At 70.5% G+C, this 57,671-nt stretch carries 48 protein-coding genes (1 of these 48 running past the window's edge); 31 read left to right on the top strand and 17 right to left on the bottom strand.

Going from position 1 to position 57,671, the window contains the following annotated elements; all coding sequences use genetic code 11:
- The 6 genes in view from OWR29_RS36865 to OWR29_RS36840 are tightly spaced (each overlapping or abutting the next) and all read left to right on the top strand, a layout consistent with a single transcriptional unit that may run on beyond the window.
- Positions 1-215, top strand: partial view of an ABC transporter substrate-binding protein gene (locus OWR29_RS36865; protein ID WP_267568137.1) — the final stretch only. 751 nt of this gene lie to the left of the window's left edge; 215 of the gene's 966 nt are visible here — the last part of the coding sequence; its start codon lies beyond the left edge, outside the window; it ends in the stop codon at positions 213-215.
- Positions 212-1,255 (top strand): FecCD family ABC transporter permease, encoded by a 1,044-nt coding sequence (locus OWR29_RS36860; protein WP_267568136.1) that lies wholly within the window; start codon positions 212-214, stop codon positions 1,253-1,255. Before OWR29_RS36865 ends, OWR29_RS36860 begins: the two co-directional genes overlap by 4 nt.
- Positions 1,252-2,301 carry a FecCD family ABC transporter permease gene (locus tag OWR29_RS36855; RefSeq protein ID WP_267568135.1) on the top strand — a complete coding sequence of 350 codons (1,050 nt, stop codon included), beginning with the start codon at positions 1,252-1,254 and terminating at the stop codon, positions 2,299-2,301. Before OWR29_RS36860 ends, OWR29_RS36855 begins: the two co-directional genes overlap by 4 nt.
- Positions 2,298-3,095: an ABC transporter ATP-binding protein gene (locus OWR29_RS36850; protein WP_267568134.1), complete on the top strand. Its 798-nt coding sequence runs from the start codon at positions 2,298-2,300 to the stop codon at positions 3,093-3,095. Before OWR29_RS36855 ends, OWR29_RS36850 begins: the two co-directional genes overlap by 4 nt.
- Entirely contained in the window at positions 3,092-4,693 is a 1,602-nt protein-coding gene (locus OWR29_RS36845; RefSeq protein ID WP_267568133.1) for an ABC transporter transmembrane domain-containing protein, read from the top strand. The genes OWR29_RS36850 and OWR29_RS36845 overlap by 4 nt, the downstream gene beginning before the upstream one ends.
- Positions 4,690-6,381 carry an ABC transporter ATP-binding protein gene (locus OWR29_RS36840; protein ID WP_267568132.1) on the top strand — a complete coding sequence of 564 codons (1,692 nt, stop codon included), beginning with the start codon at positions 4,690-4,692 and terminating at the stop codon, positions 6,379-6,381. The genes OWR29_RS36845 and OWR29_RS36840 overlap by 4 nt, the downstream gene beginning before the upstream one ends.
- 8 nt (positions 6,382-6,389) lie before the next feature.
- Here OWR29_RS36840 and tsaA read toward each other — a convergent pair whose 3' ends face one another.
- The gene (gene tsaA / locus OWR29_RS36835; RefSeq protein WP_267568131.1) at positions 6,390-6,791 is read right to left on the bottom strand and encodes a tRNA (N6-threonylcarbamoyladenosine(37)-N6)-methyltransferase TrmO; all 402 of its coding nucleotides are present in this window, start codon (positions 6,789-6,791) and stop codon (positions 6,390-6,392) included.
- 69 nt (positions 6,792-6,860) lie between these two features.
- Here tsaA and OWR29_RS36830 point away from each other — a divergent pair, with 69 nt between their 5' ends.
- Positions 6,861-7,340, top strand: coding sequence for a nitroreductase family deazaflavin-dependent oxidoreductase (locus OWR29_RS36830; protein WP_267568130.1), 480 nt, complete (start codon positions 6,861-6,863; stop codon positions 7,338-7,340).
- 79 nt (positions 7,341-7,419) lie between these two features.
- On the opposite strand, the gene OWR29_RS36825 is transcribed toward OWR29_RS36830, so the two are convergent.
- The 5 genes from OWR29_RS36825 to OWR29_RS36805 form a co-directional block, all read right to left on the bottom strand.
- On the bottom strand, positions 7,420-8,013 hold the full coding sequence (locus tag OWR29_RS36825) for a hypothetical protein (RefSeq protein ID WP_267568129.1): 594 nt from the start codon (positions 8,011-8,013) through the stop codon (positions 7,420-7,422).
- A gap of 104 nt (positions 8,014-8,117) precedes the next feature.
- On the bottom strand, positions 8,118-8,882 hold the full coding sequence (locus OWR29_RS36820; protein WP_267568128.1) for a cupin domain-containing protein: 765 nt from the start codon (positions 8,880-8,882) through the stop codon (positions 8,118-8,120).
- Between the two features lie 61 nt (positions 8,883-8,943).
- The gene (locus OWR29_RS36815) at positions 8,944-9,462 is read right to left on the bottom strand and encodes a TetR family transcriptional regulator (RefSeq protein WP_267568127.1); all 519 of its coding nucleotides are present in this window, start codon (positions 9,460-9,462) and stop codon (positions 8,944-8,946) included.
- A gap of 74 nt (positions 9,463-9,536) precedes the next feature.
- Positions 9,537-10,259 carry a GAF and ANTAR domain-containing protein gene (locus tag OWR29_RS36810; RefSeq protein WP_267568126.1) on the bottom strand — a complete coding sequence of 241 codons (723 nt, stop codon included), beginning with the start codon at positions 10,257-10,259 and terminating at the stop codon, positions 9,537-9,539.
- Between the two features lie 55 nt (positions 10,260-10,314).
- On the bottom strand, positions 10,315-11,403 hold the full coding sequence (locus OWR29_RS36805; RefSeq protein WP_267568125.1) for a SpoIIE family protein phosphatase: 1,089 nt from the start codon (positions 11,401-11,403) through the stop codon (positions 10,315-10,317).
- A 226-nt stretch (positions 11,404-11,629) separates the two neighbouring features.
- Between OWR29_RS36805 and OWR29_RS36800 the strand changes: the two genes are divergently transcribed.
- The 5 genes from OWR29_RS36800 to OWR29_RS36780 all read left to right on the top strand — a co-directional run bounded on the left by OWR29_RS36800 (position 11,630) and on the right by OWR29_RS36780 (position 13,931).
- Positions 11,630-12,154 (top strand): STAS domain-containing protein, encoded by a 525-nt coding sequence (locus tag OWR29_RS36800; protein ID WP_267568124.1) that lies wholly within the window; start codon positions 11,630-11,632, stop codon positions 12,152-12,154.
- A gap of 87 nt (positions 12,155-12,241) precedes the next feature.
- A complete protein-coding gene (locus OWR29_RS36795; RefSeq protein WP_267568123.1) occupies positions 12,242-12,559 on the top strand; it encodes a hypothetical protein in 318 nt (105 codons plus the stop codon).
- A complete protein-coding gene (locus OWR29_RS36790; protein ID WP_267568122.1) occupies positions 12,556-12,888 on the top strand; it encodes a type VII secretion target in 333 nt (110 codons plus the stop codon). The genes OWR29_RS36795 and OWR29_RS36790 overlap by 4 nt, the downstream gene beginning before the upstream one ends.
- Positions 12,889-12,896: 8 nt before the next feature.
- Positions 12,897-13,616 (top strand): hypothetical protein, encoded by a 720-nt coding sequence (locus OWR29_RS36785; protein WP_267568121.1) that lies wholly within the window; start codon positions 12,897-12,899, stop codon positions 13,614-13,616.
- The gene (locus OWR29_RS36780) at positions 13,617-13,931 is read left to right on the top strand and encodes a hypothetical protein (RefSeq protein ID WP_267568120.1); all 315 of its coding nucleotides are present in this window, start codon (positions 13,617-13,619) and stop codon (positions 13,929-13,931) included.
- On the opposite strand, the gene OWR29_RS36775 is transcribed toward OWR29_RS36780, so the two are convergent.
- The 3 genes from OWR29_RS36775 to OWR29_RS36765 form a co-directional block, all read right to left on the bottom strand.
- A complete protein-coding gene (locus tag OWR29_RS36775; RefSeq protein WP_267568119.1) occupies positions 13,932-14,672 on the bottom strand; it encodes a hypothetical protein in 741 nt (246 codons plus the stop codon).
- A gap of 150 nt (positions 14,673-14,822) precedes the next feature.
- A complete protein-coding gene (locus tag OWR29_RS36770) occupies positions 14,823-15,146 on the bottom strand; it encodes a hypothetical protein (RefSeq protein ID WP_267568118.1) in 324 nt (107 codons plus the stop codon).
- Positions 15,147-15,155: 9 nt separating this feature from the next.
- On the bottom strand, positions 15,156-21,173 hold the full coding sequence (locus tag OWR29_RS36765) for a polymorphic toxin-type HINT domain-containing protein (RefSeq protein ID WP_267568117.1): 6,018 nt from the start codon (positions 21,171-21,173) through the stop codon (positions 15,156-15,158).
- Between the two features lie 396 nt (positions 21,174-21,569).
- Here OWR29_RS36765 and OWR29_RS36760 point away from each other — a divergent pair, with 396 nt between their 5' ends.
- Positions 21,570-21,728, top strand: a complete 159-nt coding sequence (locus OWR29_RS36760) for a hypothetical protein (RefSeq protein ID WP_267568116.1) — start codon at positions 21,570-21,572, stop codon at positions 21,726-21,728.
- A 15-nt stretch (positions 21,729-21,743) separates the two neighbouring features.
- Positions 21,744-24,296: an ATP-binding protein gene (locus tag OWR29_RS36755; RefSeq protein ID WP_267568115.1), complete on the top strand. Its 2,553-nt coding sequence runs from the start codon at positions 21,744-21,746 to the stop codon at positions 24,294-24,296.
- 16 nt (positions 24,297-24,312) lie between these two features.
- On the opposite strand, the gene OWR29_RS36750 is transcribed toward OWR29_RS36755, so the two are convergent.
- Positions 24,313-27,624 (bottom strand): tetratricopeptide repeat protein, encoded by a 3,312-nt coding sequence (locus OWR29_RS36750; protein ID WP_267568113.1) that lies wholly within the window; start codon positions 27,622-27,624, stop codon positions 24,313-24,315.
- A 109-nt stretch (positions 27,625-27,733) separates the two neighbouring features.
- Here OWR29_RS36750 and OWR29_RS36745 point away from each other — a divergent pair, with 109 nt between their 5' ends.
- From OWR29_RS36745 to OWR29_RS36725, 5 genes are all read left to right on the top strand, one after another.
- The gene (locus OWR29_RS36745) at positions 27,734-28,978 is read left to right on the top strand and encodes a tachylectin-related carbohydrate-binding protein (protein WP_267568112.1); all 1,245 of its coding nucleotides are present in this window, start codon (positions 27,734-27,736) and stop codon (positions 28,976-28,978) included.
- Between the two features lie 2 nt (positions 28,979-28,980).
- The gene (locus OWR29_RS36740) at positions 28,981-30,771 is read left to right on the top strand and encodes an AfsR/SARP family transcriptional regulator (protein ID WP_267568111.1); all 1,791 of its coding nucleotides are present in this window, start codon (positions 28,981-28,983) and stop codon (positions 30,769-30,771) included.
- Positions 30,772-30,860: 89 nt separating this feature from the next.
- Entirely contained in the window at positions 30,861-32,165 is a 1,305-nt protein-coding gene (locus OWR29_RS36735) for a tachylectin-related carbohydrate-binding protein (RefSeq protein ID WP_267568110.1), read from the top strand.
- Between the two features lie 2 nt (positions 32,166-32,167).
- The gene (locus tag OWR29_RS36730) at positions 32,168-33,436 is read left to right on the top strand and encodes a tachylectin-related carbohydrate-binding protein (RefSeq protein ID WP_267568109.1); all 1,269 of its coding nucleotides are present in this window, start codon (positions 32,168-32,170) and stop codon (positions 33,434-33,436) included.
- A gap of 59 nt (positions 33,437-33,495) precedes the next feature.
- Positions 33,496-36,369 carry a TIR domain-containing protein gene (locus tag OWR29_RS36725; RefSeq protein WP_267568108.1) on the top strand — a complete coding sequence of 958 codons (2,874 nt, stop codon included), beginning with the start codon at positions 33,496-33,498 and terminating at the stop codon, positions 36,367-36,369.
- Between the two features lie 15 nt (positions 36,370-36,384).
- Here the strand turns inward: OWR29_RS36725 and OWR29_RS36720 are convergent, their stop codons facing one another.
- Positions 36,385-38,301, bottom strand: coding sequence for an APC family permease (locus OWR29_RS36720; protein ID WP_267568309.1), 1,917 nt, complete (start codon positions 38,299-38,301; stop codon positions 36,385-36,387).
- 309 nt (positions 38,302-38,610) lie between these two features.
- Between OWR29_RS36720 and OWR29_RS36715 the strand changes: the two genes are divergently transcribed.
- Positions 38,611-39,789 (top strand): diaminopimelate decarboxylase family protein, encoded by a 1,179-nt coding sequence (locus OWR29_RS36715; protein WP_267568107.1) that lies wholly within the window; start codon positions 38,611-38,613, stop codon positions 39,787-39,789.
- Positions 39,790-39,829: 40 nt separating this feature from the next.
- Here OWR29_RS36715 and OWR29_RS36710 read toward each other — a convergent pair whose 3' ends face one another.
- Together OWR29_RS36710 and OWR29_RS36705 are read right to left on the bottom strand one after the other, a co-directional pair.
- Positions 39,830-40,090: a hypothetical protein gene (locus tag OWR29_RS36710; RefSeq protein WP_267568106.1), complete on the bottom strand. Its 261-nt coding sequence runs from the start codon at positions 40,088-40,090 to the stop codon at positions 39,830-39,832.
- 73 nt (positions 40,091-40,163) lie between these two features.
- The gene (locus OWR29_RS36705) at positions 40,164-40,451 is read right to left on the bottom strand and encodes an Lrp/AsnC ligand binding domain-containing protein (protein WP_267568105.1); all 288 of its coding nucleotides are present in this window, start codon (positions 40,449-40,451) and stop codon (positions 40,164-40,166) included.
- Between the two features lie 192 nt (positions 40,452-40,643).
- Here OWR29_RS36705 and OWR29_RS36700 point away from each other — a divergent pair, with 192 nt between their 5' ends.
- From OWR29_RS36700 to OWR29_RS36655, 10 genes are all read left to right on the top strand, one after another.
- A complete protein-coding gene (locus OWR29_RS36700; protein WP_267568103.1) occupies positions 40,644-40,772 on the top strand; it encodes a hypothetical protein in 129 nt (42 codons plus the stop codon).
- The gene (gene kdpF / locus OWR29_RS36695; RefSeq protein WP_267568102.1) at positions 40,769-40,858 is read left to right on the top strand and encodes a K(+)-transporting ATPase subunit F; all 90 of its coding nucleotides are present in this window, start codon (positions 40,769-40,771) and stop codon (positions 40,856-40,858) included. Before OWR29_RS36700 ends, kdpF begins: the two co-directional genes overlap by 4 nt.
- Positions 40,858-42,504: a potassium-transporting ATPase subunit KdpA gene (gene kdpA / locus OWR29_RS36690; RefSeq protein ID WP_267568101.1), complete on the top strand. Its 1,647-nt coding sequence runs from the start codon at positions 40,858-40,860 to the stop codon at positions 42,502-42,504. Before kdpF ends, kdpA begins: the two co-directional genes overlap by 1 nt.
- A complete protein-coding gene (kdpB, locus tag OWR29_RS36685; RefSeq protein ID WP_267568100.1) occupies positions 42,501-44,603 on the top strand; it encodes a potassium-transporting ATPase subunit KdpB in 2,103 nt (700 codons plus the stop codon). The genes kdpA and kdpB overlap by 4 nt, the downstream gene beginning before the upstream one ends.
- 2 nt (positions 44,604-44,605) lie before the next feature.
- Positions 44,606-45,439, top strand: coding sequence for a potassium-transporting ATPase subunit C (locus tag OWR29_RS36680; RefSeq protein ID WP_267568099.1), 834 nt, complete (start codon positions 44,606-44,608; stop codon positions 45,437-45,439).
- Between the two features lie 282 nt (positions 45,440-45,721).
- Entirely contained in the window at positions 45,722-48,193 is a 2,472-nt protein-coding gene (locus OWR29_RS36675; protein ID WP_267568098.1) for a DUF4118 domain-containing protein, read from the top strand.
- Positions 48,190-48,867 (top strand): response regulator, encoded by a 678-nt coding sequence (locus tag OWR29_RS36670; RefSeq protein ID WP_267568097.1) that lies wholly within the window; start codon positions 48,190-48,192, stop codon positions 48,865-48,867. Before OWR29_RS36675 ends, OWR29_RS36670 begins: the two co-directional genes overlap by 4 nt.
- Positions 48,868-48,947: 80 nt before the next feature.
- Positions 48,948-49,274 carry a PadR family transcriptional regulator gene (locus OWR29_RS36665; RefSeq protein WP_267568096.1) on the top strand — a complete coding sequence of 109 codons (327 nt, stop codon included), beginning with the start codon at positions 48,948-48,950 and terminating at the stop codon, positions 49,272-49,274.
- Positions 49,271-49,627, top strand: coding sequence for a DUF1048 domain-containing protein (locus tag OWR29_RS36660; protein WP_267568095.1), 357 nt, complete (start codon positions 49,271-49,273; stop codon positions 49,625-49,627). Before OWR29_RS36665 ends, OWR29_RS36660 begins: the two co-directional genes overlap by 4 nt.
- 1 nt (position 49,628) lies before the next feature.
- Positions 49,629-49,916, top strand: a complete 288-nt coding sequence (locus OWR29_RS36655) for a DUF1048 domain-containing protein (protein ID WP_267568094.1) — start codon at positions 49,629-49,631, stop codon at positions 49,914-49,916.
- A gap of 54 nt (positions 49,917-49,970) precedes the next feature.
- Here OWR29_RS36655 and OWR29_RS36650 read toward each other — a convergent pair whose 3' ends face one another.
- Positions 49,971-50,921: a DUF389 domain-containing protein gene (locus OWR29_RS36650; protein ID WP_267568093.1), complete on the bottom strand. Its 951-nt coding sequence runs from the start codon at positions 50,919-50,921 to the stop codon at positions 49,971-49,973.
- 229 nt (positions 50,922-51,150) lie between these two features.
- On the opposite strand from OWR29_RS36650, the gene OWR29_RS36645 reads away from it, so the two are divergent.
- A complete protein-coding gene (locus tag OWR29_RS36645; protein WP_267568092.1) occupies positions 51,151-53,775 on the top strand; it encodes a hypothetical protein in 2,625 nt (874 codons plus the stop codon).
- A 63-nt stretch (positions 53,776-53,838) separates the two neighbouring features.
- Here OWR29_RS36645 and OWR29_RS36640 read toward each other — a convergent pair whose 3' ends face one another.
- The 3 genes from OWR29_RS36640 to OWR29_RS36630 form a co-directional block, all read right to left on the bottom strand.
- Positions 53,839-54,792 carry a serine hydrolase domain-containing protein gene (locus OWR29_RS36640; RefSeq protein ID WP_267568091.1) on the bottom strand — a complete coding sequence of 318 codons (954 nt, stop codon included), beginning with the start codon at positions 54,790-54,792 and terminating at the stop codon, positions 53,839-53,841.
- 708 nt (positions 54,793-55,500) lie between these two features.
- On the bottom strand, positions 55,501-56,082 hold the full coding sequence (locus OWR29_RS36635; RefSeq protein WP_267568090.1) for a trypco2 family protein: 582 nt from the start codon (positions 56,080-56,082) through the stop codon (positions 55,501-55,503).
- A partial coding sequence (locus OWR29_RS36630; RefSeq protein WP_267568089.1) for a CHAT domain-containing protein occupies positions 56,063-57,671 on the bottom strand: 1,609 nt, incomplete at its 5' end. The genes OWR29_RS36635 and OWR29_RS36630, both read right to left, overlap by 20 nt.

Here is a 57,671-nt window from a genome sequence, read left to right as displayed (position 1 = left end):
AGTACGACGTGATCACCTACCCGGTCACCGCCGCGGGCCAGCCGACCGTGCCCTTCGCCGAGGTGGCCAACCTCAACACCTGGAAGGCGCTGCCCGCCGTGACCTCCGGTCGCGCGCTCGGCGTCTTCTGCCCCGGCAACAACTCGTACGGGCCGGTCCTGCAGTACCTGGACTCGCTCGACAAGGCACTGGCGACCCTCCCGGCCAAGGAGTGACAGTCCTCGCCGTACGGCAGGACGGTCCGGGCACCACGACGGTGCCCGGACCGCGTCGTCGTCTGCTCGGCCTGGTCATCGCGCTGGTGGTGCTCGTCGTCCTGCTGGTGCTGAGCGTGATGATCGGGTCGACGTCGATCCCGCCGTCGGTGGTGTGGGACGCGCTGGTCCACTCCTCGACCGGCATCGACCAGGTCGCGGTCCAGGACTACCGGCTGCCGCGCACCATCGTGGGCCTGGTCGTCGGGGTCGCGCTCGGGCTGTCGGGCGCGCTGATCCAGGCGCTCACCCGCAACCCCCTGGCCGATCCGGGCATTCTCGGCGTCCACGCCGGGGCGTCGTTCGCGGTGACGGTCGCCGTGGGGCTGCTCGGCGTCAGCGACGTCCAGGGCTACATGTGGTTCGCGTTCGCGGGCGCGCTGGTCGTCACCCTGATGGTGCTGGCACTCGGGTCGACGCGGCAGGGCTCCTCGCCGGTGGTCATGGTGCTGGCCGGGGTCTGCGTCGGCGCGGTGCTCGGCGGCGCCCGGGAGGCGCTGCAACTGACCGACCCGGACGCCTTCGACGCGATGCGCTCGTGGAACGCCGGTTCGATCGGGGGACGCCCGCTGGAGGTGGTGTGGCCGATCCTGCCGTTCCTCGCGGTGGCGCTGGTTCTGGCCTTCGTGGTGGCCGGCCCGCTCAACGCGATGGCCCTGGGCGACGAGCTGGCGGTGTCGCACGGCGTCAGCCTGGCCCGCACCCGCGTCCTCGCCATCATCGCGCTCACCCTGCTCGCCGGGGGAGCGACGGCCATCGCCGGGCCGATCGCGTTCGTCGGCCTCATGGTTCCGCACGTGGCCCGGTGGATCGCCGGCCCGCACCAGCGGTGGATCTTCGCGTACAGCGTCCTGCTCGCCCCCGGCCTGCTGCTGGTCTCCGACATCCTCGGGCGGGTCGTGCTGCGGCCCGGCGAGATCCCCGTGGGTGTCGTCACCGCCTTCGTCGGCGCCCCCGTGCTCATCGCGCTGGTGCGGCGGAAGAAGGCGAGCGGGTTGTGAGCAGCGACGTGGACTTCGGCCGGCCGATGCTGGTGCTGCGGCGCCGCCGGATCGCGGTACGGCTCGAGCGGCGCTCGGTCGTCGTGTGCGCGGTGCTGGTGCTGGCGCTCGCCGGCCTGGCGGTTCTCGCCCTGATGACCGGCTCGTACTCGCTCGGCCCGGGGGAGGTGCTGTCCGCCCTGACGGGCCGCGAAACCGGGCTGATGCACGACATCGTGGTCGAGTGGCGGCTGCCCCGGGTGACCGCGGCGCTGGTGTTCGGGGCCGCCCTGGGGGTCAGCGGGGCGGTCTTCCAGTCGATGTTGCGCAACCCGCTCGCGGACCCCGGCATCATCGGGTTCTCCCAGGGCGCCTACACCGGCGCGCTGATCGTGATCCTGGTCGTCAACGGCAGCTACGGGCAGCTGGCGGGCGGGGCGTTGCTGGGCGGGATGGTCACGGCCCTCGCCGTGTACGTGCTCGCGTACCGGCGCGGCGTGCAGGGGTTCCGCCTGATCGTCGTCGGCATCGGCGTCTCGGCGATGCTGGGGTCGCTGAACACGTGGCTGATCCTCAAGGCCGACCTGGACCAGGCGATGGCCGCGGCAACGTGGGGCGCCGGGTCACTCAACGGGACATCCTGGGATCAGGTGATCATCGGCGGCATCTGCGTGCTCGTGCTCCTGCCGGCGGCGGGGATGCTGAGCCGGCCGATGCGGCAGATGGAGCTGGGCGACGATGCGGCCGCGGCTTTGGGCGTACGCGTCCCGGCCGCCCGCCTCGGCCTGGTCGTGGTGGGTGTGGCGCTGACGGCTACGGTCACCGCGGCGGCCGGGCCGATCGCCTTCATCTCGCTGGTCGCGCCGCAGATCGCCCGCCGGCTCGCGCGCACCGCGGGCATCACCCTCGCCCCCGCCGCCCTCGTCGGCGCGCTGCTCTGCCTGGCCGCCGACTACATCGCCCAGCACGTCGCCCCGACCCCGCTGCCGGTGGGCATCGTCACCGTCGTGCTCGGCGGCGGCTACCTCGGCTGGCTGCTGTTCACCGAAGCCAGGAGGCGCCTGTGACCACCCCGACACGACTCCAGGTGGAGTCGGCGACCATCGGCTACGACAAACGCGTCATCTCCCGCGACCTGTCGGTGGCCATCCCCGACGAGTCGTTCACGGTCATCGTGGGTCCGAACGCGTGCGGCAAGTCCACCCTGCTGCGCGGCCTGTCGCGGCTGCTGCGGCCGTCGGCCGGGCAGGTCGTCCTCGACGGCGCCGACATCAACTCCTTCCGGACGAAGGAGGTGGCGCGGCGGGTCGGGCTGCTCCCGCAGACCTCGATCGCCCCCGACGGCATCACGGTGGCCGACCTGGTGGCTCGCGGCCGGTATCCGTACCACGGCTTCATGCGGCAGTGGACCGCGGACGACGAGCGGGCCGTGCGCAATGCGATGGACGCCGCCGCCGTCACCGGCCTCTCGAGCCGGCTCGTCGACGAGCTCTCGGGCGGGCAGCGTCAGCGGGTGTGGGTGGCGATGGCGCTCGCCCAGCACACCGACATCCTGCTGCTGGACGAGCCCACGACCTTCCTCGACATCACCCACCAGATCGAGCTGCTGGAGCTGTTCACCGATCTCAACCAGGCCGGCCGCACGCTGGTCGCCGTCCTGCACGACCTCAACCACGCCGCGCGCTTCGGCACCCACCTGATCGCCATGAAGGACGGCCGGATCGTCGCCGAGGGCACCCCCGAGAAGATCGTCACGGCCGAACTGGTCGAGGAGGTCTTCGGGCTGCGCTGCCTGGTCGTCGCCGACCCCGTGGCCGGCACCCCGCACGTGGTGCCGCTGGGCCGGGACCGCAGCCGTTGAAGCACGTCGAGCCCCCTGACGCCCGGCCGTTCGAGGTCAGGCCGGGCGAGCGTCCCGGCCGGTTCGTGGCGCGCGTCGTCTTCTCACTGCCCCGGGTCACCGTTCCCGCGATGCTGCTGGCGATCGTGTGGCAGGTCGGCGAGTCGGCGGTCCCGGTGGTGATGGGCCTCGCGATCGACCGGGCCCTCGCCACCGGGGACGCCGGACAGCTGGGGCGGTGGCTCGGTGCGCTGGTCGCCCTCTACGTGGCCTTGACGGCGGCGGCCGGGCTCTCGCTGCGGCTGACCGCCTATGCGGTGCAGGTGCTGCAGCACCGGCTGCGCGGCACCCTGTCCATCGGCGTGCTGCATCGGGTCGGCGGCGCCGCCCGGGCGCCGGACGGCGGCGTGGTCTCGGTGATGACGAACGACGTCACGCGCCTGTCGAACGCGGTGATTCTCGCGATCATCCCGGTCTCGCGGATGACGGCCATCGGCTTCATCGCGGTCTCGCTGCTGGCGACGCATTGGCTGCTCGGGCTGGTGGTGCTGCTCGGGGCGCCGGTCGCGGTCTGGTTGATGGGCGTGCTCAGCGAGCGGCTGTCCCGCGACAGCCGCGAGTACCAGACGCTGCTGGCTTCCACGGTCGGGCAGGCGACCGATCTGGTGGCCGGCTACCGGGTGCTCAAGGGCGTAGGCGCCGAGGCCGAGGCCGGTCGGCGGTACGGGCGAGCCAGCCGGGCGGCCCTCGTCGGTGCGCAACGCAACGCGGGCCTGCTCGGGCGGTTCCTGGTCGGTTCGGGCGTGGTCAACGGCGTGTTCCTCGTCGCGGTGACCGGGCTGGCGGGCTGGTTCGCCGTGGACGGGCGGCTGAGCGTCGGCGGGCTGATCGCCGCGGTCGGCCTCTCGCAGGCCCTGCTGCCGCAGATGCAGTGGATCGCGCGCGCCTCCATACCCAACCTCGCCAACGCCCGCGCATCCGCCGCCCGCCTTCTGGACGTACTGCCGCCCGCCCCCGTCAGCGGGATCCCGTCTACGGCGCTGTTTCAGAAGCCGTCCACTTTGGAGGTTACGGGTGCGAGCCTGTACGTCCGGGTCGAGCCGGGCGAGTTCGTCGGAGTGCGCGCCGACGACCCCACCGCCGCCCGTCTGGCCGCAGCCCTGCTGAGCCCGGAACACGACAGCGGCCTCGAGGTGCGCCTCGACGGCGAATACCGCTCCCGGGTCATCGTCGCCCCGCATCAGGTCACCCTGTTCACCGGAACGATCCGCGACAACCTCACCCGGGACGCCCCCGAGCGGCTGCGATCCGCGTTGCACGCGGCGGCCTGCGACGACTTCGCGGCCGATCTCGACGCCCCGGTCGGCGAGAACGGCCACCGCCTCTCCGGCGGCCAGCGGCAGCGCCTCGCCCTCGCGCGGGCCGTTTCGACCGGCGCGCCGGTGCTGGTGCTGCACGACCCGACCACCGCGGTCGACTCGGTGACCGAGCAGACGATCGCGGGCCGGCTGCGCGAGTTCCGTGCGGGCCGCTCGACGCTGCTGATCACCTCGTCCCCGGCCCTGCTGGGCGGCTGCGACCGGATCGTCGACCTGCTCGACCGGACGGCGGCGAGATGACCGCGCTTCCGGTCGCCGGCGGACGCGACACGGCCCGCGAGTTGTGGCGGCTCAGCCGCGGGCATCGACTCCGGCTCGTTGCCGTCGGCGTGACGGGGATGGCCGGCACCGCGGTCGAACTGATCGTTCCCGTGGCGATCGGGTTCCTCGTCGACCGGGTGCGGGCCGGCACCGCCGACCTGGGCACCGTGCTGCTGCTCACGGCGGCCATGATGGTCTCGGCCGTGCTCGGGGCGGCCGGCACCGCGGTGACGATCGTCCTGGCGACGCGGGTCTTCCACAACGTGCTGGCCGCGCTGCGGGAACGGCTCGTGCAGCGCGGTCTGACGCTGCCGCAACACGTCGTCGAACGGGCCGGCACCGGGGATCTGATTTCCCGGTCCAGCGACGACGTGACCGCCGTGGCGGATGCCGCCCCCGCGGTGATCCCGGCCGTCACGGTCGCCGCGTTCACCGTCGTCGTGTCACTCGGCGGGCTCGCGGCGCTGGAATGGCCGTACGCCGCCGCGTTCGCCGTCGTGCTGCCCGTCTACGTGCTCGCCCTGCGCTGGTATCTGCGCACCGGGCCGGCGGTGTACCGCGCCGAGCGCGCGGGGATGAGCGCCCGCGCCCAGCAGATCGTCGAGTCCCAGCGCGGGTACGCCACGGTGGCCGGCTTCGGACTCGCCGAGCAGCGGCACCGCGCCGTGATGACGGACTCCTGGGCCGTCGCGGTGCAGGCGCTGCTGGCCCGCCGGGTGCAGAGCATGTTCAACGCCCGCCTGAACCTCGGCGAGTGCCTGACCCTGGTCACCGTGCTGGTCGTCGGCTTCCTCCTCATCGGCCGCGGGGCCTCCACCGTCGGCGGAGCCACGACCGCCGTGCTCCTCGTCCTGCGCCTGCTCGAGCCGGTCAACCAGCTGATGTTCGTCGTCGACACCCTGCAGTCGGCCCTGGCCTCACTGAGCCGGATGGTCGGTGTCGCCACGATGCCGGCCGGTCCCGGCTCAGCCGCATCCGTCTCTCCGTGCGTGCGAATCCATGACGTCACTTTCCGGTACGGCGACGGACCGCGCGTGCTCGACGGCATCAGCCTCGACATCGCCGCCGGTCAGCACGTCGCCGTGGTCGGCGCCTCCGGGGCCGGCAAGACCACGCTGGCCGCCGTGATCGCCGGCATCCATCCGCCCTCGACGGGAACGGTGACCCGCCCCGCCCGTACGGCGGTCATCACCCAGGAGGTCCATGTGTTCGCCGGGACGCTGCGCGACAACCTCACCCTCGCCGCACCCGACGCCACCGACCGCGACCTCCACACAGCACTCGACGCCACCGGCGCCACCGCGATCCTCGACCTGGCCCCCGACGGACTGGACACCCTCGTCGGCGCCGGGGGACATCCGCTCACCGACGCCCAGGCCCAGCAGCTCGCCCTCGCCCGCCTGCTGCTCGCCGCCCCGGAACTGGCCATCCTCGACGAGGCGACCGCGGAAGCCGGCTCCGCCCACGCCGGCCTCCTCGACCGCGCCGCCGACGCCGCGCTGGCCGGCCGGACCGGGCTGGTGATCGCCCACCGGCTCGCCCAGGCCGCCACCTGCGACCGGATCGTCGTGATGGAGCACGGCCGGATCATCGAGGCGGGCACCCACCAGGAACTCGTGGCGGTGCAAGGCACCTACGCCCGGCTGTGGAAAGCCTGGGCGCTGTGACAAGCCCGCTAGCGGGCTGGGCCGAGGGCCGGCTTTACGTCGATGATCGGGGTGCCGTCGACCGCCTCGAGGTTGGCTACCCGTAGGCGGTGGCCGTCGACGGCCAGCACCTGGACGCGGTGCAGGCCGATCGGGTTGGGGCGGTCGGCCGAGCGGGTGCTGAAGACGCCGGTCAGCGGGTTGGCCGGGTTGTCGCGCGGGTGGACGGCCAGCTGGGAACGGTCGGCCAGGTGCAGCCAGGTCAGAACGAAGATGTCGTCGCCGGCGCTCAGGTTCTGCAGGCCCTCGGTCACGGCGGGATCGAAGGACAGCCAGGCTTCGGGGCCTCCCTCGACGCCCTGCTTCGGCGCGGTCGCCGGATCGGTCAGGGCCGACTCGACCACGCCGATCGGCCGGATCTCGTAGGTCATGGATCCCATCGTGGACCGGGGCGCGATCGGCGTCGAGATCCGAGCCGGCCGGATGTGCTTGGATGTGCCGTGCGGTTGAGCGAGGTCATTCTGCGGCTGGGTCACCGGCGATGGTTCGCCACGGCCGGGCGGCTGCTGATGCCGCTCGACCGGCGGCTGATCCGGCTCACCGGCGGGCGCCTCTCGGTGACCGGGTGGCGGACGGCGCCGCCGACGTTGCTGCTGACGACGCGGGGGCGGACCAGCGGCCGGCTTCGCGAGCGGCCCCTGCTGTACGCGTGGGACGGTGACGCGTACGTCGTCATCGGTTCGAACTGGGGTCAGGCCGGGCACCCGGCCTGGTCGGGCAACCTGCTGGCCGACCCGGCGGCCACGGTGACGATCGCCGGCCAGACCACCGCCGTCCGCGCGACGCTGCTGGAGGGAGCGGAGCGCGACCGGGTGTGGCCGCAGCTGCTGCGGGTGTGGCCGGCCTACCGGGACTACGACGCCCGTTCCGGCCGCACGCTGCGGATCTTCCGGCTCGAGCCGGTCCGGCGAGGCGGCTAGGGGTCGGTCAGCCGCCCATCGACAAATTCGCGAAGCCCGCGGAAGCGTTCGCTTCCGCGGGCATTCATCGCAGGGATTGTCAGGCGACGACGCGCAAGGCCTCGATGCTCAGCGACCGGCCGACGGTGCCGAGCTGGATCTGCCCGTTGCGCCCGGCGCACTGCAGCTTCTGCCAGCCGACATTGGCCACGTGGGCCTGGGCGCAGACACCCGGGCGGGTGCTCAGCCGCATCGCCTCCAGGCGCAGCGAGCGGCCCTGGGTGCCGATCGCCATGTTGCCCTGCGGGCCGGTGCACTTCGCGCGCTGCCAGCCCTGGTTCTGCACGTGCGCCTGGGCGCACACACCGCCGGCGCGGCGGGTCGAGACGGCCAGCGCCTCGAGGCGCAGGGAACGGCCGACGGTGCCGGCGACGGCGGCGCGGTGGTTGCTGGAGCAGCGCCAGCCCTGCCAGCCGATGTTCTGCACGTGGGCGTTGACGCAGACGGCGTTGCGGTCGCGCCGCATCGCCATCTTGGCGGCCGGGCTCAGCAGCGGGGCTTTCACGTTCGCAACGGGTGCGGGCGGGGCGGCCGGGGCCGCCGTGGCGGAGGCGTCGGCAACCGGCACCGTGATCGCGGAGGCGATCAGGCCGGCCATCGCCGCCTTACGGAGGAAGGTAGGAAGCTTTGCCATGCTGGGGTGAACCGGTCCCGGCCCGGCCACGACGCGGTTTCGTGGCAATTTGTCCGCTTATCACCGGAACGGATGACCGCGATCTCGTGGGTGAGTTCGCCGGCTCACAGGCGCCTCCGGTGGGCCACTTCCGCGTCGTCCGGGGGCGTGGTCGGGTAGAACTCGGCCTCGAAGAACCGGGCGAACGGGAGAGATTCCAGCGTCTCCTTCGCTTCCTTCTCGTCCGCGGCGATGACTTCGACGAACGTCGCCCGCCGGGCGGGGGAGATGTGATGGGCGCCGATCCGGCCCTCCGAACGCAGCGCGCCCAACTGCCTCTGCTCGTCCTCCCGCAGGGCGTTGAACTCAGCGGGATCCGTGTCGGCGCGGAGGGTTCCGACCACCATGTACGTCTGTGTGCGGGCCGGGCTCGGGGCCGGCTCGGCGGAGATCTCGGTGGCGTACCTCGACCAGAGCGGCGCCATGGTCTCGTGCGTCATGGGCTGCCCGGACTCGACCATTTTCTTGAGGTCCTGGAAGTACTGCACGTACAGGTCCGGCGTGAAGGTGGACAGAATGACCGCCGGTTCGTCGCCCTGCGCGGCGAAGGTGTGCGGCGCCCCGGGCGGGACCAGGACCCACGTGCCGGGTTCGGCATCGATGTCTTCCTGCCCGACGGTGAATCGCACGGTGCCGGAGAGCACGTAGAAGCCCTCGTCGTGCTGGGCGTGACGGTGCTGGATCGGGCCGGGCGTGTGCGGAGGAACGGTGATCTGGCCGATGCCCAGGCGATGGGCGGTGTGGCTGCCGTCCTCGAGAATGCGGATCTGTGACGGCCCGCTGGCGATGAGCTCACCCTCGCCGGGGCGGACGACGGAGATCGGAACCATGGAAAGCCTCCCTGATGTCGCGGCGTGACATCAAAGGTAGCACTGATGTCGCGTCGTGACATCAGCTCCGGGGTGTGAGGGAGGCCAGCAGTGACAACACCGCTTCGGTGACGGTGCGCAGGTCGGCGTGGTCATCGCTTCGCAACCAGCGCCGGTAGGCCGTACGGAAAACCTGGCTTGCCGCATCGGCCGCGAGATCCGCCGTGTCGGAGTCGATGCCGCGCTTCCGCAGCGCGCCGCGGAACCCGTCGGCCAACTGCTGCTGCTTGATCAGGTCGCGTTCCAGCAGGCGGGGATTGGCGGCGATCATCTCGTCCCGCCGGCGCAGGTCCTCCCGCGAGCCGAGTTTTTCCCAGTCGTGCGCGGCCAGGACCGTGGTCACCGCCCGCAGCGGCTCCGTCAGGTCAGGCATACGCAGAAGCTCATCGACCAGCGTCTCGTTGAGCGCATCGGCGTCGGCGAAGAGGATCTCTTCCTTGTCCGGGAAGTACCGGAAGAAGGTCCGGGTGGTCACGCGGGCTCGATCGGCGATCTGGACGGCACTGGTCTGCTCGAACCCCTGCTCGGCGAACAGGTCCATGGCGGCCTGCTTCATCCGCTCCTCGCTGCCGTGTTCCCACCGGGGCATGGCGCCAGAATAACCGCACGCCGTGGTCACTCCTGGGTTTGCTGCTTCCGCGGCAGGGCCCCGGTCTGGGTGACGTCCTCGGCGACCGCGTTCAGCTTGCGGTTGAGAGCCTGGCTGGTCGTGCGGAGCAGGTCGAACGCCCGATCGGCGGTGATCTTGTGGACGTTCATGAGGATGCCGACGGCGGCGCCGATCTGGCGGCTGGTGGTGAGCGCGCCGCTGAGCTGGGCGGCCCTCTCCGCACTCTCGGCACGCAGCAGCAACACCCGGGCGTGCGCGGCGAACAGCGAGGCCATGGTGATCGCGTCGGGTGTGTACGCGGCCGGCTCGTCGCTGTACAGGTTGAGCGCGGTGCGATCGGGGCCGTCGCTGAGGTGGAAAGACAGTACTCCGCGGACCGGGGTGGCGGCCCGGGTGGCCCGCCGGAACTGCGGCCACCGGTCGTCGTCGTCGAGGTCCGGGCTGTGCACCGGCTGGTCGTCCAGGGCCGCGTTCAGGCAGGGGCCGTCGCCGAGGTCGTACTGGATCTGATCGACCGCCCGGGCGATCTCGGCGGTGAAGGCCAGGGTGCGCGGCTGCCGTCGTTCGCGCCAGACGGTGACGGCGGCCCAGCGGCAGCCGGGCACGGCGATGACCGCGGCGTCGACCAGCCGCTGCAGCGCGGCGCCTCGCTCGCCGCCGCTGCTCAGGTACTGGTTGAGCTCGACGAACTCCCGGGCGAGCTCGGCCGGATCGGAACGACCCTTCATCACTTCGCTTTTCCCTTGTTCCCGGGCGGTCAATCCCTTGGCCGGACAGCGCGCCTCATCGGACCGTGGCCGGTTGCCACGGCAGCCCGACGAGATCCAGCACGTCGGCCGCGTTGCTGCCGGGCACGGCCCGCAGGGTGAGGGGGTGGCCGTGGGCGGCGCTCCGGTCGCGCGCGTGGAACAGGACCCGGACGGCTGCGCTGGCGAGCAGTTCGCCATCGGACAGGTCGATCTCGATCGGGAACACTCCGCCGCGCCCGGCCACGTCAAGCCGGTCGGCGTGCTCGATCGCGTTGGCCATCAGTTCGGACACGGCCAAGTCGATCGCCTGCTCGTCCCGGACGGCCGGTCCCATCTGCCGGGACCAGTCGCGGATCGTCTCGCGCAGCACGGCCAGCCCGCCCGGTTCGGCGAGCAGGTCGAGCGACAGCGGCGTGACCGGTGCCGGCCGGCGCTGCACGGCCAAGGCGGTGACGTCGTCGTCGTAGCCTCGCCGGGTGATCAGCTCCATGCCCTGCTCACAGACCCGCTCCGGCGCCGATTCGGGAGCGCCGACCGGTAACAGCCGGTTGGCCACGGCGTCGCCGATCACCGTGGCCAGCTCCGTCATCGCGTCGCGCGTGCTCTGCCCCGGCCGCTCGATCAACCCGTCGGTGTAGAGCAGCAGCACCTCGTCGTCGGCCAGGGTCGCCTCGGCGATCACCCGCTGCGATCCGGTGCCCAAGGGGCCACCGCCGGACGGCGGCAGGAACCGCGTCGCTCCCTCCGGAGTGGTGGCCAGGGGCGGAGGGTGTCCGCAGGTGGTGTACCGCAACCGTCCCGTGGCCGGCTCCAGAACGGCCACGCACACGGTCGCCGCCCGCATCGAGGCCGCCCGCGCCGCCAGATCGTCCGCCCAGTCCAGGGCCTGCTCCAGGTCACCCGTTCGGGTCAGCACCGCATTGAGGACACTGCGCAGCTGACTCATCGCCGCAGAGGCGGCCACCCCGTGGCCCACGATGTCGCCCACCACCAGCGCCACCGACCCGTCGGCCAGCGGGACCGCGTCGAACCGGTCCCCACCGGCGGCCTTGTCCGGGGAGGCCACCAGGTAGCGGGCGGCCAGCACCGCGTCCGGCAGTTCTGGCCGAACTGGAACCGCCACTCCCGGACCGCCTGCAGCTCACCGGACTGCCGCACCCGATCGAAGAGCTCGAAGATCTGCTGGGTCAGCGTCTCGGGGAACAACTCCGGCATCTTCCGCACCATCTTGGCGCTTCTCCGTCCACGGTGTCTCGCTCGCGGCGCAACCCTGACGTATTCTCCCTTGTGAGGAACCGCGCCGTTCAGAACAGAGGGGACGCGCTCCTGCTCGCCGCCGGAGCGGTCTCATGCCCTACGAGCAGCCTTCCGACATCACCGCGGACTACCTGCACATCGATCCGGTCGTGGCCGAGGCCGGCCGGCTGATCCGGCTCATCGTCCGCGGCGAACTCGACAGCGACACCGCACGCCAGCTGACCAGGGTCTGCACGCGCATGCTGTCGGCGCCCCGGGTCGCCCGGGTCGAGCTCGACCTGACCGAGATGACCTTCATCGACGCGGCGGGTGTGCGGTCCCTGCTGACCTGCCGGGAAGAGGCCGAGACCGCGGACGTAGCCATGACGCTGCGTGGCCCGACACCTGAGGTCACCCGAGTCCTTTCCGTTCTCGGCCTGCTCGACCACTTCGTGATCGCCGACGATCCCGTGGACCGGTCACCGACCGTGACAGCCGCGCGCGCCGAATTCCACGGTGAGGACTTCGACGGCTGGCGGCGACGCTCGGCCGGGGTGCGCCGCGAAGCGCAGAAGACCCGCAGCCGCGCGCTCGACGCCATCAACCGCAGCAAATTTCTTCGTACGACCGACAGCTGAGGCACCCGGGCCGCGTCCGACGGGGCAGCCGGCGCTATGACGCGATTGATACTCTCCGGCTCCAAGTAGTCACCGGAGAGGAAGTCTGTGGTCTCCCCGAAGCTGGACATGCAGCGCGCCGCGGGCAAGCTCGCCATCTTCCTAATCGGCGTGTACGCCCTGGTGCTGTTCGGCCTGGTGGTCAGCACCGCCTCCGGTGACCCGATCCCGCTGGTGGGGTGGCCGATCGCGCTGGTGCCGGCGGTGGCGTTCGTCTACTCGTTCGTCGCCGCGGTCCGGTTGCACAGGACGGCCGAGCCCGACCAGACGGCGGTGCTCTGGCGCCGGAGTCTGCTGTACGCGGTCATCGGGACCGTTCTCGCCGTGGCGGCCGTCGTCATCATCAACAGGATCACGCCGGTATGAGCTTTCAAGTTGACCCTGCGGCATTGCGCCGGTACGCCGGGCGTCTCGACGAAGTGGAACGGGTGGCCGAGGACGCCGGTCGGTACGTGGAGGCGCACGGCAACTTCGGGTTTCACGAGGCGGGCATCATCGGCTTCGCGGCCCCCGGGCACCGCCATCTGATGGCGAACCTTCACGAGCTGGTGACCCGGCTGCGCGAGCTGGGAGTGGAGTCGCAGAAGGCTCTGCGCACCGCGGCCGACGAGTATCAGCGTACCGACGAGAAGGCGGCGGCCAAGGTCGACGCGACCTATCCCGAGGTTCCGCGAGCCTCGCCGTTCCGGGACTGAGGCGAGTCATGGGTGATCCGAGCGCACTGCTGGCGGCGCCGTCCACGCCGGAAGAATCGGTGAGCAACGGGTTCGTCAACCCGGTCGACCTGTTCAACTACGTCAGCCCGTCGGCCTGGATCAACTCGGGCATCGAGAAGGCCACCGGCATCGACATCTTCGGCTACTTCACCGACGCGGTCGCCGGCGAGTGGGACGCGATGTGGAAGTTCGGCGAGGCCATGGGGCACCTCGCCGACTGCCTGCAGGAACTGGGCATCAACATCCAGCAGGGCGCCATCGACCTCGACGCCGAGTGGGACGGCAACGCCGCCGACGCCGCGTACCAGTACTTCTCGCAGTTCGCGGCGTCCGTCAGCGGTCAGCAGCTCGACCTGCGCGACATCCAGCAGAACTACCACAAGGCGGCGCAGGGGGCCTGGCAGCTGTCCAACCAGCTCGGCAACATCCTGCAGGCCATCGCCGACAAGTTCATCATCGCCGGCATCGCCGCCGCGGCCGGCACCATCACCGCCGAGACCGGCGTCGGCGCCGTGGTCGGGTACGGCGTGGCCGGTCTGCAGGTGCTGCAGATGCTGAAGCTGTTCAACGACGCCTCAGTCAAAATCAACACCGCGGGCAGCGTCATCGCCGGCATCTTCGGCGGCGGCATGGACATCGGTTACAAGGGCGGCGACCTCTCATCGGTGCCGCTGCCCACCGCCGCCTACACGACGCCGGGAGCCTGAGTGTCCGACGACAACGCGCTGGACGACGAGTTCGCGCGGATGGCCGGTGGCCGCAAGCTGGGCCAGGAGCTGCGGCGCAACCTGGAGAAGCTGCGGGACGGCGGGGCCGGCCCCGACCTGGCCGAGATGGCCCGCGACGTCCTCGACGGCCGGATCAGCGTGCGTGACGTCAGCCGCAGCAGCGCCTATGCCGGCCCGCTGTCCGACGCGATGGACCGCTACCGCGACGCTCTGGACGGCATGAGCGACGAGGAGCGGCAGCGCCTGGTCGCCGAGGCCGAGGAGCGTTTCCGCGACGACGAGGACTCGCGGTAACTACGTGAGGTAGAGGAACGACAGCAGGAACGGGCTGTTCTCGGTGACCACCTCGCCCTGCGGCGGGGCGGTCACGTCGGCCTGCAAGCCGAAGTCGGAGAAGGTGAACCTGGCCTCCTCGTTCGCGACCTTGCTCAGGCCTACCGATGTGAACCGGCCACGGTCGTCGAGGGTGACCCGTACCCGCAATGTGACGCCGCTTTCCAGAGCCTGCGTGCCGGCGAAAGCGTGGGCGCCTGTCCGCCGGACGCCGGTGGCGCTGGACGCGGGGTTGGCCAGAATCCACGGGAACTTGTCGTTCCACACGACGGAGGTCTCGCGGCCGACCGGCAGTGGGGTACGCACCCAGTCGTCCTCGGTGATCCGTTCTTCAGTGGTCGGCGACAGCGGCATCCCGGCCAGCGTCTTGCCGCTCACGCGCATGTAGATGTCCGTCCCGATGCGGCGTACGACGAACTCCTTGCCGGTGATCTCCCAGTTCCCCGTCGCGGCGGCCACCCGGCCGGTGTAGTCGAGCCGGGCGTTCCCGCAGATCTGCGCGAAGCGGGCCGACTCCCGGCCGAGTTGCGCTTTCGCCGCCGCGATCGCGGCCTGGGGGTCGGACGGCACGGTGGCGGGCGCCGACGGGGCCTGACTCGGGGCTGCGGCCCCCGTGCCGGTGGTGGCGGTGGTGGCGGTGGAACCGCAGGCCGCCACCGTAACCAGCACAACCACCGTGGCGATCCCATGGCGCGTCCGCATTCCCAGCTCCCCGTTCGACGACATCGACGCGCCACTGTAGCGGTCGCCACCGGAAGCTCCGACCCGGCGGCCGGGGGCGCTCGGCCGACTTCGTGGACTGAGGGCACAGACGTGGCGTGCGGGGGAGCGTCCCCGCACGCCACGTTCGTACTAGATGGGCTCGCCCGCTACGCCGCTGTAGCCGACCAGGCCGTGTTCCTTCGCCATGGACAGGATCTCGGACAGGTGGTCCAGCTCGCGGACGGACAACGTGAGAAGCACGTACTTCAGCGCGTCGTCCGGCTCGTCCTCCAGGTCGAACTTCGTGGGCTCGAGCGAGTCCTCGATCTCTGGCCAGCGGGCCAGCAGTCCCTCGCGGAACCGGACGACGTCGGGGCTTCCGGTCAGGTCGCTGGTGTCACCTTCGGCGATCTTGTCGAAGATCTCTTCGGGGTCGGCCGTGCCGTGTTTCCAGAAGCCGAAATCGCTACTCACGACGCCATCCTAGGGGAACTTGGGGAAGCAGATCGGACACTTCGTGCTGCGCCGGATGACCGTCGTCTTGAAGCCGTACGTCTTCTCCAGCCATTCATCCTTCTTGCGCTGCCCTCTGGTGTAGTTCGACTTGTTGACCTTCACCTCGAACAGGTCGAGGCCGCCGCTGTCGTTCTTGATCGCGATGTCGACCTGCCGCCGGCCGTACGGCGTCCAGAACTCGAAGCCGTTGCCGTACGTCTCGCTGTAGATGTCCGATCGATTGTGGAACCGTTCGAACGTGGCCGTCATCTCGTTCACACCTTCGGCGCCCCGGGCCTTGTCGTGCGTCCGGTTGCCGCAGTTGTGCACGAGGACCGACGAGTCGCCGGCCCGCACGTAGTACGTGTGGGTGCTGTTGACGGTGAGGTTGTAGACCGTGGTCCGGTCCGTGCGGTCGTTCGTGGCCTCGACCGTGACCGTGCGCCCGCCGGTGTCGCGAAGCTCGTCACCGACTTTGAGGTCGTCGGCGACGATCCAGCCGCGGCCGGGGCTGTAGAACTTGTGGCCGGCGGTCGCGGTGATCTCGCCGCCGCCCACCGTCAGCTCGACCAGGCTCTTGTCGCCGCTGCCGACGATCGACGCGGTGACCTGCTGCGGCCGGCTGACGCCGGTGGCGGCGTCGGTGGCCTTCACCGTGTCGCCCGGCTGCACCTTCTCGATCGGCTTGCTGGTGCCGTCGGCCATCAGGATGAGCGTGCCGGCGGCGAACGAGTTGGCCAGCCGCTTGCCGGCGCCCTTGGCCACCTTGCAGCTTTCCTCGGTGACCGATTTGGCTTTGTCCCGGACCTTGTTGACGGCGTTCTTGGCCGTTGCCTTGGCCTTGCCGCCGATGTCCTTGGCCGCCTTGACCGCGTTCTCGACCTGTTTGGCGGCCCCGGACTTCACCGCCGTCACCGGCGCCTCGACCACCTTCTTGATCCGCTGCGGGATCGAGGTCAGCGCCTTACGGGCCGCTTTCAGATTGGTGTACGCGTCGATCAGGCGCCGCCCGACGCCGACGGCCTTGATGGCCACCTTCGCCGCCTTGAACATCTTGCCCCACGGCACCGCCTGCAGCGCGGTGGAGATGCAGGCCACGATGTCGCCCTCGGTGATGCAGGCCTTGGCGTCGTTGAAGCCGACCAGGTCGAGGATGAGGTTGACGATCTCGTCGCCGATCTGCTTGACGAAACCCTCGGCCTCGTCGACCAGCTTCTTGGCGTTGAGCCAGTCCGGGTTGTCGACCTCGACCGTGCCGCCGTCCGGGGTGGCCGCGTCGGCGCTGGCGGCGCCCGCGTCGGGGTTGTTCATCCGGTGCTCGGCCGCGGTGACGCTGCCGTAGAAGACCCCGCCGTTGTCCGGGTCCTCGCCGGTCGGGTCGGTCAGCACGGTCGGGCGGGCGTTGGTGTACGAGTACGTCGACACCGACGGGTCGGTCTCCGGCTGGGCCACCGGGTCGGTGGAGTCGAAGCGGCCCGTGCCCGGGTCGTAGTTGCGGGCGCCCATCGAGTAGCGGTCGCCCTGGGTGACGTCCTGGTACGTGCCGGCGTACTGCAGCGGGTTGACCGGCGCGTCGTCGGTCAGCTTGGAGCTCTCGGTGACACCGAAGGCGTCGTAGTCGTACGACCATTCCGGGGTGCCGCCGGCCGACACGACACCGGACACACCGCCGAGCCAGTCGTGCAGGTATGAGTGGGCGGCGGCCCCGGCCAGCAGCCCGAGCGCTTCACCGCCCGGGTTGTAGACGTAGCTCCGTTGCTGGGTGCCGCCCCCGCCGGTCTGCGACTCCGAGGCCAGCATGGGCCGCGGGCCGTTGACGTCCCACGACCACTTCTGCACGATCTGGTCGGCGCCGGTCCCGGTGACCGACTGAATCCGCTGGCCGACCGCGTCGTACGTGTAATTCGTGGTTTTGCCGTTGACCGTGGCCGACGTCATGCGGCTGTCGAGCGAGTAGGTGAACTTGTCCGAGCCCGCCTGCGTCTGGTTGCCCTCCTGGTCGTAGGCGAAGGCCCGCAAGCTGTTCCGGGAGCCGACCGTCGCCTCGAGGACCAGCTGGTTGGCGGCGTCGTACGTGTACTTGGTGAGCGTGTTCTCGCCCGGTGCGGCCAGCTTCTTGGTGGTGCGGTTGCCGACCAGGTCGTACGTGTAGTCGGTCCGCGAGGCGCTCGAGCCCGAGCACGCCTGCGCCCCGAAACACTCGGCGGTTAGCCGGTTGGCCTCGTCGTAGGTGTAGGCGGTGGCCTCGGTGCTGGTCGGCTGGCCCGGCTCGCCCTTGGTCTCGGTGATCCGGGTCGGGTTGCCGACCTTGTCGAGCACCAGGTTGAAGGCGGACAGCGTGGTGTCGCCCTTGGCCGCCGCGATCCCGGTGAGCCGGCCGGCCCGGTCGTACTCGCGGTTCTCGACGACGCCGGTGGACGCCGGGTAGGTCGTCTTCGTGAGGTTGTCGGCCGCGTCGTACCCGAATTCGTAGCGTGAGCTCGTGCCGCCCTTACTGCTGGTCAGCGCGGTGACCCGGTCGCCGTCGTCGTAGTCGGCGGCGATCCTGGTGCCGTCCGGGTAGCTGCGGCTGACGATGCGGTCCTCGGCGTCGTAGCCGTAGCCGAAGACCTGGTCGCCCCGGGCCACCTCGGTGAGGCGTTCGGTCTTGTCGTACGCGTAGGACTGCACCCCGGTCGGGTCGGCCGCCGCGGTCAGCTTGTTCTTGGCGTCGTAGCCGTACGTGAAGAGGGTGCCGTTCTGCCCGAGCTTCTTGCTCGTCAGCCGGCCCAGGTTGTCGTAGCCGAAGAAGATCGTGCCGTCCGGGTCGGGCCGGCTCGGCAGCAGGCGCGCGGTGCGCTCCTGAACCAGTTGCGAGTTGGCGTCGTAGACGTACTCGCGCCGCCGGCCGAGCTGGTCGGTGGTCGCCTCGGCTCGCCCGGCCCGGTCGTACTCGGTGAAGGCCGAGCGCAGCAGCGGGTCGGTGCGGCGGACCTCCTGGCCGTTCGCGTTGTACTGGTAGGTCGTGGACAGGATCGTGGCGTCCGGCCCGGTGACCGAGGTGAGCCAGTCGTTGTCGTTGTACCCGTACTTCGTGGTGTGGTTGTTGGCGTCGGTCACCGCGGTCAGGCGGTCGTTGGCGTCGTAGGTCCGCTTGGTGACGTTGCCGAGCGGGTCGGTCGCCGAGATCGGGTTGCCGGCCTGGTCGTAGCCGTACTTCGTGGTGTAGTCGGCCGGGTTGTTGCCGGCGACGTTGCCGCGCGGCTCGGTGATCTCGGTGGGCCGGCCGTCGTCGTCGTACTTCCAGGTGGTCACGCCGCCGGTCGGCGAGGTCTGCTTCGTCGGGTTGCCGACCTCGTCGTACTCGATGCCGGCGTTGGCCCCGCCGCCGGGCGACGAGCTTCCGGTGCGCCGGTTGGCCCCGTCGAACGTGCTCGTCAGCGACTCGCCGTTCTCGTCGGTCATGCCGACGACGTTGCCGTTGTTGTCGTAGCGCACCGAGGTGCTGTTGCCGAGCTGGTCGACCTGCTTGTCCGGCCGGTCCAGCGCGTCGAACCCGGTGTCCACCTTGACCCGGGTGCCGTCCGAGCCGTAGGGCCGGTCGGCCTGCACCAGGTTGCCGTTGAAGTCGTAGTGGAAGGTGCTGGTGAACAGCGCCTTCTGGGCCGCGTCGGCGTTGCCGATCGGCGCGACCTCGGTCGCCACCCGGCCCGTGGTGTCGTAGGTCCAGCTCGTGGTGAGGTTGAGACCGCCCGGGTCGATTGTCTCCGACTTGCGCCGGCCGGCCGGGGTGTACTCGGTGGCGGTGACGTCGCCGACCGGGTTCTTCTGCACGACCGGGCGGCCCGCCTTGTCGTACGTGGTGATGGTGTTGCCGGCCAGCGGATCGGTCGACACCACGAGCTGGCCGAGCTCGTCGAAGGTCCGGCGGTACGGCAGCAGCTTGCCCGGCTTGCGCATCTCGACGATCTGGTTCTCGGCGTCGTACTCGTACCGGGTGCGGTACTTGTCCGGGTCGGCGCCGGAGACCGTGCCGCGCGGGTCGACGACCGACGTCATCCGGCCCGTCTTGTCGTAGGTCATGACGGTCTTGCGGCCGGTCGGGGCGGTCTCCGAGGTGCGGTTGCCGTCGGCGTCGTACGTGTAGGTGGTGGCCTTGTCGCGCGGGTCGGTCCGCTTCACGACCTGGCCCTTGCCGTCGTACTCGTACTTGTAGCCGGTCTTCTGCTCCGGGTTGCGCTGGCTGGTGAGCTCGTTGAACTCGTTGTAGGTGTAGATCCACTTCTGGCCGCGGCCGTCGGTGTAGGTGGTCTGGTTGCCGCGGTCGTCGAAGTCGCTGGTCTGTGTGAAGGAGAAGGGCTCGGGTGCCGTACGCGTGCGCGGGTTGCCGTTCGCGTCGAACGCCGTCTCCTCCTGGTTGCCCTTGGGGTCGACCACCAGGCTCTTCTGCAGCTTGCCGTCGTAGCGCGTGTTGACCACGTCGTTGTTGGCGTTCCGGCTGAACAGCAACACGTTGTCGCGGTAGCCGTCGACGACCACGACGCCGTCCGGGTCGGTGGTGGTGGCCCGCTGCTGGCCGGCGTCCCAGGCGAACGTGGTGACCGCGCCCAGCGCGTCGGTCTGCTTGGCCACGCGGCCGGTCGCGTCGTACTCGTTGAGCAGCTGGCGGTTGCCGCGCGGGTCGTGGACGGTGGTCAGCCGCCCGGCCGCGTCGTAGCCGTAGCTGGTCGTGGTGCGGCGGGCGTCCTGCGTCTTGAGCAGCCGCCCGTCCTGGTAGTCGAACTGCGCGCTGCGCCCGTCGGGCAGTGTCACCTTGGTGACCAGGCCCAGGTCGGACCGCACCTCGAACTTGACGACACGCCCGCTCGGGTCGGTGATGCGGTCGAGAGTCCCGGCCGCGGAGTAGGTCAGGGTGACGCCGTCGCCGCGCGGGTTCTTGATCGAGACGAGCCTGCCGGTCGCGTCGAAGCGGAGCACCCGCCGATCGGGCGGCGTCAGTTGCCACCCGCTGTCGATCTTGACGAGCTTGGCCCGTACGCCGGCCGGGGCGGAATACGTGCCGTCGGCGCCCCCGGTGTAGACGGCCTCGGCGCCGTCCTCGGCCCGCACCCGTGCCGCCCCGCCGTCGGCGGCCACGATCGCCACGCCATACGAGGAACTCCAGCCCGGCCCGAACAGCCCGCGCGCGGTGTTGCCGGAGGAGTAGTAGCGGGCCAGCCGGAACGGGATGCCGAACGACGGCATCGCGAAGTCCTGCTCGACGCGGTTGAAGGTGCCGGTGCCGGTGTTGACCATCTGGCCCCGGAAGGCCTGCGCCCGCACGGTGGTGCCCAGCACGGTGGCGCAGCCGCAGCCGACGGCCTGCCCGGCCGGAACCGACGGCGGCGTCTCCACCCGCCGGGGCCGCGCCGGCAACGATTCCGGACTGCTGAGCTCACCCTCGGCCGTGGCCACGGTGACGGTGACCGTGTAGGTGCGGGCCGGATCGAGAACCCAGCCCTCGGCCGCCCCGAAGCTGCGGCAGTAGGTGGCCGGGAACGAGCAGATGTTCAGATCGGCCTGGCCCAGGTCGATCGACCGCTGCTCGGTGCCCGCCTGCACGTCGCGGACGGTGGCCCACCAGCGGTCGGTGGGCCCGATCTCGGCGTCGAAGTAGACGACCAGCGAGGTGTCGCCGAGCAGGTAACCCGGCCGGACGAGCGGCACACTGGGCGCCGCCAGCTCGGCGTTGAGGCGCAGGGTCTTGACGGTGGCCTCGCGCCTATCGGCCTTGGCCGACGCGGCGACCTTCGTGGGTTTGCCCGCGGCCTCGGTGGCCGGCGGGACAGGCTCGGCCGCTTTACCGGCGGGCAGCCCGTGGTTGGCGGTGGCGGAGGGCGGCAGCCCGCGGTCGACCGGCTTCGCGCCGGCCGGCGCGACCGGCGCCGGTTCAGCCGCCGAGGCGGACGCGATGGGCACGGCCAGAAGGGCCGCCGTGACGACCGGAATCAGTAAATGGCACAGCTTGAGGCGCTGCGGCACACGCATGGCATTCCCCCGTGGAAGCGATGGCAGTCCGCCTCACCCTGACCCCATCGATATATGTCAATCAATGGATGATCGGACCGGATCGCCTCGGCCGAATGTCCTAGGTAGAGCATGCATTCGGCACCGTGCATCGCCGGGCAGGACCGGAGGAGCCGGAGCGGGTTTGCCGCCCCGCCCCGGCTCTCCCCCCAGAGAGTGAAGACTCAGGTGCCGGCGAGGAGTCCGGCCGGGCCCGCTTCGCGGAACTTCGATGGCATGTGAGCGTCTCCGATGCAGGTCAGGAATTCGATGCGCGCTGATACGATCACCCAACGTCAGGTGGGGTGCGAGATTCAGTAGACGGATCCAGCTGGAAGGCGCACTGGATGGAGAGCTGGAAGTCGAAAGCGCGGGCTCATGGCCGATAGCGACGCCTCGCCGGCCTACACCTTCCAGATACTCGGGCCGCTCGAGATCCGCCGCGATGGTGAACCGGTTCCACTGCCGACCGCCCCGCGCGTCCTGCGTCTGCTGGCTGTCCTGCTGCTGAACGCGCCGAACTTCGTCTCGATCTAAGCGCTGGATCACCGGGTGCTGGACGGCGACAGCATCAGGACCGAAACCTGGTACACCTACATCGCCCAGGCTCGGAGGCTGTTCAACCCGGACGGCGCGCAGGTGCTCGAGCGGCAGGGCGGGCAGCTTCGGCTCAGAATCGACCGGCAGAGCATCGACATGGTCCGGTTCCACGAGCTGACGCGTAACGCCGCAACGACCGCCGGGCGCGACGACGGCACCGCGGTGCGCCTGCTCGGCGAGGCCCTCGCCTGCTGGCACGGCGAGCCGCTGGAAGGCCTCGGGCCGGGCGTCTGGCTGGACGAGCGTCGTACCGGGCTGACCGCCGAGCGCCGCGCGGCCGTTCTTCTGCTCTGTCAGCTCCAACTGCGCTCGGGCGACAGGGCCGCGGCGCTGACGCGCCTTCAGCAGGTGTTCTCCGATGAGCCGGCCGAGGAGGACGTCGCCGCTCTGCTGATCGTCGCCCGGTACGCCGAAGGGGATCGGAGCGCGGCGCTACGGGCGTACGACATTCATGCCGACCATGGCCGCCGGGTGCGCAGCGCCGAGCCTTCGCCCCGGATGGTCCGGCTCCGGGGCGAGATCCTGAACGGTTCGCTCGATGTCCGGGGTGTGCTCGGCGACGGCCGCCCGACCGGGACGACCGGGCCGCAGACTCTGCGGGCCGCCCTGCCCCGTTTCGTCGGCCGGCGGCGCGAACTCGCCGAACTGGACCGGCTCGCGGGGCGGAACACGGTGATCGTCCTGGACGGACCACCCGGTGTCGGTAAGACCGCCCTGGCCACGCAGTGGGCGTACCAGGCCGCGGACCGTTACCCCGACGGCCGGCTGTACCTGGACCTGCACGGCTTCGGCCCCGGTGCGCACCCCTCGGACGAAGCGGTTGTCCTGCGCCAAGTGCTGACCAGGCTCGGGGTCAAGCGGGCCGACATCGAACCCGATCCCAGCGACCGGGCGGACCAGCTCGCCCGGCTCGTCGCCGGTCGGCGGCTCCTGCTCGTCCTGGACAACGCGTTCAGCGCCGAGCAGGTACGCCGCCTGATCCCGGCCGGACCGGGATCGCTCGTCCTCGTCGCCAGCCGGCGCCGGCTGCCCGGGCTGGGCGTCTCCTATCAGGCGGCCTCGCTGTCGCTCACCTGGCCGGACGAGGCCGATGCCCGCGAGGTGCTCCTGAGTTATCTGGGCGATGAGGGCGCCTATGCGGCCGGCGACGTCGACGCGATCGTTGCCTGGTCCCATCGCATGCCCCTGGCGCTGGCGGTCGTGGGCTCCCGTGCGGCGCACGACCGAAGTCGCTCGCTGCCCGACATCCTGCGCGAGCTGCGCACCCGGCTGGGCGACGAGGACGCCGATGCCGACCCGCACGCCGGTGTGTCGGCCGCGCTCGGCTGGTCCGTGGCCGAGCTGTCCGAGGCCGATCGCCATACCTTCCGCGTGCTCGGTCTGCACCCGGGCCCGCACGTGGACGTCAGAGCCGTGGCCGCCCTGACCGGCCGCAGCCCGCAGGACGCGGCCCGCAGCCTCGAGGCCCTCGTCGCCGTCCGCCTGTCGGACCGGGTGGGCGCCCGGTACGCCGTGCACGACGTCATCCGCGAGTACGCAGCCGCCACCCTGCGGGCGGACGACGCGGGCGCCGCCCACCGCCTGCTCGACTTCTACCTGCATTCGGGGGACCGCCTGGCCACGCTGTTGCGCGGGCGCCGGCAGCCGATGCCGCTCGACCCGCCGGCGCCCTCGGTGGCGCCGGTCACGGCGGAGGCGCCCGCGGAGGCGATCGAATGGTTCCGCACCGAGTACGCCGTTCTCATCCGTCTCATCCCGGCCGCGGCCGAACTCGGCTTTCCCGCCTACGCCTGGCGCATCCTGTCGACGATGATCGATTTCCTCGACTGGCAGGGCCGGCGGGCGGACTGGCGTGACGCGTCGGCGCTGGCGATGGCCGCGGCGGAAGGCAGCGGGGACCGGATCGGCCTGGCCCGGGCGACGCGGAGCCTGGGACGGGCCCTGGTCGCGTCAGGCCTGCTGGATGAGGGCCGCATCCACCTCGACCGCGCCTTGGAGCTCTACGTCACCCTGGACGACCCCGACGGGCGCATGCGTGTGCATCACGACCTCGGCGACCTGCTGATCCGGCAGGGCAGCTACGGCGAGGCGCTCGTGCAGACGAGCGCCTCGCGCGATCTGGCCGAGACGCTCGGCAACACCGACGAAGAGGCGAACGGGCTCGGTGGCCTGGCTTGGTGCTATTACTGCCTGCGCGAGGACGACGCGGCCGTGGACCACGCCCGCCGGGCCATCGCTCTGCACCGCAACGGCGCGTTCGCCCGGGGCGAGGCCGCGGCTCAGGACACGCTGGGTGCCGCATTGTTGCGGCTGGAACGCCCCGCCGAGGCCCGGCCGGCGCTGGAACGGTCACTGCAGCTCTGCCGTGAGTCGGGCGATCGGGTGAACGAGGCCGGAGTCCTCGACCACCTGGCCGACTGCCTGTCCCGCCTCAACGATCCCGGGGCCGCGGCGATGCGTTCCGCGGCCTCGGCCGCACGGCGGGTCCTCTCCCAGGCGGCGTAGGTCGTGCACGGATCGGTCAGACCCGTTCGAGGAGGCGGTGGATCTCTTCCTCCTGCAGGGGGGAGCCGGCGGCGCGGGAGATGGCCAGGGCCTGCTGGGCCAGGGGTTCGGCTTCGGACGGGTGGCCGGCGGCCAAGGCGCCCAGGGCCAGGGTGAGCAGGGCGCCCGCCTCCAGCAGGCGGTAGCCGCCCGAGCGGGCGCCGGTCAGGGCGACCTGGGCCGGGGTCCGCCAGCCGTCGGTGTCGCCCAGGGCCAGGCGGGCGCGGGCCACGCCGATGGCCGAGCGGGTTCGGAAGTACGGGTAGGACAGCTCGGTGGCCAGCGCGTGCGAGTCGTCGAAGTGGTGCAGGGCCTCGGTGGGGGAGCCGGCGCCCAGCAGGGCTTCGCCGGTTGTGGTGAGCAGGGCGGCCTCGGCTCGCCGGTCGCCGATGTGGCGGGTCAGGTCCAGGCCCTCGCGGGCGGCTCGGACGGCGGCGCGGTGGTCGCCGCGGTGGTCGTAGGCCTGGCTCAACTCGTCGAGGACGGCCAGTTCGCCGTGCGGCTCGCCGCGGGCGCGGTACGCGTTCAGCGCGATGGTCAGGTGTTCCAGGGCGCCGTCGTGGTCGCCCAGCTGGCGCAGCACCATGCCGAGGTTGTTGCGGTTGGACAGCTCCGACTGCTGCCGGCCCTGGGCCGAGTTGATTGTCAGCGCCCGGCCGAAGTAGTCGGCCGCCTCGGTCAGCCGGCCCTGGTCGCTGCACATCGCCCCGAGGTCGTTGAGGGTGACCGCCTCGACGTGGGCGAAGCCGTGCCGGCTGCTGACTTCCAGGGCCTGCTCGAAGGATTCCTGCGCGTCGGTGACGTGGCCCAGCTCGGCCTGCACCAGGCCGATGTTGTGGCGCAGATAGGCGGCGGCCTCGAGCCACCCGGCCTGCTCGGCCAGCGTCTGACCGGTGCGGTAGTGGCGCAGCGCCTCCTGATGCCGGCCGGTCGACCAGTTCGCCTGGCCCAGGGTCTGGTGCATGGCCGCGCGAGCCCGGTCGTCGCCGCTCTCGTCGGCGGCGGCCAGCCCGGCCTCGGCGGTCTCGAGCCAGGGCACAGCTGTCCGGCGTACGAAGAAATAGCCCCGCAATTGGTCGGCGATCCGCCAGGCGTACTCCCCGCCCAGTCGTACGGTGGCGACGATGCCGTCGAGCTCGGCGTCCAGCCAGGCGAGGGCGGAATCCGCACTGTCGAAGGTGATTGCCGGCTCGTGGGGCAGGCGCACCATCGCCGGGTACACCAGCACCAGGGCGGCGGCGACCCGGTCGAGGTAATGCTCCCGCAGCCGGTTGAGGGCTTCACCTCGTACGGGAAACGGGTCTTGATCTTCGCAGTGCTGGGCGGCGAAGAGGCGGAGCAGATCGTGGAACCGGAACCGGTCGGCCTGCGAAGTTTGCAGCAGGTTGGCGTCGACCAGGTGACCGATCACGGCGTACGCGTCGGCGCCCAGCACGGCCGTCGCGGCCTCGACCGTGAAATCGGGGCCGGGGGCCAGCGACAGCAACCGGAACGCCCGCGCAGCCGCCGGCGGCAGGTCGGCGTAGCTCAGCTCGAAACCGGCGCTGACCAGCGTGTCACCGACGTGCAGCTCGCGCAGCCGGCTCTTCTCGTCGCCGAGCCGGTCGACCAGCGAGCGGACCGTCCAGGCCGACCCGGCCGCGAGCCGGCCGCCCGCCACCCGCAGGGCGAGAGGCAGCAGCCCGCACAACTTCGCCAGCTCATGGGCCGCTTCCGGCTCACCCGCGATGCGCGCCTCGCCGGCCGCATGGGCCAGCAGGTCGAGCGCCTCGCCCTCGGTGAAGCCGGCCAGGCCGACCAGCTTCGCGCCGGGCAGATCGGCCAGCGTGCGCCGGCTGGTGACCAGCACCGCGCAGCCGCCGACCCCGGGCAGCAACGGCAAAACCTGCGCGGCCTCGCGGGCGTTGTCGAGAACGATCAGCATCCGGCGGTCGGCGAGGGTGCTGCGGAACAGCGCCGACTGCTCGGCCGGCTCGGTGGGGATGCGGCGGCCCTCGACCCCGAGCGCGCGCAGGAACCGGGCCAGGGCGTCGACCGGAGGCAGCGGCTGCGGACCGGCGCCCTGCAGGTCGATGTAGAGCTGACCGTCCGGGAAGTCGGCCCGCAGGCGCTGCGCGGCCTGCAGCGCGAGGGCGGTCTTGCCGACCCCGGCGACGCCCGAGATGGTGCACACCGCGCCGGTGCCGAGCAGGTCGATCACCTGGTGCAAGTGCTCCGCCCGGCCGGTGAAGTCGGCCGGGGGCGCCGGCGCCTGGAACACCGGGGTGGCGCGCGACGGCGCCGCCACGGGCACGGCCCGCAACCAGCGCCGCTGGAGCACGCCGCGGTGCGCCTCGAGCAGGTCCGGGCCGGGATCGATGCCCAGCTCGTCGGCGAGCTCCTGACGGACGTCGTCGTAGACGGCCAGCGCCTCGGCCTGCCGGCCCGACGCGGCGAGGGTGACGATGAGCCGGGCCTGCAGCGGCTCGTGCAGCCGGTGCCGGCCGGCCTGCTCCCGCAGACGGGGCAGGGCAGCCTCGGGCCGGCCGGTGCGCCGGGCCAGGTCGGCGTGCCGCAGCACGAGCTGAAGGTGTTCGTCGCCGAGCCGGGTGACCAGCGGCGTGTCCCGCAGTTCGGGGGTGTCGGGCCCGCCCCGCCACAAGGTGAGCGCCTCGTCGAGCAGGGCCAGGGCCGGCTCGGGGTCGGCCGTCGCCTCGGCCCGGGCCGCCAGCCGTCGCATGCGCAGCAGGTCGACCTGGGCGTCGTCGACGTTCAGCCGGTAGGCCTCGCGCACCAGCGACAACAGCCGTGACTCGCCGCGGGCGGTCCGTCGCGGCTCGAGGGCCCGCCGCAGCCGGCTCACGTAGGTCTGGATGAGATTGACCGCCGACGGCGGGACGTCGTGGCCCCACAGCAGGTCAATGAGCTCGTCGCGGTGGACGGCGACGTTGGGGGTGAGCGCCAGCCGCACCAGCACCGTGCTGTGCCGGCCCGAACCCAGGTCGACCCGCTCGGTGCCGACGAATGTCTCGAGCGGGCCGAGGACCAGCACAGCGGCCTCGCCCTCGGGTACGGGTCGCGGCGCCGGCGCCGGTGCGGCGGGCACAGTCAGTGCCGACGGCGCCAGTCCGAGCGCCGCGGACAGCGCGCGCATCGACGACGGTCGAGGACTGCGGCTGCGTCCCTGCTCCAGATCGCGGAGCCCGGCCAGGCTGATCCCGGCGCGTTCGGCCAGCTCAAGCTGGGTGAGGCCGGCCTGTTCGCGGTAATGGCGCAGCCGCTGTCCGAAGGGGAGGTCGCCGAGGTCCACCGGCGCAGCCTAGTACGGGCCGGGTACGGGCGGGGGGCCTACAGTCGCGGGTCAGTACGGGAACGGAACCTTGCTCCGACACTACGGGGGAAGGTTCACCATGATGAATATGCGCAGGGTCGCCGGAACGGTGCTCGCGGCGCTCGTGACCGTCGGCGGCGTGGCCGTCGCCGGACCGGCTCAGGCGGCGGGCAGCTACCACTCGGGGCGGTGCTACGACAACGGCGACGACGCGTACGTCACCCGGGGCGCCGCGCTCGCCCGGGCCCGCAGCTGGGTGAACGACGACGTGTCGTACAGCCAGTCCCGCTGCTACAACAATTCGTACGGCGACTATCGCACCGACTGCTCCGGCCTGGTCTCGCTGGCCTGGGGCCTCGGCAGCCTGGGCGACGTGTGGGCGACCTCGAACCTCGACCTGCGCAGCACCCGGATCGCGGCGGCCGACCTGCTGCCCGGCGACGTGTTGCTGCGCTACACCGGCGACCCGGACACCAACCACGCGGCGGTGTTCGTCCGGTGGTCGGACAGCGGGCGCACCCGGCCGGTCGTCATCGAGCAGAGCGGCGGCGTGGGCCGGGCCACCGAGCGGACCTGGGGCAGCTACGCCGGGTACACGCCCGTCCGGTACGACCGGATCGGCGCGTCGGCGCCCGTCTCGATCTACGGCACGCTGGCCGACGGGCGGCTGACCTACTCGACGATCGAACCGGGCAGCGGGCAGCGGCTGAAGACGGTGACCTCCAACGCGGCCCTCGGCTTCACCCCGGTCGCCATGGCCACCCTGAACTTCAACACCATCCTGGTGACCGCGCCGGGCGGGAAGCTCTACCGGGTCGACGTCATCACGAACAACAATTCGCTGATCTACGACCCGCCGGTCGAGATCGGCGCGGGCTGGACCCACGACCTTCTCACGTACGACGGTTCCGGTCACTTGTTCGGCATCGCCAACGGCGTGCTGCGCCAGTACACCGTGAATCGCACCAAGCCGGCCGAGGGTGACATCGTCAGCAACGGGATCATCGGCAACGGCTTCACCCTCAAGACGCTCGCCGCGACCGGCCCGGACTGGCTGCTCGGCACCACCGACGCGGGCGAGCTGATCTCGTACCGCATCCAGCCGGGCGACTGGGACCGCTTCGAGCTGCGTTCCTCGACCTGGCAGGTGTTCGACCACATGGTGTCGCCCGGCGGCGGGCTGTACTACGGCCACCACCGCGACGGCAGCCTCGCCTTCTATGTGGACGGTGAGCCGTTCGACGGCAGCGGCGGCGACATCCGCGGGCGGGCCCCGGTCGACGAGCGGGGCTGGACCCAGACGCTGCTGTCGGCTATGCCGATGCGGTTCTGACGATGACCGCTGCGACCTTGAGCTTCGGCATCCTGGGGCCGGTGGAGTTGCGGTCGCGCGAGCGCCGGCTCGAGCTGACCTCGACCAAGCAGCAGGCCCTGCTCGGCGCCGGGCTGCTCAACGCGAACACGGTGGTGTCGGCGGGGCGGCTGGTCGACGCCATCTGGGGCGAACGGCCGCCGCCGAGCGCGACCGCCCTGGTGCAGACCTACGTGTCGGCGCTGCGCCGGATCATGGTGCCGCTGGCCCCGGACGGCCCGAGCCCGATCGTCACCCGGGCCCCCGGCTACGTGGTGCGGGTGGCCGACGGCGAACTCGACCTGCACGCCTTCGAGCTGCTGAGCGCCGAGGGGGAGCGGGCGGCCGCCGGCGGCGACCACCGGCGGGCGGCGGCGCTGTTCCGCGAGGCGCTGGGGCACTGGCGTGGCCCGGCGTTCGACGGGCTGGACACGCCGCTGTTCCGGGCGGCGGCGGCCCGCCTCGACGAGGCCCGGCTGGCCGTGCTGGAGCGGCGCATCGACGCCGACACGCACGTGGGGCCGACCGGTGGGCTGGTCGCCGAGCTGACCGAGCTGGTGGCGGCGCACCCGCTGCGGGAGCGGCTGCGGGGGTCGCTCATGCGCTCGCTCTATCAGCTGGGACGGCAGGCGGAGGCGCTGGCGGTGTTCCAGGAGGGCTATGCCGTACTGCGGGAAGAGCTCGGCATCGAGCCGGGGCCCGAGCTGCGGGTGCTGCACCACAAGATCCTCGACGCCGATCCGGCTCTCATGACCGCGGCTCCTCCGGCTTCTCCGGCTCCGGCTGTCCCCGCCGGTGATCCGCCGCGTCAGCTGCCGCCGCCGCCGCCGCAGTTCGTCGGTCGTACGGCCGAGACGGTGGAGCTGGGGCCGGACGACCGGCCTTCCCTCACGGTGATCTCGGGACCGCCCGGCGTCGGCAAATCGGCGCTGGCCCTCACCGTGGCCGGGGCGGCGCGGGACCTGTTCCCCGACGGGCAGTTGTTCGTTCCGGTCCGGGCGTACGGTCCCGGCCGTCCGACGGCGGTGGCCGACGCGCTCGCCATGCTGCTGCGCTCGCTCGGCGTCCCGGCCCGGCTGCCGGAGACGGTCGACGAACTGGCCGCCCTGCTGCGGACGACGCTGATCGGGCGCCGGGTGCTGATCGTGCTGGACGACGTGGGCGGGGCGACCGAGGTCCGCCCGTTCCTGAGCCCGCACCCGGGCACCGCGGTGCTGGTGACCAGCCGTCCCCGGCTGCCCAGCCTCGACGTGACCCGGGCCGTGCACCTGGGCCCGCTGCCCCCGGCCGACGCGTTGCGCCTGCTCGCCGGCTCGGTGGGGGCGGACCGGGTGGCGGCCGAGCCGGGCGCCGCGGCGGACGTCGTACGGGTCTGCGAGGGGTTGCCTCTGGCCCTGCGGGCGGCCGGGGCCCGGCTCGCCGGTCGGCCCCGCTGGCGGCTGGCCGACCTGGCCCGGCGGGTGCTCGACGATCAGCGGCGGCTCGACGAGCTGGCGGCCGGCGACCTCGACGTGCGGACCAGCATCGACGGGAGCTACCGGCGGCTCGGCGAACCCGAGGCGGAGCTGTTCCGCCGCCTGGGCCGGCTCAGCGGGCCGGAATTCTCGGCCGAGGCGGTGAACCGGCTGATCGGCTCGCCCGTCGCGTACGCCGAAAGAATCGCCGACCGGCTGGTCGAGGCGCAATTGCTCGACCATGCCGACGCCGACGGGGACGAACAGCACTACAAAATGTCCGTTCTCACCTTCCTGTTCGCCCGCGAAGTTTCTCTATAGCGCTTTTGGAGCGCGACTTCAGAGCCACTGGAGAGCGCTCCACCAGACTTCTTTTCGCAAGGAGGAACCCTTCCGAATGGAGTAATGGAATGCGCCTCTCAGCTCTCGTGCCCGCACTCATGCTGACTCTCGGCGGCGGCCTCGTCGCCGGCGTGGCCCCCCAGTCACCGGCCCGGGCCGACGCCACCTGCACCGGCGCGGTGTCGGTGTACGGAGCCCTCGACGACGGCCGGCTCACCTATTCGGCCATCAACCCGTCGAACGGCAACCTCAGCCACGTGGTCGTCTCCACCAAGAACATCGGATTCAAGCCGGTGGCCATGGCGACGCTCAATTTCAACACCATTCTCGTCACCGACCCGGACGGCGTGCTGCACCGCATCGACGTCAGCACCAACAAGGATTCCCTGCAATTCACCGTATCCGGCCGGATCGAGGGCGGATGGACGCACAAACTGCTCACCTATGACGGCAACGGCCATTTGTACGGCGTGACCACCGGCGGCCAATTGCTGCAGTATCTGGTCTCCCGCGACAAGCCGGGGGCCGACCAGATCGGCCAGCGCCGCGAGATCGGATCGGGCGGGTTCACCCTCAAGACGGTGGCCGCGGCCGCCGACGACCGGATCATCTCCACCACCGCCAGCGGCGCGCTGATCAGCTACGCCATCAACTCGTCCGGCGGCTACACCCGGCAGGAGCTCGACGACAACGGCTGGCAGAGCTTCGAGAACCTGGTCTCGCCCGGCGGCGGCCTCTACTACGGCAAGAACCCGGACGGCGCCCTCTACTGGTACGAGGACGACAACCCCGCCGACGGCTCGGGCTCCGACATCTCGTACCACCTGGACGACCCCGTCTCGTCCCGCGGGTGGACGCAGTACCTGCTCTCGGCCCAGCCGGACACCTGCAAGGCAGTCAGCTCGACCAACCAGCTCCGCAGCCGGATCGCCAACCTCGCCCTCGGTGAGGTCGGCACGCCCGAATCGGCCTGCGACCGGTACCACTCCAGCTGCAACGGCGGCCAGGTCGCCTGGTGCGCCATGTTCGCCACCTGGGCCTGGGAACAGGCCGGGATCTCCGGACTGCCGCGCAGCCAGTGGTTCGCCCAGGGCCTGGGCAAGTGGGGCGTCGACCGGGGCCTGTTCAAGTCGCGGTCGGGCAGCGCGCAGGGCAGCCCGAAGGTCGGCGACTGGGCCATCTACGGCCAGCCCGCGGCGACCGGCGGCGGCCACGTCGACGTGGTGACCGCGGTGCACCCGGACGGCACGCTCACCGTCGTCGGCGGCAACGTGTCCAACAAGGTCAGCAAGCGGACCATCAACCCGGCCACCGCCCGCATGGGCGTGGACAACGTCCTGATCTCCGGCTACGTCACCCCGCCGGGAGCCTGATCATGCGGATCCTCCTGGCCGTGGCCACCGTCCTCGCGGCGCTGACCGTCGGCGCGACACCGGCCCACGCCGCGGCCACCGCTCCCTGCGTCGACGGTGGCCCCACCGCCGCCGACAACGCGGCCGCCACCCGCCTCAACTCCGTGCTGACCGGCACCCTGCGCAACGCGATGACCGGCTACCGGGTGTCCTGCGCCCGGGCCGTCATCACCGCAGTGCAGCGCCGCGGCCTCACCGAGCGAGCTGCAGTCATCGCCATCACGACAACGATCGTCGAGAGCACCATCCGCAACACCAGCGAGAAGCTCGACCACGACAGCCTGGGCCTGTTCCAGCAGCGCGACTCGTGGGGCACGGAGGCCCAGCGACTCGACCCGGCCTGGGCCACCAACGCCTTCCTCAGCAACATGCAGAGCCGGTATCCGAACGGCAGCTGGGCGTCGGCGCCGATCGGCGAGGTGTGCCAGGCGGTGCAGCGGTCCGAGTACCCGGCGCGCTACCAGCCGGAAGCGGCCGACGCCCAGCGGATCGTCGACGAGCTCAGCGGGCCGGCCGCGGTCGCGGTGTCGGTCTACGGCGCCCTCGACGACGGGCGGCTCACCTACTCGGTGATCAACTCGGACACCGGAAACCGCAGCAAGACGGTGGTCTCGACCGACACCATCGGCTTCACACCGGTGGCGATGGCCACGCTCAACTTCAACACCATCCTGGTCACCTCGCCCGACGGCGGCCTGTACCGGATCGACGTGATCACCAACAACACCTCCCTGCAGTTCACCGTCTCCGACCGGATCGAGGGCGGCTGGACCCACCAGTTGCTCACCTACGACGGCCACGGGCATCTCTACGGCGTGGCCAACGGCAAACTGATTTCGTACGTCGTGTCGCGGGCCAAGCCGGGGGCCGACCAAATCGGTCAGCGGCACGAGATCGGCGAGGGCGGTTTCGCGCTGAAGAACCTGACCGCCACCGGCGACGACTGGCTGCTGGGCGTCAGCAACTCCGGCGAACTGCGGTCCTACCGGATCGGCGCCGACTACAAGTGGAGCGGCGCCACGCTGGCCACCCGGTGGAGCGGGTTCGACCAGCTGGTCTCGCCCGGCTACGGCTTCTACTACGGCCGCACCCCGGCCGGCGCGATGTACCACTACTTCGACCACAACCCGTACGACCTCAACGGCAGCGACCTGCAGTACTACACCGACGACCCGGTCGACACCCGCGGCTGGACCCAGAAACTGCTCTCGGCCCAGCCACTGAGCAGCTGACCTCCCCAAGGCTCCGCTCCGCCCGCACCTGGGCGGGGCGGTGCCGTCGTGTCGGTGCGGTGACAGCCCCGACCCGCGGCCTGGGCGAGCATGGTCGGGTGGCGCCGTACGACGCGTTCGTCTCCTACAGCCATCGGCGGGACCGGGCGCTCGCCGAGGCGCTGCAGTCCGCCCTGCAGGACTTCGCCCGCCCTTGGTACCGCCCGCGAGCTCTGCGGATCTTCCGGGACGCCTCCGACCTGACGGCCGCGCCGGGACTGTGGTCCGCGATCGAGCAGGCTCTGGAGAAGTCGGACTGGTTCGTGCTGATGGCGTCGCCCGATTCGGCCCGATCGCAGTGGTGCCGGCGGGAAGTGGCGTGGTGGATGGCGAACCGGTCACCCGAGCGGTTCCTCATCGCGCTGACCGACGGGCAGATCGCCTGGGGCGCCGACGACTTCGACTGGGCGGAGACGGACGCGGTGCCGCCAACACTGGCCGGGTTCTTCGCCGAGGAACCGCTGTGGGTCGACATGCGTTCCGTTCCGCCCGAGCGGGTGGTGGCCGAATTCGCCGCGCCGATGCACGGGCGGGACAAGGACTCGTTGACCGGCGAGCACCTGGCCCGCCGAAGCCGGATCCGCCGGGCGGTCCGCTCGGTCATCGCCGGCTTGTCGATCCTGCTCGTGGTCGCGGTGACGTCGGCTGTCGTCGCGCTGGATCAACGCCGTACGGCCGAGAAGCGACAGGCCGAGGCCGAGGCGCAGACCCGGATCGCGCTGTCACGGCAGCTCAGCTCCCAAGCCGAGGCGGCGCGGGACAGTGATCCGCGCACCGCGTTGCGCATGGGGATCGCGTCGATCGCCGTGAGGCCGGGCGCAGAAGCCGAGACTGCGCTGACTCGGACACTCCTCGGCTCCCGGTATGCGGGCTCGCTGGACGGTCACCCCACCCAGGTGGAATCGGCGGTGTTCAGCGCCGACGGCGACTTGCTGGTCACCGCCGACGCCCGGGAGCTCGACGAAGACGGGAAGGCACCCGCCGTACGGATCTGGGATCTGCACGACCGTGATCGCCCGACGTTGCTCAGCGCCTTCCACCCGGCGTACCGGACCTGGGCAGTTGCCATCAGCCCGGATTCGGGACTGCTCGCGGTGGCGGTGCCCGCCGGCGACATCCAGCTGTGGGACATCCGGCAGCCGTCGCGGCCGGTGACTGTCGGCGAACCGATGGACGGGCCGCCGTCCGACATCCGGGCGATGACCTTCTCGCCGGACGGAAAGACGATCGCCGCCGCCGGATACGACGACAACACCGTACGGCTCTGGGATGTCGCCCGGCCCGCACGCCCTCGCGAGCGCGCGGTTCTGCGTACGGACGGAGCGAGCGCACTGGCGTTTCGCCCCGACGGCCGGGTTCTCGCGGTGGGCGGCTCCGCCGGCACCACTCACCTGTGGGACGTGGCATCGTCCGGGCGACCGGTGCGGTTGCCGTCGTCGATGACCGTGGGAAGCCGCGACAGCTCGAGCTGGGTCAGGTCGGTGGCCTTCGCCCCCGACGGCCGGACCTTGGCCCTCACCGCCTCCGACGCCGGCTACGTGGGAGAAATGTCGTTGTGGAACGTCGCGGATCCGCGGCGGCCTCGGCGGGCCGGACCTCCGGTGTCGAGCGGAGGCGCGGCCGAACAGGCTGCGTTCGGCCCGGACGGCCGAACCCTCGCCGCCGCCGTCGCCGACGCGGGCAGCAGCGACTTCCGGGTCCGGCTGTGGAGCGTCGCGGACCCGGTGCACCCGCTGCCGCTCGGCGCGCCACTGCCGCACCGCTACGGCGCCGACCTGCTGGCCCGCTCGCCGGACGGCGACACGCTGGTGATCGGCAACGCCGACGGCGGCGTCACCCTCTGGCGGCTGACCGACCGCGGGTCGCCACGCCTGCGGAGCACGCTGAGGCGACCCGATGTCGCGCAGGCCGCGGCGTTCGTCCCGGACGGGCGGCTGCTCACGGCCGCCGCCGACGGGATGCTCACCGTCTGGAGCGACGAGGCGAAGCCGCTGACTGCCCTGGCCGCCAGCGCCGATCCCCGGACCATGGCGGTGAGCCCGGACGGCCGGAAGTTCGCGGTGGGCGGCGGCACTGCCGACGCCGGAATTGTCGCGGTCGGGAGCGTGGATTCGCCCGCTCGCCCGGTCGCCGCGAACACCGGGCAGCAGAACATAGTGGACGACCTCGCTTTCAGTCCTGACGGCCGTACCGTGGCCGCGGGCAGCTGGGACGGAACGGTTCAGCTGATGAACGTCACGAACGCGGCGTCGCCGTCCACGATCGGTCGCCTGCGGCCGGGCGGCGATGACGCGCCACCGGAGAACGTCCGAGCGGTTGCCTTCGCTCCGGACGGCAAGACACTGGCAGTCGGCAGCGATCGTGTGCTCCGGCTCTGGGACCCGGCCGGGCAGCGGCCCATCGGCGAGCCGGTGGAGCTCGACGGCGAGGCCGGGGCGGTGGCCTACAGTCCGGACGGGCGGACACTGGTCGCGGCCGCCGGCAACACGGTCCGGCTGTGGGACGTGGCCTCCGGCACCGCGTTGGGGTCCGGCGCACTGCACGACAGCACGGTCCGGGATGTTGCTTTCGGCCCGGACAGCCGGCTGCTGGCGACCACCACCTCGGCCGGACAGGTCCGGCTGTGGGACCTGTTCGACCGTGCCGATCCGCGACAACTCGGCGACCCTCGCGCAGTCGGCGGGCCGTCGTGGTTCGTGACCTTCAGCCCGGACGGATCCCGCCTGGCCGCGGGCGGGGGTCCGGCGGTATACATCTGGGATCTGACTGAGCTGCGCACGCTGCTGTCCGATCCGCTGGCCTCAGCCTGTGGATTGGTCGGCACTGGCTGGACTCGGCAGGAGTGGAACCGGTACGTGTCCGGCGTGCCGTTCCGCGACACCTGCCCGCTGTGAGACGCCTTTCGGGCGTCAGGAGCCGACGTGGACGCCGGGGCGGCGGGACTGGTCGGGCTCGTGCTTGCGGATGATCTCGCGGGTGACCGGTGCGGTGTCGCCGCGGCCGAGCAGGAAGTAGCGGATCATGTGCACCAACGGGCTGCCCTCGGCCCAGGCGAAATAGCAGTGCGGCCGTACGCCGGTCGCGTCCCGCAACGCCAGCAGGATCGCGGCTATGGCGTTCGGCGCCGCGGGGGCCTCGGTGCGCAGGATGCGGTAGCCGTCGACGTCGATGCCGCGGACGATCAGGGTGTCGCTGAACGAGGACGGGTCGACCACGTCGACCTCCAGGAACAGGATGTCGTTGGAGCCGGGGACGGGGTTGTCGCCGCGCTGCTCGCGCTCCTTGAACTGGTACTCGGCCGCGTCGCCGGTCTGGCGGCGGTGGGCGACCAGGTCCAGGGCGCCGTCGAGCTCGATCGACTCGGTGATGAAGCGGCGGGCCGTCTCGTCGAACTCGATGCTGTCCACGCGCAGCTCGGTGGTGCGGCTGACCCGGGAGATCAGCGAGACGATGATGATGCCGGCGATGAACAGGCCGGAGATGGCGATGCCGTCCGGCTTCTCGATGATGTTCTCGACCAGCGCGTAGCCGAGGATGAGGGTGAGCGCGGCGAATCCCACTGTGGCGCCGTGTTTGCGGTGCCGGAACGCCCAGGTGGTGACGGCGAAGGCGCCGGAGACCATCATGGCCAGGATGCCGGTGGCGTACGCGCCGGCCTGCGCGTTGACGTCGGCTTCGAAGGCGATCGTGATGACGACCGTGATGGCGGTGTAGACCAGCACCACCGGACGCACCGCCCGGCCCCACTCGGGCGCCATGCCGTAGCCGGGCAGGTAGCGCGGCACGATGTTGACCAGGCCGGCCATCGCCGACGCGCCGGCGAACCACAGGATGAGGATGGTGCTGATGTCGTACGCGGTGCCGACGACCTCACCCAGCTGCTCGTGGGCCAGCCAGGCCAGGGCCCGGCCGGTGGCCTCGCCGCCCGGGCCGAACTCGTCGGCCGGGATCAGCACGGTGGTCACCAGGCTGGCCGCGAGCAGGTAGACGCTCATGATCAGGGCGGCCGTGGTCAGCAGCCGGCGGCTGTTGCGGACGCGGTTCTCCAGGTTCGAGGCGGCGACCAGCGGCATCATGCTCACGCCGGTCTCGAAGCCGGACAGCCCGAGCACCAGTAGGGGGAAAGCCACGAGGGCGGGCTGGAACAGGTTGCCGGTGTCGCCGAGCGCTGACGTCCACGCCGACCACGCGGCGCCGTTGGTGACGATCTCGACCAGGCCGGCCCCGATGACCAGCGCGTTGAGGCCGAGGAAGAGCGCCACCAGCGGGATGGCGACGCTGACGGCCTCGCTGAAGCCGAGCAGGAACACGAAGCCGAGCAGCAGGAGCAGGCCGACGGTCAGCGCCACCTCGTGGCCGTGCAGGAACGACGGGAAGAACGGGTTCTCGACCACGTGCACGCTGGCGTCCGCCGCCGACAGGGTGATGGTGATCAGCCAGGACGTGGCCACGAAGCCGAGCAGGATCAGGACGAACAGTTTGCCCTGCCAGAACGGCAGCAGCCGTTCCAACATGGCCACCGAGCCGGCGCCGTGCGGGCTCTCCCGGGCCACCCGCCGGTACATCGGCAGCACACCGAACAGGGTCAGCGCCACGATCAGCAGCGTGGCCAAGGGCGAGACTGCACCGGCCGCGGCGACCGCGATGGCCGGCACGTAGGCCAGGCTGGAGAAGTAGTCCACCCCGGTCAGGCACATGACCTTCCACCACGCGTGCTGCTCGGTGTGCCCCTCACCGGCCGCGGGCCCGACCGGCTGCACCCGATGACGCAGCAGCCAGCCGGCCACCCCCTTCGACGGCGTGGTCTCGTGGGCGGGGGAGGCCATGACCGCGGGTACGGCGTACTCGGGCAGCGCCTCGACCGGGCCGGATTGCTCGTTCACCGGACCAGAGTCCTCGACCGGGCCCGCCGACGCCCGGGCCCCGGCGTTAATAACGCGTCAAAATTTGCCCCTCGGCCGTCCGCGTGTCGTGGTCCGGGTGTATCCGCCGCGTCAATTTCGGCGCGACCGGCGTGAACATCGCGTCACCGGCACTTCCCGGCCCGGCGGTCCGGGCGCACCGTCGGAGTCATGACGCTCACCGAGTAGCTGCCCTCCCTGCGGACGTCGTTGCGTCCGCCGCTCGATCCGGCGGTGTGGCCGGTCACCGCTCGCTGGGCCCCGCAGGACGACCTGCTCGTCGGCGGCGTACGGATGACGACGGTGGCCGCCTCGTACGGCACGCCGGTGCATGTGCTCGACGAGGCTGACGTCCGCGCCCGGTGTGCGGAGTACCTGGACGCGTTCGGCGCCGGCGCGGTCGCCTACAGCGCCAAGGCCGGGCTGACCACCGGCGTCGGACGGTGGATCGCGGGAGCCGGTCTGGGCTGCTACGTCGCCTCGGCCGGCGAGTTGCAGACCGCATTGCTGGCCGGCTTTCGGTCAACAGACTTGGTTCTGTACGGCTCGAGCAAGTCCGTCGGCGATCTCGAGGCGGCCCATGCCTGCGGCGCCGCAATAGTCGCCGGTTCTCTCGCCGAGGTCGAGGCGATCGCCGCGCGGGCGCCGATCGGCCAGCGTGTCCTTGTCCGAGTGGTGCCGTCCCGCGCCGGTCGGAGCCGGTACGGGCTGCCGCTGGGCTCCGGCACCGCGCTGGCCGCGATCAAGCGCATCCTGGGCTCGCCGAACCTGGTGCTGGCCGGGCTGGACTGCTCGATCGGGCATCAGCTCAGCCGTTTCGGCGCGTTCGAGTCGTCCCTGCGCGAGGCGATGGGCTTCTGTGCGGTGATCCGGGCCCGGTACGGCGCGACCGTGCCGGCGCTCAATCTCGGCGGCGGTCACGCGGTCGCCTACGCCGATGGTGACGACGGCTTCGCTGTGGCTGCCTTCGCCGGACGGGTTCGCGGGATGCTCCGGCTGTCCGCCGAGCGGTACCGCCTCAGCGAGCCCCGGCTGACCGTCTCGCCGGGCCGGGCCCTTGTCGCCCGGGCCGGTCTGACGCTGCATCGAGTAAGCGAGGTCGTCGCGGGCCCGGAACGAACGACGGTGACGCTCGACGGCACCGTGCCGGACTGCGTGGCGACCGAGCACTGCGCTGGACGGCACACCGCCTACCTGATCGGCCGGGAGTCCACGGCCCGGCCGCACCCGGCCCGGATCGTCGACGGAGCCGAGATCGCTTCGGTGCCGCTGCCGGCCGACGTCGCCGCCGGTGACCTCATCGCCGTGGCGGGCACCGGCGCGTATCACCATCGCGGCGACACCTTCGTCGGCCGCCCGCCGGTGCTGGGCGTCGCCGACGGACTGACCAGAACCCTGCGCCGCGCGAATTGAGTACGGATGGGGCCGCCCGGTTCGGGCGGCCCCATCGCCGTCAACAGGCCGTCAAAAGACGCCGGGCGCCCGTCCCGAAGCCGTTAAAAGGGCGGCCGTGCAATGGTTCCCGGCGGACGGTCGAAACGTGAACAACGAGGGTGATGTCGCCGGATTGCCGGGCGCGATGATCGCGGCCGGCATCGGTGTGGTGGTTGTGGCCGCTCAACTGATTCTCGGCTGCCGCGCCAACCGAGCGGTTCGCATCGCGACCGCCGCCCTCGCCACCCTGATCTGCGTCGGACTCCTGGCGATGGGCCACCAGGCCCTGCGTACGCGCTCGCCGAAGCACGAGTCCCTGGAGGGGCTGCTGCTGCGCGACCGTGCGGTGGCGGTCAGCTACGAGCGCCGGTCAGGCTCATTGGACGCAGCACCATATGAGCGTTGGCGTCCTGGGCGCCGCCGAGCAGGCGCAGGTCGTTGACCGCTCGGTGCAGCTCGCGCATGCTCGGCGCGGACAGCAGAACGACGGCGTCGATGTCCGCGGCTATCCACCAGGCCGAGGCCACGTACGGCTGGGCGCGCAGGTGATCGAGCAGGTGACTGCCCGCGACTGTGGTCTTGAGCCGGACGCAGACGATCGCCTCGTGCCGGACGTCCTGCGGCTCGGGGAAGTTGGTCATGGGGCAGGTATACGCCCCGGCTGCCCCGGATCGGCGTGCTGTTAACGGCTTTGATGCGCGGCTCGGGCCGATGTTGACGGGGCGGTCACGGTGGCCCCGATCACCGTCGCCGTCAAAGGGGCGTTAACGATCGGCCGGTCGGCGTAGTCATCGCGTGAACGGCGATGACAAGGGGTTCCGGCGTGCCGAAGCTTGCCTCGAAGCACCAACAAACACCCCTCGTCTAGGAGTCCTGTCGTGGCTGATCTCGTGTTCGTCGTGATCACGGTGGCGCTGTTCGCAGCGCTGGCCGTGCTGATCCGGGCGGTCGAACGCTGGTGAGCGCCGTCAACCTCATCGGCCTGATCGTGGCCGCCCTGCTGGCCGCCTTCTTGGTGGCCGCCCTGCTCTTCCCGGAGAAATTCTGATGGCCGGCTGGCTTTTCGTCATCACGCTGGTGCTCGCGCTCGTCGCCGTGTACCGGCCGTTCGGTGACTACATGTACCGGGTCGTCACCGGCACCCGCAGCAACGTCGTCGAGCGCGGCGTCTACCGGCTCGTCGGCGTGAACCCCTCGGCCGAGCAGACCTGGGGTGTCTACGCCCGCAGCGTGCTCGCGTTCTCGGCCGTCTCCATCCTTTTCCTGTACGCGTTTCTGCGGTTGCAGGACAAGCTGTGGCTCTCGCTGGGGTTCGACCCGGTCACCAGCCACGTCGCCTGGAACACCGCGGTCAGCTTCGTGTCGAACACGAACTGGCAGGCGTACTCGGGTGAATCGACCATGGGCCACCTGGCCCAGATGGCCGGGCTCGCCGTGCAGAACTTCGTCTCCGCCGCTGTCGGCATCGCGGTCGCGGTCGCACTGATCCGCGGTTTCGCCTCGCGGGGCAGCGGCGAACTTGGCAACTTCTGGGTCGACCTGACCCGGATCACGGTGCGCGTGCTGCTGCCGGTGGCGGCCCTGGCCACGCTGATCTTCATGGTCGGCGGCATGGTGCAGAACCTGTCCGGCGGCACCGACGTGACCACACTGACCGGCGCGGCGCAGCACATCACCGGCGGGCCGGTGGCGTCGCAGGAAGCCATCAAGCTGCTCGGCACCAACGGCGGCGGCTTCTACAACGCCAACTCGGCCCACCCGTTCGAGAATCCGACCACCTGGACCAACTGGATCCAGATCTTCCTGATCCTGCTCATCCCGTTCAGCCTGCCCCGGGTGTTCGGCCGCATGGTCGGTCAGAACCGTCAGGGGTACGCCATCGTCGCCGTCATGGCCGTGCTGGCGATCGCCTCGACCGCGCTGACGATCGGTTTCGAGCTGCACGGCGCGGGCACGGTGCCGCAGGCGGTGGGCGCCGCGATGGAGGGCAAGGAGACCCGCTTCGGCATCCCCGACTCGGCCACCTTCGCCGCGGCCACCACGTTGACGTCGACCGGTGCTGTGAACTCATTCCACGACTCGTACACCGCGCTCGGCGGCATGATGCCGATGGTCAACATGATGCTGGGCGAGGTCGCGCCGGGCGGCACCGGTTCGGGCTTGTACGGCCTGCTCATCCTGGCCGTGATCACCGTCTTCGTCGCGGGTCTCATGGTCGGTCGTACGCCGGAATATCTCGGCAAGAAAATCGGTGCGCGCGAGATGAAGCTGGCGTCGTCGTACTTCCTGATCACGCCGGCCCTGGTGCTCATCGGCACGGCGGCCGCGTTCGCCAACGGCCACAATTCGACAGCGCTCAACGTCGGCCCGCACGGCCTCTCCGAGGTCCTGTACGCCTTCACCAGCGCCTCCAACAACAACGGCTCGGCCTTCGCGGGCATCACGGTCAACACGCCGTGGTGGGACACCGCGCTCGGCCTGGCCATGCTGCTCGGACGGTTCCTGCCGATCGTGCTGGTGCTGGCGCTGGCCGGCTCACTGGCCCGGCAGAAGGTCACGCCTGAGTCCGAAGGCACCCTGCCCACCCACCAACCCCTGTTCGTCGGGCTGGTCGTCGGCGTCACCGTCGTCCTGGTCGCGCTGACCTTCCTGCCCGCTCTCGCTCTTGGACCCATCGCGGAAGGCCTGTCATGACGTTGCTCGCCGAAAAACCGGCGGTTGAGTCGCCGAAGCCGGTCGGCGGTGGCCTGCTCGACCCCCAGCAGTTGTGGCGGTCGCTGCCGTCCGCGGTCAGGAAGCTCGACCCGCGCGTCATGTGGCGCAACCCGGTCATGTTCATCGTCGAGATCGGCGCGGTCTTCACGACCGTGCTGTCCATCGCCGACCCCAGCGTGTTCGCCTGGATCATCACGGTTTGGCTCTGGCTCACTGTCGTCTTCGCCAACCTGGCCGAGGCGGTGGCCGAGGGCCGGGGCAAGGCCCAGGCCGCTGCCCTGAGGGCGGCGAAGCAGGACACCGTCGCGTACCTGAAGGACGGACGCGAGATCCCGGCCACCCAGCTCACCCTGGGCGACGTGGTCGTCGTCGAGGCGGGCCAGGTGATCCCGGGCGACGGTGACGTCATCGAGGGCATCGCCAGCGTGGACGAGTCGGCCATCACCGGCGAGTCGGCGCCCGTCATCCGCGAGTCCGGCGGCGACCGCTCGGCCGTCACCGGCGGCACGAAGGTGCTCAGCGACCGGATCGTCGTCAAGATCACCCAGCGGCCGGGGGAGAGCTTCGTCGACCGCATGATCGCCCTGGTCGAGGGCGCGAACCGGCAGAAGACGCCGAACGAGATCGCGCTCAACATCCTGCTGGCCGCGCTGACGATCATCTTCCTGTTGTCCGTGGTGACGCTCCAGCCGCTCGCGATCTTCTCGAAGGCGTTCAACGCGGCGGCCCCCGACACCGTGGCCCTGGACGGCAACGGCGTCACCGGGATCGTGCTCGTGTCGCTCATCGTCTGTCTCATCCCGACGACCATCGGCGCGCTGCTGTCGGCCATCGGCATCGCCGGCATGGACCGGCTGGTGCAGCGCAACGTCCTCGCGATGTCGGGGCGCGCGGTCGAGGCCGCGGGCGACGTGAACACGCTGCTGCTCGACAAGACCGGCACGATCACGCTGGGCAACCGCCAGGCGGCCGAGTTCGTCCCGGTCGACGGCGTCACGGCGGCCACCCTGGCCGACGCCGCGCAGTTGTCGAGCCTGGCCGACGAGACGCCCGAGGGCCGGTCGGTGGTGGTGCTGGCCAAGAACCAGTTCGGGCTGCGCGAGCGTGAGCCCGGCCTGATGCCGGAGGCGACGTTCGTACCGTTCACCGCGCAGACCCGGATGAGCGGCGTCGACCTCGGCGGACGGCAGATCCGCAAGGGCGCCGCCTCGGCGGTCATGAAGTGGGTGCGGCAGAACGGCGGGCACCCGACCGAGGAGGTCGGCGAGATCGTCGACGCGATCAGCGGCAGCGGCGGCACCCCGCTGGTGGTGGCCGGGCTCGACCCCGGGCAGCCGGCCCGGGCACTCGGAGTGATCCACCTGAAGGACGTGGTGAAGGCCGGCATGCGGGCCCGCTTCGACGAAATGCGCCGCATGGGCATTCGCACGGTCATGATTACGGGCGACAACCCTCGTACGGCGAAAGCCATCGCCGACGAAGCCGGAGTCGACGATTTTCTGGCCGAGGCGACGCCGGAGGACAAACTCGCGTACATCAAAAAGGAACAGGACGGCGGGCGGCTGGTCGCGATGACCGGCGACGGCACCAATGACGCCCCCGCTCTGGCCCAGGCCGATGTGGGCGTGGCCATGAACACGGGAACGTCGGCCGCCAAAGAGGCCGGCAACATGGTCGACCTCGACTCCGACCCGACCAAGCTGATCGAAATCGTGGAGATCGGCAAGCAGTTGCTGATCACGCGGGGCGCCCTGACCACATTCTCGATCAGCAACGACATCGCCAAGTACTTCGCCATCATCCCGGCGATGTTCGCGGCGGTCTATCCGGGCCTCGACACGCTGAACGTCATGCGGCTGCACTCGCCGGGCTCGGCCATTCTGTCGGCGGTCATCTTCAACGCGCTTGTCATCATGGCGCTGATTCCGCTGGCTCTGCGGGGCGTGCGCTACCGCCCGTCGAGTGCGTCGGCATTGCTGCGGCGCAACCTCTGGATCTACGGCCTGGGCGGCGTCATCGTGCCGTTCCTCGGCATCAAGCTCATCGACCTGCTCGTACAGTTCATCCCTGGGATTTGAGAATGAGACTCCCCGCCTGGCTCAGCCAGCACATCGCGGCGCTGCGCGCCCTGTTAGTCATGACCGTCCTGCTCGGACTGCTCTATCCGCTGCTCTTCGTGGCCGTCGGCCGCATTCCTGGTCTCTCCGACAAGGCCGGCGGTTCGATTGTCGGCACGTCGGGCAGCCGCCTGATCGGGCAGGCATTCACCGACGCCGACGGCAATCCGGTCCTTAAGTACTTCCAGAGCCGCCCGTCCAAGGCCGGCGACGGCTACGACCCGACCGCGACGGGCGCCTCGAACCTGGGCCCGGAAAGCGTTGTAGACAGCCCCGACGCGCCCAGCCTGCTGACCCAGGTCTGCGAGCGCAGCCTGGCCGTCGGCAAGCTCGAGAACGTCGACGGCAGCCGCCCGTACTGCACCCCCGACGGCGTGGGCGCGGTGCTGGCCGTCTTCTACCGCGACGGCCTGACCGGGCCGGTGACGCGGGCGGTGTCGGTCAACCAGACCGGCACTCCGTTCATCGCCACCTACGAGGGTGTGACGGTCGAGTCCGCCCAGCCCGGCCAGGACTACCAGGCCCTCGGCGGCGTGATCACCCCGATCCGGGGCGACGCGCCCGGCAAGCCGGCCGTCCCGGCCGACGCGGTCACCACCAGCGGCAGCGGACTCGACCCGGACATCAGTCCCGCGTACGCCGAGTTGCAGGTGCCGCGGATCGCCCGGGAGCGCGGCCTGACCGAGGACCAGGTGCGCAAGCTCGTCAAGGAGCACACTGACGGCCGGGCGCTCGGCTTCCTCGGCGAGCCGGCCGTCAACGTTCTCGAGCTCAACCTGGCCTTGAACGGCAAGTGACGGCTGTGGACAAGGGCGGAAAAGTGTCGTACCCGGCTGCTTTGCTCGGCCCCTCCCAGAGCCGGGGTGGGGGCGGTCCGAGGCCGGCCCGAACCGGTGAACGCGACAAAACGGTCGCCTTGGTTTGAGCGCAACCACTCACGCACGTCGCCCGGGTGGGTTTCGCGTTCTGGACGCGCCAGCGGCCAGCGAAACCCGCCCGGGCCCTCGGCGGGAGCGACGGTCTGTAACCCCCCACCCGGCCACGACATCCAGAATTTGACTTCGGTTGAAAGAGCGAACATGGCACGCGGCGAATTGCGGATATTCCTCGGGGCCGCCCCGGGAGTCGGCAAGACCTACACGATGCTGGAAGAGGCGCATCGGCGGGCCGAACGCGGCACCGATGTGGTGGTCGGGCTGGTCGAAACGCACGGCCGAAAGCACACGCAAGCCATGATCGGTGACCTCGACATGATTCCACGCCGCGTGGTCGAATATCGAGGTGCCGAGTTTACCGAAATGGATCTCGACGCACTGCTGGCACGCAAGCCGGAGCTGGCCGTCGTCGACGAGCTCGCACACACCAATGTGCCCGGTTCGAGGAACGCCAAGCGTTGGCAGGACGTCGACGAGCTGCTGAATGCGGGCATCGACGTGCTGACTACCGTCAATGTGCAGCACCTGGAATCGCTCAACGACGTGGTCGCTCACATCACGGGGGCGCAGCAGCGCGAAACAGTGCCGGACGCGGTGGTGCGGGCGGCCGAACAGGTCGAGCTGGTCGACATGACGCCGGAAGCGTTGCGCCGGCGGATGGCCCACGGCAACATCTATCAACCGGAGAAGATCGACGCTGCGCTGGGCAATTATTTCCGTACGGGTAATCTGACCGCACTGCGTGAGCTGGCCCTGCTGTGGCTGGCCGACAAAGTGGAAGAACAGCTCGACAAATACCGCGCCGATCACAATATCAGCGCCACTTGGGAGACTCGGGAACGCATTGTTGTGGCGCTCACCGGCGGCTCCGAAGGGGACACGCTGATCCGCCGGGCGGCCCGGATCGCCGCGCGGGACAAGGGCGCCGATCTGATGGCCGTGCATGTCACCCGCAATGACGGGCTGGCCGGCGCGGATCCCGCTGTGCTGGCCCGGCAACGGGTTCTGGTCGAAAGCTTGGGCGGCACCTATCACCAGGTCGTCGGCGGTGATGTGCCACGGGCGCTGCTCGACTTCGCGGGGGCGGTCAACGCGACCCAGATCGTGCTCGGCGCCTCCAGCCGCGGCAAGCTGGCGCAACTGTTCTCGGCCGGCGTCGGGGTCACGACGACCGCCATGTCCGGCTCGATCGACGTGCATCTGGTGACCCACGAACGCGCGGCGCAGGGGCGTCGCCGGCGTCGGCTGCCGGCGGCGTTGTCCAGGCGCCGTCGGGTTGCCGGATTCGTCGTGACCGCGCTCGGGCTGCCCGCCCTGACCGCCGCCCTGGGGTTCGGGCCGTCGCTGTCGCTCACCAACGACATCCTGCTGTTCCTGGCCGCGGTGATCGGGGTGGCGCTGATCGGCGGGCTGTGGCCGGCGCTGCTGGCCGCGGTGGCCGGGTCGCTGCTGCTGAACTGGTTCTTCACGCCGCCGTTCGGGCGGTTCACGATCGCCGAGGCCGACAATCTGCTGGCCCTGGCCATTTTCGTGGTGGTGGCGCTGGCGGTGAGCTGGGTCGTCGACACAGCCGCGCGTAAGACGCGGCAGGCCGCGGCCGCCTCGGCCGACGCGCAGACGCTGGCCACCGTCGCCGGCAGCGTGCTGCGCGGGGAGCGGCCGCTGATGGCGCTGCTCGAGCGGCTGCGCGAGACGTTCACGCTCGACGCAGTCACGCTGCTCGATCGCGGTGCAGTCGTCGCCCGAGTGGGGGAGTCGACGAAGACCCCTGACGTCGAGGTCAAGGTCGACGACAACGTGACCATGCTGTTGCGCGGCCATCCGCTCGAAGCCTCCGACCGCCGCATCGTGGAAGCGTTCGCCGCGCAGGCCACGCTCGCCCTACGTCAGGAACAGCTTGCCGCTGAAGCGGCCACGGCCAAGCCTCTGGCCGAGGCCGACCGGATGCGGACGGCTCTGCTGGCCGCGGTCAGCCATGATTTGCGTACGCCGTTGGCCTCGGCGAAGGCGGCCGTGGCCGGTCTGCGCAGCGACGAGGTCCACTTCGACGAGGAGGATCGCCGGGAACTGCTGGCCACCGCCGACGAGTCCCTCGACCGGCTGGCGCGGCTGGTCACCAACCTGCTGGACATGAGCCGGCTGCAGGCGGGCGCGCTCGGTGTGAGCGCCGTCGACATCGGCGCCGAGGACGCCGTACCGAGGGCTCTGGACGAACTCGGCCCGGAGGGCCGCAAGGTCGCGATGCACATCGCGGACGACCTGCCGCCGGTGCATGCCGACCCCGGCCTGCTCGAGCAGGTGCTGATCAACCTGGTGGCCAACGCCCTGCGCTACAGCCCGGAAGGCGAAACACCGGCCGTCACGGCCAGCACCTTGGGCAACACCCTCGAACTGCGCGTCATCGACCACGGCCCCGGCATCCCCGAGGACCGCTGGGACGACGTTTTCCTGCCCTTCCAGCGGCTCGGCGACCGCGACAACCACACCGGCGTCGGCCTCGGGCTCGCTTTGTCGCGCGGCCTGACCGAGGCCATGGGCGGCACCCTCGTCCCCGAGCAGACTCCGGGCGGCGGCCTGACCATGATCCTGACCCTGCCCACCGGACGCGCCGAATGACCCGCATCCTGGTCGTCGACGACGAGCCGCAGATCGTCCGGGCCCTGCACATCAACTTGCGAGCCCGGAAGTACGACATCGACACCGCCCCCGACGGCACGACCGCCCTGCACGTGGCCGCCCACCGTCATCCCGACCTGGTCGTGCTCGACCTCGGCCTGCCCGACATGGACGGGACCGAGGTCATCCGCGGCCTGCGCGGCTGGACCAGCATCCCGATCATCGTGCTGTCCGGCCGGGCTGGTAGCGAGGACAAGGTCGGTGCCCTGGACGCCGGGGCCGACGACTACATCACCAAGCCGTTCGGCGTCGACGAGCTGCTGGCCCGCATCCGGGCAGTCACCCGGCGCGGCCACCAGCCGGACGACCAGGGCGCCACCGTCACCATCGGCCGCAACACCGTCGACCTGGGCGCCCGCACAGTGACCAACGAGGACGGTGACGTGCGGCTGAGCCCGACCGAGTGGCGGCTGCTCGACTACCTGGTCCGTCACCCCGGAAAGCTGCTGAGCCAGCGGGCCATGCTGACCGACGTCTGGGGCCCGCAGTACCTCAACGAGAGCAACTACCTGCGCCAGTACATGGCCCGGCTGCGGCGCAAGCTCGAGAACGACCCGGACCGCCCGCGGCACCTTCTCACCGAGCCCGGCATGGGCTACCGCTTCCGCCCCTGAGGGGGCTACCTCCCGCGGTACTCAGTGGTACCGTATACCGGTACTCGGTGGTACTAGGTACCGGTCGGACGGGAGCCGCGGTGGAAGACCTGACCGAAATGCTGAAGGGCACGCTCGAAGGCTGTGTGCTCGAAATCATCAGCCGCGAGGAGACGTACGGCTACGCCATCACGCGCCGGCTCAACGACCTCGGCTTCGCCGACGTCATCGACGGCACGGTGTACACCATCCTGCTGCGGCTGGAGCGCAACGGTCTGGTCCAGGTGACGAAGCGGCCGTCCGAAGTGGGGCCGCCGCGCAAGTTCTATGCGCTGAACGACGCGGGGCGCACCGAGCTCGCGACGTTCTGGGCCAAGTGGCAGTACGTGTCGTCGCGGATCGGCAAACTCAAGGAGGGCGGGGCATGAGCTTCTGGGAGACCATCACGGGCAGCGATCTCACCCGGGACTGGAAGGGGTTCGATGCGCGGGCGCAGGCGTTGCCGGCCGACTATCAGGCGGCGTGGGAGCAGATCGTCACCCACCTTTTCTCGTACGGGAGCTTCACGGGGCGCAATCTGACGCCGATCGCCGATGCGGCCCTCGGGCTGCTGGAGGAGGCCTCGGCCGACGGTCAGGGCGTCCACGAGGTGCTTGGCGACGGCATCGCGGGCTTCTCGGCGGCGCTGGCCGGCGGGGCCGGCGCCCGGAACTACCGCGACCGGTGGCGTGAGCAGCTGAACCGCAACGTCGCCCGCAAGCTGGCTCGGCTGGGAGGCTGACATGGGCATTCAAGACATGATCGAGGGCAAGAAGCAGTGGCGGGGGCACGTCGCCCGGGTGAAGGCGCTCCCGCCCGACTATCGGATCGTCTACGACGAGATCCAGCGCTACCTGTTCAAGGTCGGGCCGGTCGACCTGGTCGATGGCGACCTGCTTCCGGGTCTCGTCGGCTTCTTCGAGGAGGGCGCCGCAGCCGGCCGCGGCGTTCTCGAGGTCACCGGTGCCGATGTCGCCGCCTTCGTCGACGAGTTGATCAAGGATTCGCCCACCTACGCCGACATCGATTGATTGCGTGTACGTCTCCTTCCTGCTGTGGCATCGCGGGCGCCGGGCCGGCCCATTTCACGACTTGTTCGCGGCTCTCGACCCGCCCAGGTGTGCGCGGCTCCAGACGACCTGCTGGACGGCGAGAGTGAGGACACCGCCGACGACGATGGCGGCCAGGTTGATCACGAGCTGCAGCGTCGACCCGAACACCTCCGCCCGTACGCCGTAGGCCAGCGCGACGGCGGCGTTGGCTGCCGCCGGAATCGTCGTGACCGAGATCAGGACTCCGACCAGGGTGCCGGCCTTGGCCGAGGTCAGCGACAGGATGCCGGCGACGCCGCCCAGGAATCCGATGACCCAGGAAAGAGCGTCCGGCCGCCAGATGAAGTCGGTCAGCGGCCGTTCGTCCAGCAGCATCGACTTGTCGACGAGATCGGCCGCGGTGAGCAGCCATACCGCCAGGACGGTCACCAGCATGCCGACCGGGAACCCGACCCCGAGCGCGATCAGTGACCGGCGCACCATGGGGAACTTGCGTTTGACAAGGCCGACACTCAGCGCGGCGAGCGGCCCGAACTCGGGCCCGACGACCATCGAGCCGACGATCAGGATCGGCTGGTCGAGCAGCACGCCGACAGCAGCGATGATCATGGCGACGATCATGAAGGCCAGGTAGGAGGCCGACAGGGTGGCCTCCTCGCCGGTCTGGTGCTCGATCTCGTGCCAGACGACCGCGTCCACGCCGAGACCGGGCACCCGCCGGGCCGCGCGGTCGGCCGACGCGGACAGGGCAGTGTCGATGCGTTCGACGACGATCGCCCCGTCGCGTTCGAGCCCGAGGTCGCGCAGGTCGTCGAGGACCCGGCTGGCGCCCTCTCGCACCACGTCGAACTCGATGACGTCGCCGGGCGGGACCTTCGCGGCGCCGTCGAGGACCATCAGGTGGGTGACGGCCTCGGCGCCGGTCAGGTGCTTCGTCAGCCGATCGGTGACCGCGGCCGGCGAGATGACCCGTACGTGCAGCATGGCGGCTCCGTCCGCTCGACCGCGATCTTGGGCTCAGGGTAGGTGGTGGCCACCCGACCAGGATCGGCGGGCCGAACGCTGCGACCGGCGGGGACGTACGCGAAAGACGCATCGACGTTACGCATATTTCTCCACATTGCTTGTTCCGAGGCTCGTCGCGGGATAGAGGGATGCAAGTCGTTCGTGATATCCCTACTGGCACATCACCGACGGAACCACGGGGGAACACTTGAAACGTTGGGGTGCCGCACTGGCGTGCGGCCTGATTCTGGCGTCCGGGCTCACCAGCACCGCGTACGCCGCCGAGCCGGCCGCACCCGCGGCCGCTTCGCCGTCGTCGTCGTCCGACGCAACCTGTTCGCCTCTGGTCGAGGGGCAGTTCGGCCGGCTGTCGGCCGACCAGATCGGCTCCGGCACGATCGCCCGCGGCGAGACGCGCTGCCACGACGTCCGGCTCAGCGCCGGTCGCCACTTCATCCAGTTCACCGGCTTCACCGCGCTGCGCTCGGCGACCCTGCAGGACGCGCAGGGCGCGGCGGTGTGCACGGCCCCGCCGGGCTACCAGTGGGAGTGCGACGTCCCGGTCGCCGGCGACTACACCGTCGTGGTGCAGAACCTGCGCGGTCCCACGCCGGTCGACTACAAGATCGCGGTGACGTCCGAGAACCCGGCCCGCTGCACCACTCGCGTCGGCACGGCCTGGAACGCGGCCCGCGTGCGCTTCCCCGCGGTCGGCGTCGAGGTTCAGTGTGTACGGTTCACCGGCTCGGCCGGCGAGCGGATCCTCGCGTACAGCAGCTCCGGCCGCATCGCCGTCCGCGACGCCGCCGACAAGCTGGTCTGCACTGTGCCCACCGAGCGCTACGGCCCGTGCGAGCTCACCGCCGACGGGCTCTACCGCGCGATCTCGGTGGCCGAGCCGAGCCGGACGACCAGCGAGATCCAGGTCCGGTCGCTCAGCCCGGTCAAGGGCTGCCCCACGGTCCGGCCGGGCAAGTTCGGCGCGACGCCGGGCGATCGCAACGTGGTCCGCTGCCGCACGCTCAAAGTCACCGAGCCGGGTACGTACTTCGTCGGCACCGTGGACGCCGACGGGACCGCCCCGAACTTCGTGATCATGGCCGCCGACGGCAGCCTGCCCTGCAGCACCAGCGGATACCCGTACGTCGACGGGGACACGTGCACGTTCACCGCGGCGGGCACCTACACCCTGATCATCGGCAGCATGAGCTCCCAGGTCCGGGACGAGTCGTTCACGACCACCTTCGTCCCGTCGACGGCGCCGGGTTGCACGACCATTTCCGCGTACGGACTGGACGAGCCGGGCAAGCGCGGCCGGTTCCGCGCGGCGGGTCAGGTCGACTGCTACCAGTTCGAGCTCCCGGACGGCCTCGAGACGCACCTGGTGTACCCGGCCGGAGCGACCGGTGCGGCCAGCCCGCTCCCGCGCGTCTACGGCGACGACGGCACGCTTCTCTGCACGTCGTCCGACTGCACGCTGAGCGGTTCCCGGACGTACCGGCTGCTTCTGACCGCCCCCGGCGGCGCGACCGGCGACTACGTGTTCGCCCTGCGGCGCAACGCGATCAGCGAGAGCTGCCGGCCGTGGACGCCCGACGTGGTCGCCCAGTTCGGCCGGGACAGGTTCACGAACTGCTTCACCTTCGTGGCCGACAAGACCGGCGAGATGGACATCGCCGTCGAGCGGCTGTCCGGCTCCAACTCGGTCGACGCCGAGGTCGTCTACAACGCCGGGCCGCCCTGCGACCCGGGCGACGCGACCACGTTCACCTGTTCGCTGGAGACCAGCCTCACGACCACGCTCGTACTGACCGGCCAGCCGACGGCGGCCCGCTACCGCATCACCAAGATCGAGCGCGGCGAGACACCGCCGCCGCCGACCGATCCGCCGCCCCCGGCCACGTGCGGCCCGGTGGCGCCGCTGACCGAGAGCCGCTACGGGCCGCTGGCCGCCGACCAGATCGCCACGGTCACCGTCCCGCCCGGCAAACTCGGCTGCCACCCGATCCATCTGTCCGCCGGGTGGCACACCATCCGGATCGACGGGCCGCCTCTGCCCGGTTCCGGCTGGGTCCATGCCGCCGACGACAGCCGGGTCTGCCTGCTACTGAGGGGCCGGATATTCAGCTGCCGCATCAGCGAGGCCGGCGACTACACGATCAAGCTGGGCAACGAGTCCGGCGCCACCGATTTCGGCTACCGGCTCGTCGCCACCCTGCGCGACGCGGCCGACTGCACGGCCGACATCAGCACGGCGTGGAACGCGCCCTCGGTGCGCGTGCCGCACAGTGACCCGCTGGAGTCGCACTGCGTCCGGTTCACCGCCTCGGCCGGCGAGAAGGTGATCGGCTTCGCCGAGGGCGGCAGCATCGACGTCGACAAGGCGGACGGCACCCCGGTCTGCGCCTTCCCGTGGCGCTCCACCAACCCGCCGTGCGAGCTGACCGCCGGCGGCACCTACGTGGCGTCGAGCCGCGCCGGCGCCGACAGGGACTTCGACGAGATCCAGATCCGCTCGGTCACCGCGCCGGTGGGCTGTCCGGTGGTCGAGCCCGGCAAGCCGTCAACCGACCCGTTCAGCGACGTCCGCTGCCGCCGGGTGACGATTCCAGCGGCCGGTACGTACGACGTAAGCGCCGTCAGCGAGTCGGGAGAGCAGCGGTCAATTGTCGTCCTGACCGACCAGGGCACCCCCGCCTGCGGATCCGGTGCCCCGATCACCAACGGGCAGTGCGCCTTCCCCGCCGCGGGCACGTACACGCTGGTCATCGACGGCCAGACCGCCGCCCTCAAGGCCGGCGCCTTCTCAGCGACGGTGACCGCCGCCGAGTAACCCTTGGGAGGCCGGCTCGCACCCGCGAGCCGGCCTCCCGCACGCCCGGCCACGGTCGCATCATCAGAAGGCGTGATCGATCAGGTCGTCGAGCAGCCTCTGGCGGTTCTCGGCCAGCTCGGGGTCGCCGGTGTTGGTGAAGACCGACACGGCCAGCCGACGTCCGTCGTCGGTGAAGGCGGGCTCGGCCTGGTAGCCGAAGCCAGTGCCGCCGTGCCGCCAGCAGCCACCGCCGCAAGACAGCGGATACCAGAACAGGCCCAGCCCGGACCGGGTCGCCGAGCCCGGCATCGCGACCACGGTGCGCATCTGCGCCTGCTGAGCCGGCTTGAGCAGGCGGCCGCCGGCCAGAGCGGCGAAGAACCGATTGAGGTCGGACGCCGTACTGACCATCGACCCGTCGGCGTCGCTGTCCAGCCCCCGGATCGCGATGGTCGTATCCACCAGCGGCCCGCCCGGCGCGAACTGCATGTAGTTGATGGCGTGCGGCGCGGGCAGCGAGCGCACGTATCCGGTGCGGGTGTGCCGCAGACCCAGCGGCCCGATGATGCGGGCGTCCACCTCCCGAGCCCAGCCGCGCCCGGTGACCGCCTCGATCAGCATCCCCGCCAGCACGTAGTTGGTGTTCGAGTACGCCCACCCGGTGCCACCCGGCGGATGGCTCACGCTGATAGCGACAAGCTGCTCCGGCGTGTACGGCCGGTCCCGCTCCCGCAGATAGCCCTCCGGCGTGGCGTAGTCCCCGATCAGGTCGGACGAGTAGTCGCACAGCCCGCTGGTGTGCTGCAGAAGCTGCCGTACCGAAATCGGGCGGCCTCCCACCACCCCCGGCAGCCACCTCTCGACCGGATCGTCCAACGTCAGCCGCCCCTCACCGACCAGCTGAAGCACCACCACGGCGGTGAACGTCTTGGTGGTGCTCCCGATCCGCAGGTAGGGGTCGTACGGGACGTCGCGCCCCGACCGAACCACCTGTACCCCCGCCCGGGTCTCCAGCCGGGCCAGAACGCTGGTCACGCCGGTCGCCCTCAACGCCGCGGCATCACGCCGAAGCTCATCCGAACCCGCGGCGGCACTTGTCGCCACGAGCACTGTCGCTGCTGCCGCCAAGGCAATAAGTCGCACAGGTCCACAGTCGCCGCCCGCCACCCGGCAGTCACTCCGGTAGACCCCCGGGTGACCCTCCGGCTGACCCCACCGCCGTGAATGCCTTAGATCCGCCCGCGCTCAGCGAGGGCATCGGAGAGTGCTCGTGACGGCCAGTGTGCCCATGAGCAAGAAATGTGGGGCACTGGTTCGTGTCGGCCTGGGCACACACTTCTGCCCAACGCAGGCCAGGTCCTGTCTGAAGCGGTCACTTCACGTCGAGTGGAACCCCACACGCCCCGGTCCGGTTGTCAGTCGGGCCGATTATGCTCGATCGGCGCTGAGCAGGATGACCAAGGCTTCGCTCAGCTGTCGTGCTTGATCTGTCAGGGCCGTGCCGAATGTTCCCGGCGCTAGCCGACGGTGGACATCGGCGCGAGTTCTTGCGCGTACCGCTGGCTCGAGGGCTCAGTTGAGGCCCCCGGGCACAATCGGCGGCGGACGATCCGTCGTTAGCCGCCGAATGTGAAGTAACGCGTCCTCATTTCACATGCGCCGATGACAAGAGCGACTTCGTGCGGGCGTTGGCCGTTGCGCTCGAGGCGCGTCAATTGCGTCCTCGGTATGACGAGTTCGCTTTCAGCCGGTCGGGACGAGCGTCATGACTAACGTGCTGGTTGTCTCGTCTGTGAGGTCGCCCTCGCCGAGCAGTGAGATGGACCCGGTGTCGGTGACCGCGAAAATCAGCGTTATGACGCTTGATTCCATGACGAAGGGATCGTCGCCGTCCGAGGCGGCCACGATCGCGGCGCGAACGGTGCTGATCGCGTCGACCAGAGCCTCCTCCACGTCCCCGCTGCGTATCTCGGCCCCGGGGGAAGCGGCCGGCACCAACGTCACCTGCAAGGTCTGAGACGACGAGCTGCCGTGCCGGTATCGGCCACCGAGCTTCATCCCGATCACCGGGACCTTCAGCTCGATTCCGGCGCCGCCGTCGCGTGACGCGACAATCGACAGCGTCAGCTCCACCTTGCTGACCCGCAGGTCTCTGCCGGCGTCGGTGGCGGAGAGGTTTGCCTCGCGCACGCTGTCCTTCACAGCCGTGATCAGGTCGCTAATTCGTACGCCGTCGTCAGTTGTTCGCACCGACCGGACCTCCTCATGTCTGCGGGCACGTGGTGTAGCCGGCCGTGGAAGCCCACTACTGGAACGCGAGGGCATTGGCGTCGCCGTAAACCGTGTAGGCGAGCCAGGTCGGGTCCATATCGTTCTTGACCGCTTTCCGGGCGTGCATCGCGGCCAGCCCGAGCGTCTGGCCTGTCATCAGGCGGCCGTAGAACTCTTCGGCGAAGTTCTGGGCGCTGGTGCTGCGCACGTCCCACAACGTGCCGACGAAGGCGCCAGCGCCGGCCCCGAGGAACTGTTGGGCCCACCCCATCATCTCGGTAAAGTACGGCTCTGCCCCCGCCGATCTGCACGCATTGATGAACACGAGCGGACGACCGGCGGTCAGGGTCTCTTTCGCCTTCGCCGTTGCCAGCATCATCGGGGTGAAATCACCGTCACACATCGAGATTGACGCGCCGGAGCCGTCATTGCGGTAGGTAGCGTGGCAGGCGAAGTGGGTCAGACCGGCTTCACCACTGGCGAAGAGATGGAGCAGGTCGTTCAGGTTGTTGACGACGGTCAACTCTTGCCCGGGGGCCACGATCCGGCCGATCGCCTTGAATTCGGCGGAGGCATTGGCCGGGGATCGAGCTGCCTCGACGAACCGGGCGCCGCCCAGGTTGATCCTGCGTGATCTGTCCGTGTTGAAGACCGTGCGGGTGACGGGGAACTGGTCGACGAGGAAGCCGGCGTCGTGGGTCTTCGTCATCGGGTAGAGCAATTCCCAGGGCAGGGCGTCGTTCCCGGTAGCGATCGAGAAGGTACTGATGCGGCTGTGCAGTTGCAGGTACTGCTCCCGGATGGCTTCGGGCACGATGCTGTTCCACAGCCCCACACCTGTGTTTTGCAGCCATTCGCGGGCGACTGCCGGGCTGTAGGGCGGAGTCTTGGTGTCCATCGCGAACCGCCGCAGCGTCTCCCGCGCCCGGCTCAGAACACCGTCCGCTCCGGCTTCGACAGCGACCATTACTGGGTCGTACACGCACTGATCATTATGGAGCTGGAATGTGTAGCGGCCATCGGCATGGTGTATCTGCAAGGTCACCGCGCCGGCCTCGGGGTCGACATCGTTGACGGTGGCAACCTTGGTGGTCGGTTCGAGATTCGGGCCCCGATCCGTCACCGACACTTCGAAGGTGAGCTTGGCGAGGTATTTCCCACCGGCCCACGTAGTGACCTCGACTCTGCTGACGTCGACCTGAGAAGCCCGGAAGGCGAACCGCACCGGGTCGGAGTCGGAACTGGCGGGAACCCGGATGACCTGCTGAACCGGGCCGAGCGGAATTAGACCGTTATCTGCGTGCACCACCACCGTTACGTCTGAGCCATCGGCGGGAATCGGCCATGGCTTCATCAAGGTGCTTCGCGTGCGTGGTCCGACCGGAACGGATCGAGCGATGTGGACGATCAGGCTGACCTCGCTCCCGTCACGGACCTGCGCCGGCATCTGACCGACAAGGACCCGCTGTGGCTGTGGATCATCCCCCGGAGTCTCGCCGGATGGTGGTGGGCCGTCACCGGATACCGGCGTACGCAGTCCTGGATCCTGTTCGTTAGTCTCGCCGTCGGTCAGCGCCGCTTTGTCGCCAGTCGTCAACGACTCGTCACCGTTGTCGTCCAGTTTTCCCGGCTCGACGTCGAAC

This window comes from Paractinoplanes pyxinae, assembly GCF_026626335.1.
Lineage (GTDB): Bacteria > Actinomycetota > Actinomycetes > Mycobacteriales > Micromonosporaceae > Actinoplanes > Actinoplanes pyxinae.
Note: the sequence above shows the minus strand (reverse complement) of the source record. Positions and strands in the feature narration are given on the sequence as shown.

Coding starts and splice junctions, on each gene's coding strand:
- OWR29_RS36730 (WP_267568109.1), top strand. CDS start 32,168: ATGCGGATCCTCCTGGCCGTGGCCACCGTCCTCGCGGCGCTGACCGTC.
- OWR29_RS36635 (WP_267568090.1), bottom strand. CDS start 56,082: ATGCCCTCGCGTTCCAGTAGTGGGCTTCCACGGCCGGCTACACCACGT.
- OWR29_RS36825 (WP_267568129.1), bottom strand. CDS start 8,013: ATGGCAAAGCTTCCTACCTTCCTCCGTAAGGCGGCGATGGCCGGCCTG.
- OWR29_RS36655 (WP_267568094.1), top strand. CDS start 49,629: ATGGGCATTCAAGACATGATCGAGGGCAAGAAGCAGTGGCGGGGGCAC.
- OWR29_RS36675 (WP_267568098.1), top strand. CDS start 45,722: ATGGCACGCGGCGAATTGCGGATATTCCTCGGGGCCGCCCCGGGAGTC.
- OWR29_RS36720 (WP_267568309.1), bottom strand. CDS start 38,301: ATGGCCTCCCCCGCCCACGAGACCACGCCGTCGAAGGGGGTGGCCGGC.
- OWR29_RS36785 (WP_267568121.1), top strand. CDS start 12,897: ATGGGTGATCCGAGCGCACTGCTGGCGGCGCCGTCCACGCCGGAAGAA.
- OWR29_RS36840 (WP_267568132.1), top strand. CDS start 4,690: ATGACCGCGCTTCCGGTCGCCGGCGGACGCGACACGGCCCGCGAGTTG.
- OWR29_RS36765 (WP_267568117.1), bottom strand. CDS start 21,173: ATGCGTGTGCCGCAGCGCCTCAAGCTGTGCCATTTACTGATTCCGGTC.
- OWR29_RS36680 (WP_267568099.1), top strand. CDS start 44,606: ATGAGACTCCCCGCCTGGCTCAGCCAGCACATCGCGGCGCTGCGCGCC.
- OWR29_RS36735 (WP_267568110.1), top strand. CDS start 30,861: ATGCGCCTCTCAGCTCTCGTGCCCGCACTCATGCTGACTCTCGGCGGC.
- OWR29_RS36800 (WP_267568124.1), top strand. CDS start 11,630: ATGCCCTACGAGCAGCCTTCCGACATCACCGCGGACTACCTGCACATC.
- OWR29_RS36705 (WP_267568105.1), bottom strand. CDS start 40,451: ATGACCAACTTCCCCGAGCCGCAGGACGTCCGGCACGAGGCGATCGTC.
- kdpA (WP_267568101.1), top strand. CDS start 40,858: ATGGCCGGCTGGCTTTTCGTCATCACGCTGGTGCTCGCGCTCGTCGCC.
- OWR29_RS36740 (WP_267568111.1), top strand. CDS start 28,981: ATGACCGCTGCGACCTTGAGCTTCGGCATCCTGGGGCCGGTGGAGTTG.
- OWR29_RS36760 (WP_267568116.1), top strand. CDS start 21,570: ATGGCCGATAGCGACGCCTCGCCGGCCTACACCTTCCAGATACTCGGG.
- OWR29_RS36660 (WP_267568095.1), top strand. CDS start 49,271: ATGAGCTTCTGGGAGACCATCACGGGCAGCGATCTCACCCGGGACTGG.
- kdpB (WP_267568100.1), top strand. CDS start 42,501: ATGACGTTGCTCGCCGAAAAACCGGCGGTTGAGTCGCCGAAGCCGGTC.
- OWR29_RS36670 (WP_267568097.1), top strand. CDS start 48,190: ATGACCCGCATCCTGGTCGTCGACGACGAGCCGCAGATCGTCCGGGCC.
- OWR29_RS36745 (WP_267568112.1), top strand. CDS start 27,734: ATGCGCAGGGTCGCCGGAACGGTGCTCGCGGCGCTCGTGACCGTCGGC.
- OWR29_RS36775 (WP_267568119.1), bottom strand. CDS start 14,672: ATGCGGACGCGCCATGGGATCGCCACGGTGGTTGTGCTGGTTACGGTG.
- tsaA (WP_267568131.1), bottom strand. CDS start 6,791: ATGACCTACGAGATCCGGCCGATCGGCGTGGTCGAGTCGGCCCTGACC.
- OWR29_RS36810 (WP_267568126.1), bottom strand. CDS start 10,259: ATGAAGGGTCGTTCCGATCCGGCCGAGCTCGCCCGGGAGTTCGTCGAG.
- OWR29_RS36820 (WP_267568128.1), bottom strand. CDS start 8,882: ATGGTTCCGATCTCCGTCGTCCGCCCCGGCGAGGGTGAGCTCATCGCC.
- OWR29_RS36815 (WP_267568127.1), bottom strand. CDS start 9,462: ATGGACCTGTTCGCCGAGCAGGGGTTCGAGCAGACCAGTGCCGTCCAG.
- OWR29_RS36650 (WP_267568093.1), bottom strand. CDS start 50,921: ATGCTGCACGTACGGGTCATCTCGCCGGCCGCGGTCACCGATCGGCTG.
- OWR29_RS36790 (WP_267568122.1), top strand. CDS start 12,556: ATGAGCTTTCAAGTTGACCCTGCGGCATTGCGCCGGTACGCCGGGCGT.